Annotated in this window: 55 protein-coding genes (2 of these 55 cut by a window edge); 41 read left to right on the top strand and 14 right to left on the bottom strand. The window is 68.0% G+C overall.

Annotated elements, in window-relative coordinates; genetic code table 11:
* Positions 1 to 150 carry the 3' portion of a penicillin-binding transpeptidase domain-containing protein gene (locus tag P3L18_RS10415; protein WP_276114034.1) on the top strand. Its footprint begins 1,683 nt before the window's first position, so only the last 150 of its 1,833 coding nucleotides appear in the window; the start codon falls outside the window, past its left edge; it ends in the stop codon at positions 148 to 150.
* A gap of 57 nt (positions 151 to 207) precedes the next feature.
* Here the strand turns inward: P3L18_RS10415 and P3L18_RS10410 are convergent, their stop codons facing one another.
* Genes P3L18_RS10410 through P3L18_RS10400 form a run of 3 tightly spaced genes read right to left on the bottom strand, consistent with a single transcriptional unit; the run spans position 208 to position 3,145 of the window.
* A complete protein-coding gene (locus P3L18_RS10410; RefSeq protein WP_108772660.1) occupies positions 208 to 1,008 on the bottom strand; it encodes a heme ABC transporter ATP-binding protein in 801 nt (266 codons plus the stop codon).
* Positions 1,005 to 2,078 carry an iron ABC transporter permease gene (locus P3L18_RS10405; protein WP_079929474.1) on the bottom strand — a complete coding sequence of 358 codons (1,074 nt, stop codon included), beginning with the start codon at positions 2,076 to 2,078 and terminating at the stop codon, positions 1,005 to 1,007. The genes P3L18_RS10410 and P3L18_RS10405 overlap by 4 nt, the downstream gene beginning before the upstream one ends.
* On the bottom strand, positions 2,075 to 3,145 hold the full coding sequence (locus P3L18_RS10400; RefSeq protein ID WP_276114033.1) for an ABC transporter substrate-binding protein: 1,071 nt from the start codon (positions 3,143 to 3,145) through the stop codon (positions 2,075 to 2,077). The genes P3L18_RS10405 and P3L18_RS10400 overlap by 4 nt, the downstream gene beginning before the upstream one ends.
* A gap of 143 nt (positions 3,146 to 3,288) precedes the next feature.
* Between P3L18_RS10400 and map the strand changes: the two genes are divergently transcribed.
* The gene (gene map / locus P3L18_RS10395; RefSeq protein WP_006371339.1) at positions 3,289 to 4,152 is read left to right on the top strand and encodes a type I methionyl aminopeptidase; all 864 of its coding nucleotides are present in this window, start codon (positions 3,289 to 3,291) and stop codon (positions 4,150 to 4,152) included.
* A 34-nt stretch (positions 4,153 to 4,186) separates the two neighbouring features.
* Here the strand turns inward: map and P3L18_RS10390 are convergent, their stop codons facing one another.
* Positions 4,187 to 4,906 (bottom strand): SDR family oxidoreductase, encoded by a 720-nt coding sequence (locus P3L18_RS10390; protein ID WP_276114032.1) that lies wholly within the window; start codon positions 4,904 to 4,906, stop codon positions 4,187 to 4,189.
* Positions 4,907 to 5,053: 147 nt separating this feature from the next.
* On the opposite strand from P3L18_RS10390, the gene P3L18_RS10385 reads away from it, so the two are divergent.
* From P3L18_RS10385 to P3L18_RS10375, 3 genes are read left to right on the top strand one after another with little or no spacing between them, the layout of a single operon-like run.
* Positions 5,054 to 5,404 (top strand): helix-turn-helix domain-containing protein, encoded by a 351-nt coding sequence (locus tag P3L18_RS10385; protein WP_210739354.1) that lies wholly within the window; start codon positions 5,054 to 5,056, stop codon positions 5,402 to 5,404.
* The gene (locus P3L18_RS10380; protein WP_276114031.1) at positions 5,401 to 6,987 is read left to right on the top strand and encodes a cobyric acid synthase; all 1,587 of its coding nucleotides are present in this window, start codon (positions 5,401 to 5,403) and stop codon (positions 6,985 to 6,987) included. Before P3L18_RS10385 ends, P3L18_RS10380 begins: the two co-directional genes overlap by 4 nt.
* A 37-nt stretch (positions 6,988 to 7,024) precedes the next feature.
* The gene (locus P3L18_RS10375) at positions 7,025 to 7,849 is read left to right on the top strand and encodes an alpha/beta hydrolase (RefSeq protein ID WP_276114030.1); all 825 of its coding nucleotides are present in this window, start codon (positions 7,025 to 7,027) and stop codon (positions 7,847 to 7,849) included.
* A 68-nt stretch (positions 7,850 to 7,917) separates the two neighbouring features.
* On the opposite strand, the gene P3L18_RS10370 is transcribed toward P3L18_RS10375, so the two are convergent.
* Positions 7,918 to 9,339, bottom strand: coding sequence for a mycothione reductase (locus tag P3L18_RS10370; protein WP_014359766.1), 1,422 nt, complete (start codon positions 9,337 to 9,339; stop codon positions 7,918 to 7,920).
* Between the two features lie 8 nt (positions 9,340 to 9,347).
* Positions 9,348 to 10,457: an alpha/beta hydrolase gene (locus tag P3L18_RS10365; RefSeq protein WP_276114029.1), complete on the bottom strand. Its 1,110-nt coding sequence runs from the start codon at positions 10,455 to 10,457 to the stop codon at positions 9,348 to 9,350.
* A gap of 152 nt (positions 10,458 to 10,609) precedes the next feature.
* On the opposite strand from P3L18_RS10365, the gene mqo reads away from it, so the two are divergent.
* The 6 genes from mqo to P3L18_RS10335 all read left to right on the top strand — a co-directional run bounded on the left by mqo (position 10,610) and on the right by P3L18_RS10335 (position 18,662).
* Complete coding sequence (mqo, locus tag P3L18_RS10360; protein WP_079929482.1) at positions 10,610 to 12,133, top strand: malate dehydrogenase (quinone); 1,524 nt, start codon at positions 10,610 to 10,612, stop codon at positions 12,131 to 12,133.
* Between the two features lie 36 nt (positions 12,134 to 12,169).
* A complete protein-coding gene (locus P3L18_RS10355) occupies positions 12,170 to 12,667 on the top strand; it encodes a GNAT family N-acetyltransferase (RefSeq protein WP_079929483.1) in 498 nt (165 codons plus the stop codon).
* Between the two features lie 26 nt (positions 12,668 to 12,693).
* A complete protein-coding gene (locus P3L18_RS10350) occupies positions 12,694 to 14,742 on the top strand; it encodes a VWA domain-containing protein (RefSeq protein WP_276114083.1) in 2,049 nt (682 codons plus the stop codon).
* A 101-nt stretch (positions 14,743 to 14,843) separates the two neighbouring features.
* Entirely contained in the window at positions 14,844 to 15,461 is a 618-nt protein-coding gene (gene cobO, locus P3L18_RS10345) for a cob(I)yrinic acid a,c-diamide adenosyltransferase (protein ID WP_014359771.1), read from the top strand.
* Positions 15,455 to 17,026, top strand: coding sequence for a cobyrinate a,c-diamide synthase (locus P3L18_RS10340; protein ID WP_276114028.1), 1,572 nt, complete (start codon positions 15,455 to 15,457; stop codon positions 17,024 to 17,026). The genes cobO and P3L18_RS10340 overlap by 7 nt, the downstream gene beginning before the upstream one ends.
* Positions 17,013 to 18,662 carry a GAF domain-containing sensor histidine kinase gene (locus P3L18_RS10335; protein ID WP_006371351.1) on the top strand — a complete coding sequence of 550 codons (1,650 nt, stop codon included), beginning with the start codon at positions 17,013 to 17,015 and terminating at the stop codon, positions 18,660 to 18,662. Before P3L18_RS10340 ends, P3L18_RS10335 begins: the two co-directional genes overlap by 14 nt.
* 17 nt (positions 18,663 to 18,679) lie before the next feature.
* On the opposite strand, the gene P3L18_RS10330 is transcribed toward P3L18_RS10335, so the two are convergent.
* Positions 18,680 to 19,441 carry a response regulator transcription factor gene (locus tag P3L18_RS10330; RefSeq protein WP_020171524.1) on the bottom strand — a complete coding sequence of 254 codons (762 nt, stop codon included), beginning with the start codon at positions 19,439 to 19,441 and terminating at the stop codon, positions 18,680 to 18,682.
* Between the two features lie 141 nt (positions 19,442 to 19,582).
* Here P3L18_RS10330 and P3L18_RS10325 point away from each other — a divergent pair, with 141 nt between their 5' ends.
* The 4 genes from P3L18_RS10325 (at position 19,583) to P3L18_RS10310 (ending at position 23,871) form a co-directional block, all read left to right on the top strand.
* Positions 19,583 to 20,578, top strand: coding sequence for an acyl-ACP desaturase (locus P3L18_RS10325; protein ID WP_276114027.1), 996 nt, complete (start codon positions 19,583 to 19,585; stop codon positions 20,576 to 20,578).
* Positions 20,575 to 20,892 (top strand): hypothetical protein, encoded by a 318-nt coding sequence (locus P3L18_RS10320; RefSeq protein ID WP_276114026.1) that lies wholly within the window; start codon positions 20,575 to 20,577, stop codon positions 20,890 to 20,892. The genes P3L18_RS10325 and P3L18_RS10320 overlap by 4 nt, the downstream gene beginning before the upstream one ends.
* A gap of 108 nt (positions 20,893 to 21,000) precedes the next feature.
* Positions 21,001 to 22,242 carry a uroporphyrinogen-III C-methyltransferase gene (cobA, locus tag P3L18_RS10315; RefSeq protein ID WP_276114025.1) on the top strand — a complete coding sequence of 414 codons (1,242 nt, stop codon included), beginning with the start codon at positions 21,001 to 21,003 and terminating at the stop codon, positions 22,240 to 22,242.
* 99 nt (positions 22,243 to 22,341) lie between these two features.
* Complete coding sequence (locus tag P3L18_RS10310; RefSeq protein ID WP_276114024.1) at positions 22,342 to 23,871, top strand: DHA2 family efflux MFS transporter permease subunit; 1,530 nt, start codon at positions 22,342 to 22,344, stop codon at positions 23,869 to 23,871.
* A 9-nt stretch (positions 23,872 to 23,880) separates the two neighbouring features.
* Here P3L18_RS10310 and P3L18_RS10305 read toward each other — a convergent pair whose 3' ends face one another.
* Both P3L18_RS10305 and yaaA read right to left on the bottom strand, forming a co-directional pair.
* Entirely contained in the window at positions 23,881 to 24,594 is a 714-nt protein-coding gene (locus P3L18_RS10305; RefSeq protein ID WP_006371357.1) for a hypothetical protein, read from the bottom strand.
* Positions 24,595 to 24,623: 29 nt separating this feature from the next.
* Positions 24,624 to 25,382, bottom strand: coding sequence for a peroxide stress protein YaaA (yaaA, locus tag P3L18_RS10300; RefSeq protein ID WP_079929487.1), 759 nt, complete (start codon positions 25,380 to 25,382; stop codon positions 24,624 to 24,626).
* A gap of 83 nt (positions 25,383 to 25,465) precedes the next feature.
* Between yaaA and P3L18_RS10295 the strand changes: the two genes are divergently transcribed.
* Positions 25,466 to 27,196, top strand: coding sequence for a proline--tRNA ligase (locus P3L18_RS10295; RefSeq protein ID WP_276114082.1), 1,731 nt, complete (start codon positions 25,466 to 25,468; stop codon positions 27,194 to 27,196).
* Between the two features lie 53 nt (positions 27,197 to 27,249).
* Here P3L18_RS10295 and P3L18_RS10290 read toward each other — a convergent pair whose 3' ends face one another.
* Positions 27,250 to 27,681, bottom strand: coding sequence for a ferritin-like domain-containing protein (locus P3L18_RS10290; RefSeq protein ID WP_079929488.1), 432 nt, complete (start codon positions 27,679 to 27,681; stop codon positions 27,250 to 27,252).
* Positions 27,678 to 28,229, bottom strand: a complete 552-nt coding sequence (locus tag P3L18_RS10285; protein WP_172398786.1) for a hypothetical protein — start codon at positions 28,227 to 28,229, stop codon at positions 27,678 to 27,680. Before P3L18_RS10285 ends, P3L18_RS10290 begins: the two co-directional genes overlap by 4 nt.
* A 158-nt stretch (positions 28,230 to 28,387) precedes the next feature.
* Here P3L18_RS10285 and rimP point away from each other — a divergent pair, with 158 nt between their 5' ends.
* The 7 genes from rimP (at position 28,388) to P3L18_RS10250 (ending at position 36,476) form a co-directional block, all read left to right on the top strand.
* Complete coding sequence (gene rimP / locus P3L18_RS10280) at positions 28,388 to 28,933, top strand: ribosome maturation factor RimP (protein WP_006371362.1); 546 nt, start codon at positions 28,388 to 28,390, stop codon at positions 28,931 to 28,933.
* 105 nt (positions 28,934 to 29,038) lie between these two features.
* On the top strand, positions 29,039 to 30,073 hold the full coding sequence (nusA, locus tag P3L18_RS10275) for a transcription termination factor NusA (protein ID WP_079929489.1): 1,035 nt from the start codon (positions 29,039 to 29,041) through the stop codon (positions 30,071 to 30,073).
* Between the two features lie 27 nt (positions 30,074 to 30,100).
* Complete coding sequence (locus P3L18_RS10270) at positions 30,101 to 30,502, top strand: YlxR family protein (protein ID WP_014359783.1); 402 nt, start codon at positions 30,101 to 30,103, stop codon at positions 30,500 to 30,502.
* A 79-nt stretch (positions 30,503 to 30,581) separates the two neighbouring features.
* The gene (gene infB / locus P3L18_RS10265) at positions 30,582 to 33,443 is read left to right on the top strand and encodes a translation initiation factor IF-2 (protein ID WP_276114023.1); all 2,862 of its coding nucleotides are present in this window, start codon (positions 30,582 to 30,584) and stop codon (positions 33,441 to 33,443) included.
* A 95-nt stretch (positions 33,444 to 33,538) separates the two neighbouring features.
* Positions 33,539 to 34,042 carry a 30S ribosome-binding factor RbfA gene (gene rbfA, locus P3L18_RS10260; protein WP_020171518.1) on the top strand — a complete coding sequence of 168 codons (504 nt, stop codon included), beginning with the start codon at positions 33,539 to 33,541 and terminating at the stop codon, positions 34,040 to 34,042.
* The gene (locus P3L18_RS10255; protein WP_276114022.1) at positions 34,039 to 35,007 is read left to right on the top strand and encodes a bifunctional oligoribonuclease/PAP phosphatase NrnA; all 969 of its coding nucleotides are present in this window, start codon (positions 34,039 to 34,041) and stop codon (positions 35,005 to 35,007) included. The genes rbfA and P3L18_RS10255 overlap by 4 nt, the downstream gene beginning before the upstream one ends.
* Positions 35,004 to 36,476 (top strand): MATE family efflux transporter, encoded by a 1,473-nt coding sequence (locus tag P3L18_RS10250; RefSeq protein ID WP_079929493.1) that lies wholly within the window; start codon positions 35,004 to 35,006, stop codon positions 36,474 to 36,476. Before P3L18_RS10255 ends, P3L18_RS10250 begins: the two co-directional genes overlap by 4 nt.
* On the opposite strand, the gene P3L18_RS10245 is transcribed toward P3L18_RS10250, so the two are convergent.
* Positions 36,455 to 37,279, bottom strand: a complete 825-nt coding sequence (locus P3L18_RS10245; protein ID WP_276114021.1) for a hypothetical protein — start codon at positions 37,277 to 37,279, stop codon at positions 36,455 to 36,457. The genes P3L18_RS10250 and P3L18_RS10245 overlap by 22 nt on opposite strands.
* A gap of 154 nt (positions 37,280 to 37,433) precedes the next feature.
* On the opposite strand from P3L18_RS10245, the gene P3L18_RS10240 reads away from it, so the two are divergent.
* The 3 genes from P3L18_RS10240 to truB are packed head-to-tail and all read left to right on the top strand — an operon-like array spanning position 37,434 to position 40,011.
* Positions 37,434 to 38,432 (top strand): metallophosphoesterase, encoded by a 999-nt coding sequence (locus P3L18_RS10240; protein WP_014359789.1) that lies wholly within the window; start codon positions 37,434 to 37,436, stop codon positions 38,430 to 38,432.
* Positions 38,429 to 39,094: a 4'-phosphopantetheinyl transferase gene (locus P3L18_RS10235; RefSeq protein WP_276114020.1), complete on the top strand. Its 666-nt coding sequence runs from the start codon at positions 38,429 to 38,431 to the stop codon at positions 39,092 to 39,094. Before P3L18_RS10240 ends, P3L18_RS10235 begins: the two co-directional genes overlap by 4 nt.
* Positions 39,094 to 40,011: a tRNA pseudouridine(55) synthase TruB gene (gene truB / locus P3L18_RS10230; protein WP_276114019.1), complete on the top strand. Its 918-nt coding sequence runs from the start codon at positions 39,094 to 39,096 to the stop codon at positions 40,009 to 40,011. Before P3L18_RS10235 ends, truB begins: the two co-directional genes overlap by 1 nt.
* A 36-nt stretch (positions 40,012 to 40,047) precedes the next feature.
* Here the strand turns inward: truB and P3L18_RS10225 are convergent, their stop codons facing one another.
* Positions 40,048 to 40,770: a metal-dependent transcriptional regulator gene (locus P3L18_RS10225; RefSeq protein WP_006371373.1), complete on the bottom strand. Its 723-nt coding sequence runs from the start codon at positions 40,768 to 40,770 to the stop codon at positions 40,048 to 40,050.
* Positions 40,771 to 40,953: 183 nt separating this feature from the next.
* On the opposite strand from P3L18_RS10225, the gene P3L18_RS10220 reads away from it, so the two are divergent.
* From P3L18_RS10220 to P3L18_RS10200, 5 genes are all read left to right on the top strand, one after another.
* Complete coding sequence (locus P3L18_RS10220; RefSeq protein WP_014359791.1) at positions 40,954 to 41,922, top strand: bifunctional riboflavin kinase/FAD synthetase; 969 nt, start codon at positions 40,954 to 40,956, stop codon at positions 41,920 to 41,922.
* 156 nt (positions 41,923 to 42,078) lie between these two features.
* Positions 42,079 to 42,348 (top strand): 30S ribosomal protein S15, encoded by a 270-nt coding sequence (gene rpsO / locus P3L18_RS10215; protein WP_006371375.1) that lies wholly within the window; start codon positions 42,079 to 42,081, stop codon positions 42,346 to 42,348.
* Positions 42,349 to 42,810: 462 nt separating this feature from the next.
* Positions 42,811 to 45,090: a polyribonucleotide nucleotidyltransferase gene (locus P3L18_RS10210; RefSeq protein WP_276114018.1), complete on the top strand. Its 2,280-nt coding sequence runs from the start codon at positions 42,811 to 42,813 to the stop codon at positions 45,088 to 45,090.
* Between the two features lie 119 nt (positions 45,091 to 45,209).
* Positions 45,210 to 45,977: an NRDE family protein gene (locus P3L18_RS10205; RefSeq protein ID WP_276114017.1), complete on the top strand. Its 768-nt coding sequence runs from the start codon at positions 45,210 to 45,212 to the stop codon at positions 45,975 to 45,977.
* A gap of 28 nt (positions 45,978 to 46,005) precedes the next feature.
* Positions 46,006 to 46,674, top strand: coding sequence for a GAP family protein (locus P3L18_RS10200; protein ID WP_276114016.1), 669 nt, complete (start codon positions 46,006 to 46,008; stop codon positions 46,672 to 46,674).
* Between the two features lie 140 nt (positions 46,675 to 46,814).
* Here P3L18_RS10200 and ald read toward each other — a convergent pair whose 3' ends face one another.
* Positions 46,815 to 47,930 carry an alanine dehydrogenase gene (gene ald, locus P3L18_RS10195; RefSeq protein WP_276114015.1) on the bottom strand — a complete coding sequence of 372 codons (1,116 nt, stop codon included), beginning with the start codon at positions 47,928 to 47,930 and terminating at the stop codon, positions 46,815 to 46,817.
* A 191-nt stretch (positions 47,931 to 48,121) separates the two neighbouring features.
* On the opposite strand from ald, the gene P3L18_RS10190 reads away from it, so the two are divergent.
* From P3L18_RS10190 to P3L18_RS10145, 10 genes are all read left to right on the top strand, one after another.
* Positions 48,122 to 48,601 carry an Lrp/AsnC family transcriptional regulator gene (locus P3L18_RS10190; protein WP_014359793.1) on the top strand — a complete coding sequence of 160 codons (480 nt, stop codon included), beginning with the start codon at positions 48,122 to 48,124 and terminating at the stop codon, positions 48,599 to 48,601.
* A gap of 136 nt (positions 48,602 to 48,737) precedes the next feature.
* Positions 48,738 to 49,490, top strand: a complete 753-nt coding sequence (dapB, locus tag P3L18_RS10185; protein ID WP_006371381.1) for a 4-hydroxy-tetrahydrodipicolinate reductase — start codon at positions 48,738 to 48,740, stop codon at positions 49,488 to 49,490.
* An 11-nt stretch (positions 49,491 to 49,501) separates the two neighbouring features.
* Positions 49,502 to 50,044, top strand: coding sequence for a hypothetical protein (locus P3L18_RS10180; protein ID WP_276114014.1), 543 nt, complete (start codon positions 49,502 to 49,504; stop codon positions 50,042 to 50,044).
* On the top strand, positions 50,044 to 50,499 hold the full coding sequence (locus P3L18_RS10175) for an NAD(P)H-dependent oxidoreductase (RefSeq protein ID WP_006371383.1): 456 nt from the start codon (positions 50,044 to 50,046) through the stop codon (positions 50,497 to 50,499). Before P3L18_RS10180 ends, P3L18_RS10175 begins: the two co-directional genes overlap by 1 nt.
* A gap of 48 nt (positions 50,500 to 50,547) precedes the next feature.
* Positions 50,548 to 51,753, top strand: coding sequence for a PQQ-dependent sugar dehydrogenase (locus tag P3L18_RS10170; RefSeq protein WP_276114013.1), 1,206 nt, complete (start codon positions 50,548 to 50,550; stop codon positions 51,751 to 51,753).
* A gap of 52 nt (positions 51,754 to 51,805) precedes the next feature.
* A complete protein-coding gene (locus tag P3L18_RS10165) occupies positions 51,806 to 52,639 on the top strand; it encodes a thymidylate synthase (protein WP_014359796.1) in 834 nt (277 codons plus the stop codon).
* 60 nt (positions 52,640 to 52,699) lie between these two features.
* Entirely contained in the window at positions 52,700 to 53,194 is a 495-nt protein-coding gene (locus tag P3L18_RS10160) for a dihydrofolate reductase (RefSeq protein WP_276114012.1), read from the top strand.
* 1 nt (position 53,195) lies between these two features.
* Entirely contained in the window at positions 53,196 to 54,431 is a 1,236-nt protein-coding gene (locus P3L18_RS10155) for a crosslink repair DNA glycosylase YcaQ family protein (RefSeq protein WP_276114011.1), read from the top strand.
* Between the two features lie 258 nt (positions 54,432 to 54,689).
* On the top strand, positions 54,690 to 57,548 hold the full coding sequence (locus P3L18_RS10150) for a phosphoenolpyruvate synthase (protein ID WP_276114010.1): 2,859 nt from the start codon (positions 54,690 to 54,692) through the stop codon (positions 57,546 to 57,548).
* Positions 57,541 to 57,671, top strand: the start of a protein-coding gene (locus tag P3L18_RS10145) for an AMP-binding protein (RefSeq protein WP_276114009.1). It continues 3,364 nt past the right edge of the window; only the first 131 of its 3,495 coding nucleotides appear in the window; it begins with the start codon at positions 57,541 to 57,543; the stop codon falls past the right edge of the window. Before P3L18_RS10150 ends, P3L18_RS10145 begins: the two co-directional genes overlap by 8 nt.

Below are 57,671 nucleotides of genomic sequence, written 5' to 3'. Positions count from 1 at the left end.
GAGTTCGACGGCGGCTCGCACGCCTGGTTCGCCGGTTATCGCGGAGATCTGGCCTTTGCGACGCTCGTTGTGCGAGGCGGGGATTCGAACAACGCGGTCGGTGTCACCCGCGACTTCTTCTCTTTCCTGCCGCCCGGCTTCGGGGTGTGATCCTCGGTCGTTGGTGGCCGGCGATCCGGCGTGCCCGACGATCGGGCCTGTCGGCTGCTACCGCCGCAACGGCATCACGATGAGCCTGCCGTCCCGCTCGAAGATGTCGACCGGGTGATCGTAGGTCTCCGAGAGCAATTCGCTCGTCATCACCTCTCGGGTCGGGCCGAATGCGAGGAGTCGGCCGTCCTTCATCAACGCGACACGGTCGGCGTAGGCCGCGGCCAGGGTGAGATCGTGTACCACCAGCAGGATCGCGGCCCCGGAATCGCGGTGCTCGCACAGGATCTGCAGGACCTGCTCCTGGTGGCGGATGTCGAGGGCGGCGGTCGGCTCGTCGAGCATCATCACCGGCGTGTTCTGCGCCAACGCCCGCGCCAGTGACACCCGGGCCTGTTGGCCGCCGGAGAGCTGCGGAAAGGGTTGGTGGACAAGTGAATCGAGGTCACAGCGGGTGATCGCGTCGGCGATGAGCTCCGGTGAGCGGGCAGCGTGCGGGGTTCGTAACCACGGGTACCGTCCCATCTCCACGACCTCGCCGACGGTGAACGGGGTGTCGACACGATTGTGTTGGGTGACCATCGACCGGCGTCGCGCCAGATCACGATGGGAAGTGTGTGCGACATCGTGTCCGTCGATGATCGCCGTGCCGTGCTGTGGGGTCCGCACCCCGGACAACGCCGACAGCAGAGTCGATTTGCCGCAACCGTTGGGACCGACGAGAGCCACCAACTCACCGGCAGTCACCTCCAGGGACACGTGGTCGACGACGTCGCGACCGCCGAGCGTCACCACGATGTTCTCGGCCCGGATGCCCGAATGGCGTTGCGATCCCTCACGTGGCTGCGGCACCGTCACCACCCCGCTCCGGCGTGGCGACTGCGACGCAGCAAGATGAAGAACGCCGGTCCGCCGACCAGCGAGGTGAACACCCCGAGGGGGAGATCGGCACCGCCGAGAACGGTTCGTGAGGCGAGGTCGGCCGCGGCCAGGACGAGCGCACCACCGATGACGCTGGCCGGCAACAGGGTCGCGTGCCGCGGGCCGACGATGAGACGCATCACGTGCGGCACGACGAGCCCGACGAACATCACGATGCCGGTGAAGGCGACGGCCGCCGCGGTGAGGATCGCGACCAGCACGACCACCTGCCGGCGGACGGTCTCGACGTTGACGCCCAGTGAGGCCGCCTGGATCTCACCGAGGGCCAGCAGGTCGAGCTTGTGCACCAGCAGCATGGCCGCGGCGACACCGGCGACCACCAGCGGCAGCGTCACCCACACGGCGTTCCAGTTCGCGCCCGCGAGCGAGCCCAACTGCCAGAACACAATCTGTTCGCGGGCCGCCGTGGTCGCGATGAACGTCAGATACGAGATGATCCCGAGGGCGAAGGCGTTGATCGCGATGCCGGTGAGCACCAGCATGATCGCCGACGAGGAGCCATCCCGCAGCGAGAGCACGTAGACCGCGGCGGTGGTGATCAGCGCCGCGACGAACGCCGCACCGGCCAGCGCCCACCCGTTGATGCCGACCCCGCCGATGACGATCATCAGGCACGCACCCACGGCGGCACCCGAGGAGACGCCGATGACACCGGGCTCGGCGAGCGGGTTCGCGAGCACCCCCTGCAGCAGGCAGCCGCCGGCGCCGAGGGCGGCGCCGACGATCAGCCCCAATACGATTCGCGGGAACCGCACCACCCACAGCGCGTGCTCACCCTGCGGATGGGTGGGCATCGTGCCGATGTCGAGGCCGAAATGGTGTGCGAGACTGCCGAGTACCTGGGCGGGCGGCACCGGGATCTGGCCGATGGCCGCCGAAGTGATCGCTACGGCGATCGTCGCGACCACCAGGACGACGAGCACGAGCGGGGCCGAGACCCGCCCGGACGTACCGGGGGGCGAGCGTCGGGTGGTCGGGGCCCTCATGTGTAGATCGCGTGACCGAGCGCGCCGATGACCTTGCCGACGTCCGGTCCGAACGACAGCACCTCGGTTTCGTCCATCTGCACCACTCGTCGGGCACGTCCGGCGTTCGTGTCGGAGACACCGGGCAGCGCGAGCACCCCGTCGAGACCGCCGACGGAATCGGCGCCCTGCGTCATCACCAGGATCACGTCGGGATTCGCGCGCAGCAGCGCCTCGGCGGTCACGGCGGTGAACTCGGCGGTGAGGCCTGCGGCGGTACCCGCATCGGTGCCGCCGAGAGCGGAGACGAGATCGTCGGCACCGGAGTTCGGTCCGGCCAACAGCACCAGGTGCGGTCCGCGGATGTAGAGGAAGGCGATCTTCGGGTCGCCGGTGGGGTGCGGGAGCGTGGCCTTGGCCGCGGTGATCTCCGATTCCGTGCGCTTGACGAGCTGTTCGCCGGCCGGCTTCACGCCGAGGGCGGCCGCCACCGACCGGATGAGGTCGGCGGTGGTGGCGATGGTGCGGGTCGAGCTGAACGTCACCACCGGGATCTGCGACGCACGGATCGCGTCGACCGCCTGCGGTGGTGTGGTGGCGGAGTCGACGAGGACGACGGTCGGGTTCAGCGCCAGCACCGATTCGGAGTTGAGCTGGTGACCATTGCCGGTGACCACCGGGAGCTTGGCCGCCGACGGGAAGGTCGTCGACTGATCACGCCCCACCACGCGGCCGCCCAGGCCGAGGGCGAACACGATGTTGCCGAGTGTGCCATTGCGGTCGACGGCGATGATGCGACTGGTGTCGGTGACCGTCACCTTGCCGCCGCCGTCGGAATCGACGGTCACCGGCAGGGTGGTCGTGGGAGAGGTGGTCACCGGCGTCACATCCGAGCCCGGCAGCGTCGCGGTCTGCGGGCCACTGCGCAGATGCGAGTCGGCGGTTTGGGAGGACGAGGACTGGTCCATCGGCGCGGTACTGCACGCCCCGACAAGCAGTCCGACGAGCGCGAACACCGCGAGCACCAGGATCGCTGTCGTGTTCGTCCGGTCCTGGTGCCGGTGGGGAATGAGATGCTGCTGCCGCACCGATGTCTCCGTTCTCCGGTGGTCGCGCCGCTCGTCACTCGAGCCCGCGCCATTGCCCAGGCTCACCTTAGTCAAGGGCGCGCGGGTGCCGGCGGACCCCGTGGTCAGGGGGTGCTCGGGGTCGGCGTCCTATGGTGGAAGCCATGACTGTGCGTGCCCCACTGCGTCCCGGCAAGCTCTCGCCGATCCGGACCGTTCCCGACTCCATCGAACGTCCGGAGTACGTGTGGAAGCCGAAGGTCAACGAGGGGCACGAACCCTGGGTGCAGACCCCAGAGGTCATCGAGAAGGTGCGCGTGGCGAGCAAGATCGCGGCCAACGCGCTCGCCGAGGCCGGTAAGGCCGTCGCGCCGGGCGTCACCACCGACGAACTCGACCGCATCGCCCACGAGTACATGATCGATCACGGCGCCTATCCATCGACCTTGGGCTACAAGGACTTTCCCAAGTCGTGCTGCACCTCGTTGAACGAGGTGATCTGCCACGGCATCCCCGACTCCACCGTCATCGCCGACGGCGACATCGTCAACATCGACGTCACCGCCTACATCGACGGCGCGCACGGCGACACCAACGCCACCTTCCTCGCCGGAGACGTCTCACAGGAGGCACGCGACCTCGTCGAACGCACCCGCATCGCCACCGAACGCGCCATCAAGGCGGTCAAACCCGGACGCGAACTCAACGTCATCGGTCGCGTCATCGAGGCGTACGCGAATCGCTTCGGCTACACCGTCGTTCGCGATTTCACCGGTCACGGCATCGGCGAGACCTTCCACAACGGGCTCGTCGTGCTGCACTACGACCAGCCGAACGTCGACACCATCCTCGAACCCGGCATGGTGTTCACGATCGAGCCGATGATCAACCTCGGCGGGCTGCCGTGGGAGATGTGGGACGACGGCTGGACGGTGGTCACCGTCGACAAGAAGTGGACCGCCCAGTTCGAGCACACCCTCGTCGTCACCGAGGATGGCGCGGAGATCCTCACCATCCCCGACAACTGATCCACCCGCTCTCCGCCCGAGGCACGGGGACGCGTCACACGCTGCGGGCACCGCCCTCGACGTGGATGGTCTCACCCGAGACGAAACCCGCGGTGAGCAGCCACTGTGCAGCGTCGACGATGTCGTCGACGGCTCCCACCCGCCCCGCCGGGATACCCTCGGCGACACCGGAGAAGAACGCGTCACGATCGGACTCGGGCATACCGTCCCAGGTGCCCGAGTCGACGATGCCCGGCGAGATCGCGTTGACCCGCACCGGTGCGAGTTCGACAGCGAGGTGACTGACGGCGAATGCGACGGCACCGTTGGTGATCCCCATCACCGCGTATCCCGGTGCCGGCTTCCACGCCGCGACACCGGAGAACAGCGTGATCGAGCCGGTCGCGGGCATTCTCGGCCCGAAGTGCTTGGCCACCAGCATCGGGCCGATCACCTTGGCCTCGAAGGCGGTCACCGTCGCGTCGTGGTCGAGATCGCGGACCGCCACGTTGTGATGAGCGGCGGCGGTCGACACGATGTGATCGACGGCGCCCAGCTCCGCCGCGGCCGCAGCGATGGACGCCTCGTCGGTGACATCGATCGCCACTGCCCGGCCGCTGCCGAGGTCGGCGGCCGCCGACTGCGCCGCGGTGAGATCGCGGGCCCCGATGACCACCGAGGCCCCTGCGGCGTCGGCTCGCCGGGCGATCGCGAGTCCGAGGTGCTTGGCACCGCCGATGACGAGAACAGTGGTACCGGACAGGGATTGGTTCATCACATACTCCTTGGACGTGGGTAGGCTGGACGGGATTCACGGTATGGATTTGATACCGGTATCTTCAACGAAACCGCCGACGACCAGCGCGATCCCCGGCGGTGTCCCGAGGAGAAGGGGGCGTGGGTGTCCAAGGCCTACAACGTGATGGCCCCGACCTGCCCGAGCCGGGTGGTGTTGCACCGCATCGGCGCGCGCTGGACGGTCTTCGTGGTCACCGCACTCGCCGACGGTCCGATGCGATTCAGTGCGCTCAAGGCGCATATCGCGGGAATCACCCCCAAGGTGCTCACCGAAACCCTGCGAGCGCTGGAGTTCGACGGACTCGTCGCACGCACCGATCACGGTGGTCAGCCGCCGCGCGTGGAGTACTCGCTGACCGAGCTCGGCCGCTCGCTGCTGGTCCCGTTGGCCGCGGTGCGTGCGTGGGCCGAGGAACACGTCCCCGAGGTCGAGGCGGCCAATGCCCGGGCGGCGGCGCCGGAAGGACCGCGATGACCGGGGTGCCGGGGACGAGTGGACTGGCAGGGGCCGTGCTGATCGGCGGCACCAGCTCGGATGCGGGTAAGAGCCTGCTCGTGGCGGGTCTGTGCCGGGCGCTGGCACGCCAGGGTGTGCGGGTCGCGCCGTTCAAGGCCCAGAACATGTCGAACAACTCGGTGGTCACCCTCGACGGGGGCGAGATCGGCCGGGCCCAAGCACTGCAGGCCTACGCCTGCGGGTTGGAACCATCGACGCGGTTCAACCCGGTTCTGCTCAAACCCGGGGGCGATCGCCGGTCGCATGTCATCGTGCGTGGCCGGCCCGCCGGTGATGTCGGCGCCGCCGACTACTTCACCCGACGTACCCGGCTGCTCGAGGTGGTGACCGACGAATTGCGGTCCCTCCGCGAAGAATTCGACGTGGTCATCTGCGAGGGGGCGGGCTCGGTCGCCGAGATCAACCTCCGCGACACCGACATCGCGAACATGGGCCTCGCACAGGCCGCCGACCTCCCGGTGTTGCTGGTCACCGACATCGACCGCGGCGGATCGCTGGCGCACCTGTTCGGCACCACCGCGATCCTCGGCGCCGACGACCAGTCGCGGATCGCCGGGTATGTGATCAACAAGTTCCGTGGCGATCCGGCGATCCTCGCGCCCGGGATCGAGCAGGTGCGACAGATCACCGGCCGCCCGACGCTCGGTGTGCTGCCCTTCGATCCGGACCTGTGGATCGACGCCGAGGACTCGCTGGCGAGCCCGGTCGGCCGACGGGTCGGTCCGCCCGAGACCAACCCGGTCATCGGGGTGGACGGCGTCGTCGGGTCGCGCCTGCGGGTCGCGGCGATCCGCTTGCCGCGCATCTCCAATTCCACCGACGTCGAGGCGCTGGCCTGCGAACCGGGCGTCGAGGTGACCTGGGTCGACGACGCAGCGTCGGTCGCCGCCGCCGATCTGGCCGTCCTCCCGGGCACCCGGGCGACGCTCGCGGACCTGGCCTGGCTGCGCGCGCGGGGCATCGATGCCGCGCTGATCGCCCGGGCCGCCGCCGACCGCCCGACGCTGGCCATCTGCGGTGGATTCCAGATGCTCGCGCATCGCATCGTCGACGGGATCGAATCCGTCGCGGGTCCATCGGCGGTCGACGGTCTGCAGATCTTCGACATCGACGTCACCTTCGGTACCGAGAAGGTGGTGCGGCGGGTGTCCGGATCGGCGGCCGGGCACGGAATCGAGGGCTATGAGATTCATCACGGGCGGGTGGTGCGCTCGGCAGAGACAGGGTGGCTCGTCGACGACGTCGACGGTCCGGAGGGAGCGCGACGCGGCGCGACGTACGGCACACACTGGCACGGACTTCTGGCCTCCGACGGGTTCCGCCGGGATTTCCTCCGCGAGGTGGCGGCGAGGTCGGGGGTACCCGATTTCACACCCGCCGCCGATATCAGCGTCGATGCGATACGCAGCGCCCAGGTCGACCGGATCGCCGATCTGGTGTCGGCTCATCTGGACCTCGACGAGCTCGTCGAGATCGTGCGGTGCGGCGCCGACCCGGGACTGCCGACGATCAGACACTCCCTCCAACAGAGGACGCGTTGAGCCACGCGCGACGTGGGCGATCACCTAGGCTGAGCCGGTGGAGACTGAACAGCGCACGGTGGACGTCGGCGAGTTGACCTTCGACGTCACCGTGGGAGGACCCGACCGGGGGCCGTGGGTGCTGCTGCTGCACGGATTCCCGGTGAACGGACAGTGTTACGACGCTGTCGTGCCCCGCCTGCACGAGGCGGGTTTGCGGACGATCGTGCCGAATCAGCGCGGCTACAGCCCCGGGGCGCGTCCGAGCGAGGTCGCCGCCTACCGCATCGATCACCTCGTCGCCGACGCCATCGGAATCCTCGACGCGATGAACGTGCACTACGCACTGCTCGTCGGCCACGACTGGGGCGGGCTGGTCGCCTGGCATCTGGCATCGCGCTATCCCGACCGCTTCACCGGTTTCGTCGCGGTCTCCACCGGTCATCCCTCGGCCACCCGGGACTCCCTGGCAAGCAGTGACCAGCGTGAGAGATCCTCCTACATCAAGGATTTCATCGCCGACGGTGCCGAGGGGAAACTCCTGGCCCGTGGCGGCGTGCTGCTGCGTCGCGCCGGGGTGACCGCCGAGGAACTCGAACCGCTCAAGGAACCGGGAGCGCTGACCGCCGGACTCAATTGGTACCGCGCGAACTTCACCGGCGACATCGCCAAGACCATGTCGTGCGGTCCGGTCGAGATCCCGACGACCATGGTCTGGAGCGACGGCGATGCGGCTCTGGGTCGTGAGCAGGCCGAGCGCAGCGGACGATATGCCTACTCCGACTTCAGGTTCTGTGTCCTGCCCGGCATCGACCACTGGATTCCGCAGAAGGCGCCTGCCGAACTCGCCAGCGAGATCAGCCTGCGCTCGGCGGTGTTCTGAGGTCCGGGAGCCCGTCGGTACCCGGACCTCGGCCGGTCACGAGCGCCGGTTGGTTCACGAGCGCCGCGTCACCAGTCGAGGTCGAGTCCGAGTAGTGCGTTCTCCAGGACCTCGGGCATCGCCGGATGAATCCAGTACTGACCGCGCGCCATCTCGGCTGCACCCAGCCCGAAGGACATCGCCTGGATCACCGGCTGGATCACCGTGGGTGCCTGCGGGCCGATGATGTGGGCGCCCAACAGCTTTCCGGTACCTCGTTCGGCGATCAGTTTGCAGAACCCGGTGGTGTCCTCCATCGCCCAGCCGTACGCGACGTCGCCGTAGGCCTGGACCTTGACGGTCACGTCCCAGCCGGCCTCGCGGGCCTGTGCCTCGGTGAGTCCGACCGCGGCGATCTGCGGGTGGGTGAACACCGCGGCGGGCACGTAACGGTGATCGAAGGACACCAGATCGCTTGCCTGCCAACCCTTCAGGAGATTGGCCTGCACGACGCGTTCTTCGTGGTTGGCGACGTGCTTGAGCTGATAGGGCGAGCTCACATCGCCCAACGCCCAGACCTTCGCCGCGTCGGTGCGGCCGTGCTCGTCGACGACGACCCGGCCGTCGTCGGACAACTCGAGTCCGATCGTCGCAAGTCCCAACCGATCCCCGTTGGGCTCGCGGCCCACGGCCACCAGCAACACGTCGGCCTCCAGGGACGGGCCGTCGGCGGTATGCACCCGCACGCCGCCGCCGGGTAGGTTCTCCGCGCCGGTGACGGCGGTGTCGAGGTGCACATCCCAACGGTCCCCGGCGATTTCGGTGAATCGCTCGGAGACCGAATCATCGAGTTTGCGCAGCAGCCGTGGTCCACGCGCAACGATCGTCACGTCGGTGCCCAACGCCCCGAAGACATGGGCGAACTCCGCGGCGATGTAGCCGCTGCCCAGGATGATCATGCGACGAGGCAGTTCCTCGAGGCGCATGACGTCGTTGTTGGTGTGGTAGCGCACCCCGGAGGCGGCGATGACGGCGGGGATCGTCGCCCGCGACCCGGCGGCGATGACCACCTCGTCGGCGAGTACCACCGCGTCGTCGGTCACCAGACGGTAGCGGCCGGCGTCGTCGCGGCCGTCGAACTCGACGTGCGCGTCGTAGACCGTGATGTTGTCGCAGTCCTCCACGCGATAACGCTTGCCGCCCTGGGAGATCGGATCGATCCGCCCGAACACCCGCGAGACGATCGCGGGCCAGTCGACCCCGGCGACGCGCGAGTCGACGCCGTACTTGCCGCCGTGCGCGGCGATCTCGGCGACCTCCGAGGAGTAGACGAACATCTTGGTCGGGATGCATCCGACGTTCAGGCAGGTGCCCCCGTAGACGCCCTCCTCGAAAATGGCGATGCTCCGGTCGGCGAATCGCTCGTCGGGCAACGAGTTCCCGCTACCCGACCCGATGATCGCGAGATCGACATGCGCGGTGGTGGTGGTGTCGATGGTGGTGTCGGGCACGGGGCCGGTCACCGTCCTTTCGTGGTCGTGGCAACGTCGAGTGTCCTCGTGAGCCAGGTATCGACCTCCCGGTAGGCCTGCTCGCGCGAGTGGGCGACCGACAGGAAGACGTCGTGGCGGGCGTCGGTGATGGGGACGGTCGTCACGCGGTTGCCCAGTGATCCGCTCCATGCGGCGATCTGGGTGACGTCGAGGACGGCGTCGGCGGCGTCGATCGCCGTCGAGTAGCTGCGGCTGAAATGTGTTTTGTCCGAACGTAGGACGAGCGCCGGTACGCCGATGTCGATGCCGTGGTGCAGGCGGCGCTGCGCGGTGCGCACCGCGTTGAGGAAACCGAAGGTGACCGGGAAGCCGCCCATGGGCTTGCGCTCGAGGTCGTAACTCCACTCACCGTTGGCGCTGTCGTGCAGGCTCTCGCCGTACGCGGCCGAGAGTTCCTGCGGGATAACGGTTTTCGGCCGGACGGCGGCGACGGTCTTGATCAGCATGCTCACCGGATACGTGCGCAGCAGTGCCTCGCCCTGCAGATCCAGCCACGGACTGTTCAACATCAGTCCGGCGATGCGCTGGTGGCGCTCGGAGTCATTGCGCCGCAATCGATCCAGCCACATCGCTGCGATCAGTCCGCCGGTGGAATGCGCGCCGACGATGATCGGTGTGTCGGCGCCGAGCTCGCCGACGATGAGGTCGATCGCCGCATCGAGTTCCTCGTCGTAGACCTGCAGATCGGTGGCGTAGTGCGGCGTGTGGTGCGACTCGAGTGACCGGCCGCACTTGCGCAGATCGATCGCGTAGAACGCATAACCGAGGTCGGCGAAGTGGTCGGCGAGCGGCTCGTGGAAGAAGTAGTCGGTGAACCCGTGGATGTAGATCACCGCGCCGTGCTCGGCGTGGCGGTCGGCAGCCGGGCGTCGCACGAGCGTCGCGGTGATCGGATCCTCGTCGTCGGGATCGGGCCCCAGCGCGATGGTCGCCACCTCGTACCGGTCGAGGAACCGGTCGGGCTGCCACTCGGGCGTGTCGGTGTTGATGGATTTCGGGGTGGTGGACTGCTGGGTAGAGGACTTCTTTGGAGTGAACTGATCGGCGCTGTCGGCACGGGCGCGGGAAGACGTCACGAATCCACTCTAGGCCGCTGGTGGGAGGTCCTCGTCGATGTCGCCCAGCCCACAGTTGCGCGGAGTGCTTGTGGCCGGGCGCCACCGATGGGGGAGAATGGCTGTCACGAGAGAGGGCGAGGGTCGTCCCGGCTGCGTGAATTGGGGTCCAGGTGTCTCAAACGGTGATCAAGACGGATGTGGCGTTGGTGGGCGCGGGCATCATGAGCGCGACGCTTGGCGCACTGTTGCGCCAGCTCGAACCCAGTTGGTCGATCAGTCTGTTCGAGCGGCTCGACGCCGCTGCCGCGGAGAGCAGCGACCCGTGGAACAACGCGGGCACCGGCCACTCGGCGCTGTGCGAGTTGAACTACACCCCCAAGACCGCCGACGGCGACGTCAACATCGACAAGGCGCTCAACATCAACGAGCAGTTCCAGGTTTCCCGCCAGTTCTGGTCGCACGCCGTCGACAACGGCATCCTCACCTCGCCCGACGAGTTCATCAATCCGATCCCGCATGTGAGCTTCACCCATGGCCAGGCCGGTGTGGACTACCTGCGCAAGCGTCACGAGCGGCTCTCGAGCCAGGTGCTGTTCGAGGGCATGGAGTTCATCGACGACCCCAGCGAATTCACCAAGCGGCTGCCGCTGATGTCCATCGGGCGCGATTTCTCCGATCCGGTCGCACTCAACTGGTTCACCGACGGCACCGACGTCGACTTCGGCGCGCTGACCCAGCAACTGCTGAACTTCGTGAGCCAGGGCGGCGACATCCACTTCGGGCACGCGGTGACCAACCTCGACAAGCAGTCCGACGGCAGCTGGATCGTCAAGCTCAAGAACCGCCGCACCGGCGAGAAGTGGTCGGTGCATGCGAAGTTCGTGTTCGTCGGGGCCGGTGGCGGGGCGCTGCACCTGCTGCAGAAGTCGGGGATCGCCGAGGCCAAGGGATTCGGCGGCTTCCCGGTGTCGGGTGAGTTCTTCCGGTGCACCAATCCGGATCTCATCGACCAGCACCAGGCCAAGGTGTACGGCCAGGCGGCGGTCGGTGCGCCCCCGATGTCGGTGCCGCACCTCGACACCCGCGTCATCAACCACAAGAAGGGGCTGTTGTTCGGCCCGTACGCGGGATGGTCGCCGAAATTCCTCAAGAGCGGCAAGATCACCGATCTGCCCGCGTCGGTCAAGCCGGGCAACCTGATCCCGATGATGTCCATCGCGCCCAAGGAGTTCGGGCTGCTCAAGTACCTGATCAGCGAACTCGCCGCGAGCCCGGCCGATCGGGTCAAGACGCTGCAGGAGTTCGTGCCGCGCGCGCTCGGATCGGACTGGGAGCTGATCACCGCCGGTCAGCGTGTCCAGGTGATCCGCAAGACGGGTGCGGGCGGCTCGCTGGAATTCGGCACGGCCGTCGTCGCCGCCGGTGACGGCACGATCGCGGGTCTGCTCGGTGCGTCGCCCGGTGCGTCGACCGCGGTGCCCGCGATGCTCAACGTCCTCGAGCAGTGCTTCCCGACCGAGTACCGGTCGTGGACACCGAAGCTCACCGAGATGATCCCGTCGTTCGGCCAGAAGCTCTCCGACAACCGCGACCTGTTCCGGCAGGTGTGGGGCTGGACCAGCGCGAGCCTGCAGCTGACCGGCAACGCACCGCTGATCACCGGCGACGACCCGGTGGCCACGACTGCGGGGTGACCGACCCCACGGCGGTCTGAGATAGTTGGCGACATCATGACGTCATCGAGCCCGCGTACCTACCGCCTGCAGTCCCGACCGGCCGCCGACCTCGACCCCACCACGCTCTACCGCATCCTGAGGTTGCGGGTCGACGTGTTCGTGGTCGAGCAGGCATGTCCGTATCCGGAACTCGACGGCCGTGACCTCGAGCCGTCGACGCGCCACTTCTGGTGTGTCCCCGATGACGAGGCAAGCGCCGACACGGTGGCCGCGACACTGCGGCTGATGCAGGACGGGTCCGACGCCGACGGTCGACCGGAATTCCGGATCGGCCGGGTGTGCACCGAGAGATCCCATCGGGGAGAGGGACTGGCCGCACGCCTGTTGTCGGCGGCCCTCGAGGAGGTCGGCGATCATGTGTGCCGCATCGAGGCGCAGACCTATCTGGCGCAGATGTACGCGGCGTTCGGCTTCCGCGCCGACAGTGACGAGTACCTCGAGGACGGCATCCCGCACGTGTCGATGATCCGGGTCGCCGGGAGCGGCCGGTGAGTGCCGAGACGGTGAGTGCAAAGACGGTGAGCCCCGAGACCCTGGTCACCGCGGATCCGACGTCTCGTCCGGTGATCCGCTACCCCTTCACCGCGGTGGTGGGGCAGGAGCGGCTCAAACTTGCACTCATCCTCAGTGCTGTTTCGCCGGGTATCGGGGGTGTACTGATCCGCGGTGAGAAGGGCACCGCGAAATCCACCATCGTGCGCGGACTCGGACCCCTGATCGGCGAGGGACGGGCCGATCAGGCGGGTCGGGTCGTCGAGTTGCCGATCGGGGCCACCGAGGACAGGGTGATCGGGTCGTTGGATCTGACGCGGGTGCTGCGCGACGGCCAGGCCGAGTTCACGCCGGGGCTGCTCGCACGTGCCGACGGCGGTGTGCTCTACATCGACGAGGTCAACCTGCTTGCCGATCATCTCGTCGACGTGCTGCTCGACGCGGCCGCGAGTGGTCGGGTCACCATCGAGCGCGACGGCGTCTCACACACCCAGTCCGCCGACTTCGTCCTCGTGGGCACGATGAACCCCGAGGAGGGCGAACTACGTCCGCAGTTGCTGGACCGGTTCGGACTTGCGGTCGACGTGAGCGCGGGTCGTGATGTGGACGAGCGGGTCGAGATCGTTCGTCGGCGGATGGCGTTCGACGCCGACCCCGCTGCATTCGCGGCGGCCTATTCCGATGCCGAAGGCGAACTGGCACAACGGATCGCACACGCTCGCCGACTCGTCGACGGCGTGGAGCTGCCGACCGCGCAACTTCGACGGATCGCCGGTATCTGCGCGCACCTACAGGTCGACGGACTGCGCGGCGACATCGTGGTCGCGCGCACGGCAACGGCCCACGCCGCGTTGCGCGGCGCATCCGAGGTCGACGCCGACGATGTCCGAGTGGCGGTCGAACTCGCACTGCCGCACCGGCGTCGGCGTAACCCGTTCGACGAGTCGGGCCTTGATGATCAGGAGCTCGCCGACGCACTCGCGGCCGGTGACGAAGCGGCGGGCCCCGACGACACCCCGGAACCACCGGATGGCGGTGGGCCGGACGGGAATGCGCCGGCAACCGATCAACCGGATGGGGGTGGTCCGGACGGCTCGGCAGCAGACCCCGCCAAATCATCCATGCCGACTGACGATTCGGCTCCCAGCGATTCGGCTGCCGATGGTCCCGCACCCGCCGAGCCCGATTCCGACGCCTCGGGTCCGACCACCCCGGGACCGCGGCCGGGCGGTGTCTTCGGAGCGCCGACCGACCCGACGACCGCGCCGCGCATGCGCAGACTCACCGTCGCCGGGATCGGCGACGGCGAGCCGGGCCGGCGCTCGGCGGCCCGCAGCCGACGCGGATACACCATCGCCGCGGCGGAATTCGATGCCGGGACGCCGGTCCACCTGTTCGGCACCGTCCTGAATGCCGCCGGCCGGGGGACCGAGGAGGACGGACGAGTGCGGGTGCGTCGAGAGGACCTGCGCGGTGCCCATCGGATCGGGCAGGAGAGCAACCTCGTCGTCTTCGTCGTCGACCTGAGTGGATCGATGACCGCTCGCCGCAGGCTCGCAGTGGTCAGCGAGTTGTGTGTGGATCTGCTGCGCGACTCCTACACCCGACGGGATCGGGTGGCGGTGATCGTCGCCCGCGGTGCCCGCGCCGAACTGGTCGTCCCGCCGACCAAGTCGGTCGACATCGCCGTGCGCCGGCTGTCGTCGGTCCGGACCGGAGGACGCACCCCGCTGGCCGAGGGTCTGCTGGCCGCCGAGGAGCTGATCGCCCGAGGCCGCCGCATCGAACCCCAGCGACGTCCACTGCTCGTGGTCCTGACCGACGGGCGCGCCACCGCCGGGCCCAACGCCGCGCCACGCGCGCGTGCTGCGGCCGCGTCGATCGGACGGCAGGGAATCGACGGGGTCGTCGTCGACTGCGAGCAGGGAATGGTGCGTCTCGGCCTGGCCGCTGATCTCGCCGCCCACCTGCGCGCCGATCTGATCCCGATGGACGAGCTGGGTGTGGCGGCCCTCGGCCGATCGGTGCGCCCGAACACGGCACCGGCGGCGCGGATCGGTCCGCCCGCCGCCTGAGCGCACACCGCCGGCACGCCGTCCGGACGGCCGCACCGCCGCGCCGGACGTGACACCCTGGACACACAACCGGATTCGATCGGCGAACAAGGAGTAGGCACGTGCCGCAAGGCGTCCCCACCGCGATACCCGACGACGGGCTCACCACCCGACAGCGACGGAACATGCCGGTCCTGGCCGTGCACACCGGCGACGGCAAGGGCAAGTCGACGGCGGCATTCGGGATGGCGATGCGCGCATGGAACGCCGGCATGAAGGTGGCGGTGTTCCAATTCGTCAAGAGCGCAAAATGGCGGGTCGGCGAGGAGTCGGCGCTGACCGCGCTCGGCGAACTCCATGAGTCCACCGGGCAGGGCGGGCCCGTCGAATGGCACAAGATGGGACAAGGGTGGTCGTGGCTGCGCGCCAACACCGACGCCGCCGAGGATCACGCCGAGGCCGCCCGCGCGGGGTGGGCGGAGATCGCACGCCGGCTCGCCGCCGCCGAACACGACTTCTACGTCCTCGACGAGTTCACCTACCCGTTGCACTGGGGGTGGATCGACACCGACGACGTCGTGACCGCGTTGCGGGAGCGGCCCGGACGCCAGCACGTGGTGATCACCGGTCGTCGCGCCCCGCAGGCACTCATCGACTCCGCCGACCTCGTCACCGAGATGCACAAGATCGCCCACCCCATGGACGCCGGACGCAAGGGGCAGAAGGGCATCGAATGGTGACCGGCCCAGCCTCGATCCCCGCCGTGGTGATCGCCGCGCCCGCCTCGGGTAGCGGCAAGACCACGGTGACCACCGGCCTGATCGGGGCACTGCGGGCCGCCGGGCACCGCGTCGCGCCGTTCAAGGTCGGCCCCGACTACATCGACCCCGGCTACCATGCCGTGGCCGCAGGCCGCACCGGACGCAACCTCGACCCGAACCTCGTCGGTGCCGACCTCATCGCGCCGCTGTTCTCCTGGGGCACCCGCGGTGCCGACATCGCCGTCGTGGAGGGGGTGATGGGCCTGTTCGACGGCCGCATCACCGGCATCGGTGCCGACGGTTCCCATGACCCCGACGGTGGTGACCGCGTCGGGGGTGATCACCTCGGGGGTGATCCCGACAGTGGTGACCCGAACGGGATCGGCTCCACCGCACATGTCGCCGTATTGATCGGCGCCCCGATCATCCTGGTGGTCGACGCCGCCGGGCACAGTCAGTCGCTGGCCGCAGTACTGCACGGCTTCCTCGGCTTCTCGCCGACAGCCCGGATCGCCGGGGTCATCCTCAACCGGGTCGGCTCTCCCCGGCACGAGGCGGTGCTCCGCCAGGCGTGTCGTCGTGTCGGACTTCCGGTCTTCGGTGTGCTGCATCGTGATCCGAGCCTCACGGTGCCGTCCCGGCATCTCGGCCTCATTCCGGCCGCCGAACGCAGCGCCGACGCGGTGGCCGCGGTGGCGGCGATGACCGCGACCGTGTCGGCGGGTCTGGACGTTCCCGCGATCGTCGCCGCCGCACGTACCCGCACCGCACAGTCGGCGCCGGCGTGGTCACCCGACGACACGCTTGCCGAGGTCCGCGGCCCCACCGATCCGCCCGCGGCCAAGCCGGTCATCGCGGTCGCCGCCGGTGCGGCATTCACCTTCGGCTACGCCGAACACGCGGAGATGCTCCGGGCCGCAGGCGCCGAGACCATCGACATCGACCCGCTGATCGACCGGCTCCCCGAAGGAACCGCCGGCGTCGTCCTCGGCGGCGGGTTCCCCGAGGAACACGCCGCAGAGCTGTCGTCGAACACACCTCTGCGCGAGGACATCAATGCGTTGGCCCGATCCGGTGCGCCGATCCACGCCGAATGCGCCGGACTGCTCTATCTGTGTCGCGAACTCGATGGACATCCGATGGCCGGGGTGATCGACGGTGTCGGGCGGTTCGGTCCGCGCCTGACCCTCGGCTACCGTGACGCTGTCGCCGTCGCCGACTCGGTGTTGTACCCGGCGGGCAGTCGGGTGACCGGCCACGAGTTCCATCGATCGACTGTCGAACTCGTTGCGGCACAACCTGCCTGGGCGTGGCGTGACGGCACGGCGCGGCCGGCCACCGACGGCATCGGGGCGGGTTCGGTCCACGCGTCGTATCTACACGTGCATCCGGTGGCGGTGCCGCGCGCGATTCTCCGGTTCGTTCGGGCCGCCGAACGTCGCGCAACACAGCGGGTCTCGCCGAACACACCTGCGGGAATCCGGCCCCGAGAGCCGCACATCGCGACCCGACGACGAGAGGAGAGCAGCCATGCCGGCCCATGAGGTGACCAAGGCCCTCGACGCACTCGCGTCGCACGGCGTCGACAACCCCGACATCCTGCGGGATCTGCTCGAGGCGGTGCTCCTCGTCGGGCAGGGGCTCGAACTCGACCATGCGCTGCAACGGATCGTCGAGGTCGCCGTGGGCGTGGTCGACGCCCAATACGGTGCCCTCGGTGTCCGGGGCCCCGACGGCGGCCTCAGCGAGTTCGTCTGGACCGGGATCACGCCGCAACAACGGGCGCTGATGGGGGCGTTGCCGGTCGGCCGCGGCGTGCTCGGGGTGCTGATGGACGATCCGCACGTGCTGCGAGTCCCCGACCTCGCCAAACACCCTGCGTCGGTGGGATTCCCGCCGCACCATCCGCCGATGACCACCTTCCTCGGCGCCCCGGTGATCATCCGCGGGTCCATCTACGGTCGGATCTATCTGACCGAGAAACGAGGCGGCGCTGGGTTCTCCGAACTCGACGAGACACTCGTCGCGGTCCTCGCGGTGGCAGCCGGGATCGCCGTCGACAACGCGCAACTGTTCGAGCGCGCCCGCACCCGACACCGGTGGATGCAGATCCTGGTGCGACGCGGATCCGAGCCGCTCGCCGGAATCGCGTTGTCGGACACCCTGTCCCGGATGTGCTCGGATGTGCGTGAACTCGTCGGTGCCGTCGACGTGTACCTGATCACCGACGAGGAAGGCGAACTGGCGGTGGAGGGCGCCACCCGCACCGGACTCGATCCGAGCGTGCTGAAGGTGCCGTCCTCGTCGGAGATGACGGTGCTACCCGCCGACGAGGTGGGCCCGGACCTGGCCGCCCGGGGTGCTCGATGGGTGACGCTGCAGCCGTTGCACCGGGCCTCGGGGACCTTCGGGTGGGTGGTCATCACCTCCGAACGCAAGCCGTTCTGGGAGGAAGAGGAGATCTCGGGTCTCGCCGGTGTCGCCGAGATCGTCTCCCTGGCCGTCGTGTACGCCGAACAGCAGCAGATGGCACGCGACCTCGAGGTTCTCGAAGACCGCCACCGGATCGCACGCGACCTCCACGATCACGTCATCCAGCGGCTCTTCGCCATCGGCATGTCCGTGCAGACCCTGCAGGCAGCCCGGGAGAACGGGGCCTGCTCCGTCGACGACTCGGTCAGCAACCGCCTCGAGCAGGTGATGACCGACCTCGACCGGACCATCGCGCAGATCCGCACGTCGATCTTCGACCTGCAGACCGTCTCCGGTCACCACGACACCTCGACGCTGCGCCGGCGCGTACTCGACATCGTCTCCGAGTTGTCGGCCCATGCGCCGATCGCCCCGAGTGTGCAATTCGTCGGACCGGTCGACACCGTCGTGCCCGACACGCTTGGTCCGCACATCGACGCGGTGCTGCGTGAGGGATTGTCGAATGCGTTGCGGCACTCCGGCGCCGAACACATCTCGGTGTCGGTCAGCGCCGACGACGTCCTGCGCGTGGAGATCAGCGACGACGGTGTGGGCATCGACAAGTCGGTCACCTATCGCGGACTGGCCAATCTCACCCGTCGCGCCGAGGAATGTGACGGGACCTTCGACATCGACACCCGGGGCGGAACATCCCACGGCCACGGTGGCACGACACTGACCTGGTCGGTGCCGCTGACCCCGGCCTGAGGCGGCTGCGGGCCGTCTCAGGCCTTGCCGTCGCGGATCTTGGTGGCCATCACCGCGACCTGGGTGCGGCGCTGCATGTCGAGCTTGGCCAGGATGCGCGAGACGTAGTTCTTGATCGTCTTCTCCGCGAGGAACATCTTCTGCGCGATCTGCCGGTTGGTCAGGCCGTCGCCGATCAGATTGAAGACCTCGCGTTCCTGATGGGTCAACTCCGCGAGCGGGTCGGCCTGCGACTTGCCGTCCCGGAGCTTGGCCAGCAGGGCGGCGGTGCTGCGGTCGTCGAGCAGCGACCCGCCGCGACCGACGGTGCGAACCGCGGCCACCAGGTTGCGGCCGAGGATCTGTTTGAGAACGAAACCCGATGCGCCGGCGAGCACCGCCGCGAGCAACGCGTCGTCGTCGGCGTAGCTCGTCAGCATCAGACAGCGCACCGACGGATCGACTGCGCGCACATCACGACAGAGCTCCACCCCGTTGCCGTCGGGCAGCCGGACGTCGAGGACGGCGACGTCGGGTCGGGCGGCGAGGATGCCGACCCGCGCCTCGGCGACCGTCGCCGCCTCACCGACCACCTCGATGTCCTCGGCGGTGCCGAGGAGATCGCGCAGTCCGCGCCGGACGAGCTCGTGGTCGTCGACGAGGAACACCCGCACGGGGTGTTCGGGACCGGCCTCGGATGGCTCCGCGGCGGTCGGGGTCTGGGGTGTCGGCGTCGGTGTCGGTGGCGCGGCCGGCGGTGCGGCGGGGGTGGCCTGGGATGGGCGCGGGTCTGTGGCCATGACTCGAAATTACCGCACCCGACGCCGCAGAACGCGACGTCGGTCCCCACTCATCCGGGACCTTCGGCTCACGTGGGACTGGTGAGGTTTCGCAAGAGTGGAACCCACGGGTACGCAAATCGCCAACTTAGGAGCTGCGAAGTGACAACCCTGATCGGATCCGCGAGCGACACCGGGATGACCGGGTCGGACCTGCTGCGCGAACTGCTGCCGGTCTGTGAGGCAGAGGTCGAGCGTCATATGAAGATGACCAAGGACTGGCATCCGCACGACTACGTGCCGTGGGACGACGGTCGCAACTTCGCCGCCCTCGGCGGCCTCGACTGGGACCCCGAACAGTCCAAGCTGTCCGAGGTGGCCAAGGCCGCGATGATCACCAACCTGCTCACCGAGGACAACCTGCCGTCCTATCACCGGGTGATCGCCGAGAACTTCACCCTCGACGATGCGTGGGGTTTCTGGGTGGGGCGTTGGACCGCCGAGGAGATGCGGCATTCAACGGTGATGCGTGACTATCTCGTCGTCACGCGCGGCGTGGATCCCGTGGAACTCGAAGAGACCCGCATGCAGCACATGACGCACGGATTCAATCCGCTGCCCGAGGACGACGGTCAGCGCGACCACAGCTTCGACATGCTCTTCGCGGTCAGCTACGTCAGCTTCCAGGAACTCGCGACCCGGGTGAGCCATCGCAACACCGGCAAGGCCTGCGGTGACCCGATCGCCGATCGCATGCTGGCGCGCGTGGCCGCCGACGAGAACCTGCACATGCTCTTCTACCGCAACATCGTCGCCGGCGCGCTCGACCTCGTCCCCGATCAGGCGATGTGTGCGATCTACGGCATCGTGTCGAACTTCCAGATGCCCGGCGCCACCATGCCGAACTTCCGACGCAACGCCGTCCTGATCGCCAAGGGCGGTATCTACGATCTCCCGCAACACCTTTCGGAGGTGGTGATGCCGGTGCTGCGCAAGTGGCGCATCTTCGAGCGCGACGACTTCGGCCCGCTCGGCCAGATGTATCGGGACAAGCTCGCCGAGTATCTCCAGGAGATGAGCGTCAAGGTCGAGAAGTTCGAACGCGCCCGCGAGCGCGCGCTCGAACGCGAAGAGCGCAAGGCCAGGGCCGGCGCATGACGGTGATCGACAACCCGCGGAACCTGTTGGCCGACACCGGCGATGGATGCGGACAGTGTTGCGGCTCGTGCGACTCGGCGCCGTCCGACGTACCCGACGGCTTCGAGGCGGCCATCGCGATGGCCGAGGCGGCCGCGAGCCACAATCCGACATGGTGGAACGAGATCCGGGCCCATGCCGCCGATCCGGCGGCAGGGGAGTACTGCAGTTCGGTGTTGCTCGGAGCGCTGCTCGAGGCGTCGGCGCACCGACTCGGTGTGCCGGCGGCCGATGTGTGGGCACACATTCGCCGAACCGGCGAACTTCCCCTGTGACCGATCCCACCGGGTGATCGGCGAGTTCGACGGCGCCGGGCGAGCACCACTCGCACACGGAGCGATCTGAGCGCTGCCGATCGCCACGCAGTCGGTACGGTTCTTCTCATGTCTGCCGCCGCACACCCCGGATCGGGCCATCCGCACTATCTGTCGGGCCTGGACCTGATGGGCCGCAAGGTCGTCGTGGTCGGCGGGGGATCGGTCGCCCAGCGACGCCTACCGAATCTGGTGGCGGCGGGGGCGCAGGTGCACGTGGTGGCTCTCGAGCCGACACCCGCCGTCGAATCCTTCGGTGGCATCACCCTGCACCATCGCGCCTATGCCGACGGTGACCTCGACGGCGCCTGGTATGCGATGGCCTGCACCGATGACCCCGAGGTGAACGCCGCGGTGGTCGCCGAGGCGGAGCGTCGGCACACGTTCTGCGTGCGCGCCGACGACGCCCGGTTCGGCACCGCGGTGACCCCGGCTTCCGGGCGGCACCGGGACATCCAGTTCGGGGTTCTCGCCGGCGGCGACCACAAGTTGTCGGCGGCACTGCGAGCGGCGATCAGTACGGCGCTGGCCGACGGTGATCTCCGGGTCGAGGAGCCACCGCACCCGCCCGGTGTGGCACTGGTTGGTGGCGGGCCCGGCGACCCCGACCTCATCACGGTCCGCGGACTGCGGTTGTTGATGGCCGCCGACGTCGTGGTCGCCGATCGACTCGCACCGCCGGAACTGCTTGCGGCGCTGGGGCCGCAGGTCGAGATCATCGACGCCGCGAAGGTCCCGTACGGGCGGGCGATGAAGCAGGAAGCCATCAACGACGTCCTCGTCGCCAAGGCCAAGGAGGGCAAGTTCGTCGTCCGGTTCAAAGGCGGCGACCCCTACGTCTACGGTCGCGGCTTCGAGGAATTGCAGGCGTGTGTGGCCGCAGGTGTCCCGGTGACGGTGGTCCCGGGCATCGCGAGTCCCATCTCGGTGCCGTCGGCCGCGGGTATCCCGGTGACCCATCGTGGTGTGACGCACGAGGTGGTCATCGTATCGGGGCATGTGGCGCCCGATCATCCCGACTCGCTGACCGATTGGTCGGCGCTGGCACGACTGCGCGGCACGGTCGTGCTGATGATGGCGGTGGAGCGGGTGGAGAAATTCGCGCAGGCGCTGCTGTCCGGTGGACGCCCCGCCGACACCCCGGTCGCGATGATCGAGAACGGTTCACTGCCCACCCAACGCGTGCTCCGCACCGATCTCGCGCACGCCGCGCAGACCGCGCAGAGTGAGGGCCTACGTCCGCCGGCGATCGTCGTCATCGGCGACGTCGCGGGCTTCACCGACGCCGATGACGTGCTCGCGTTCGCCTGACACACCGCCGACCGGGCGCGTCCCCAAGCCACCCGGCGGACACCGATACGTCAACGGGGATTGGCATAGTCGAGCCCGTCAGCGGTAGCGTCGACCGGTATGTCGACATTCTCGGCGTCGAGCGATGCCACCACGGCGCCGTCGGATCAGTACCGGCCGGTGTTCGGTCTGGCGATCCTGGTGCTGTCGGGGATGCAGTTGTTGATGGTGCTCGACGGCACCGTCGCCGCGCTTGCCCTGCCGCGCATCCGCGACAGCCTCTCCCTGAGCGAGTCGTCGGCGAACTGGGTCATCACCAGCTACGTGCTGGCCTTCGGCGGGCTGATGCTGCTCGGTGGCCGTCTCGGCGACGCCTTCGGCCGCAAACGGATGTTCATCCTGGGCGTGGCCGCGTTCACCGCGACCTCCCTGCTGTGCGGGTTGGCCTGGAACGAGGAGAGCCTGGTCATCGGCCGCGCGCTGCAGGGGGCCTCGGCGGCCATCGCCGCACCGACCGCCATGGCGTTGGTCGCCACGACCTTCGCACCCGGGAAGCCGCGGAGCCAGGCCTTTGCCATCTACGCCGCGATGACCGGCGTGGGGTCGGTCGCCGGACTCATCCTGGGCGGTGTACTGACCCAGATCTCCTGGCGCCTGGTGTTCCTGATCAATGTGCCGATCGGACTCGCGGTGGTGGTGGGCGCGCTGTTCGCCCTGCGTGAGTCGCAGGGGGAGCGGATGCCCCTCGACGTTCCCGGTGCGGTGTTGGCCACGCTGGGCTGCACCTTGCTGGTGCTCGCGGTCAGCGACGGCCCGAACGGGTGGGACAGGCCCATCGTGGTCGGGTCGTTCATCCTGGGTGGGCTGGCGTTGGTCGCCTTCATCGTCTGGGAGCGCCGCGCGGCGAATCCGATTCTGCCGCTGCGACTGTTCGACAACCGCAGTCGGGTCGCGGCGCTCGGTGCGATCCTGCTGGCCAGCATGATCATGATGTGCATGGCGGTGTTCATCTCGCTGTACCTGCAGGGAATCCTCAAGTACACGCCCATCCAGAGCGGTCTGGCGGTGGTGCCGTTCGCGGTGGGCCTCGGGGTGGCCGCGGCGATCGCCTCCAAACTCGCCCTGATGGTCCAGCCGCGCTGGCTGGTGCTCGTCGGTGGCGCCATCATCCTCGCCGGTTGCCTGTACGCGTCGTCGATCGCCACCGAGATGCCCGGCTACTTCCCGAGCATCGCGATTCCGGTCGTGGTGATCGGCTTCGGTGTCGGCCTCGCCGTCATCCCGCTGACCCTGTCGGTGATCGCCGGGGTCGAGCCGACCGAGATCGGCCCGCTCACCGCACTCGCGCAGGTCGCCCAGAATCTCGGCGGTGCCGTCGGGCTCGTGGTGGTCGGTGCGATGGTCACCTCGCGCGCGCTCTCGCAGGGCGGTACCACCGCACCGGTGGAAACGATGAACGCCACCCAACTCGCCGCTCAGGCCGACGGCTACGGGCTGGGATTCGCGTGCTGCGCGGGGATAGCGGTCATTGCGGCCGTCGTCGTGGTGTTCATGCGGTTCACCCCCGAGGAGGTCGCCGAGGGGCAGGCGGCGCAGGAAGCCGCCAACGCCACCCTCGACGTCAATGACGTGAGTTCGAGGCAATCGTAGCGGTGTTCGTCAGTGCGCCGGGCGCACCGAGATCTTCTGCGGTCCGGTGACGATCAATTCGACCCCGTGACCGACCAGGCGCAATCGCGACAGTTCGGGGTGCATCACCCACCCGTCGGCGGCATAGGTCAGGCCGGCCCGCAACTCGGTCGGCGACGCACCCTGGCGTGCGGTCCTCGTGCGCACACCATCGACGTCGTGCAGCGCGCCTCCGGTGAAGATCTGTGGCGTCGTCTCGAACCATCGGCCCGAGACGTGAACGTGCTCCCCGTCGATCCTGAGGAAGACATTGCCGCCCAGCGCGGTCGCGACGTGCTCGTCGGACCATCGACGCACCATCCGCAGGCTCGAGCGCGGGCCGTCGTAGATGCCCGGATGCACCGCGTCCATCGTCAACGCGTCGCGGATCTCGTCGGCATCGCGGACCAGGACGAGGGTGGTCATGGGCGGATGATCGGCACCCAGCCACGCGCGATCGCAACTGATCGCCGTGGGCAGATGTGCGCCGAGAGCGGTCCCACCCACGGTGGTCAACACGTCGAGGACGGTCTCTGCGCATTCCGGACCCGGGGTCGGGTCGAAGGTGACGGTATCGGGGGACACGGCGACGTCGATACCCGGCCACCGCTGCACGAAGGCGTCGAGGTTCTCGTGCGCGAACGGTTCGTCGCGCATGTCGCGGGTGCGCGGATCGATATTGCACACGAACATCGGCTCGGACATGACCGCCACTATAGTTAACACGGCAAACGTTAACGCAAATGTGGGCCCTGGTCCGTGATCACCACGATCTCGTCGGCTCGCGCGATCTCCACACGCTGCCCCGCGTCGGCGAGAACCGCGGCGAGCGCATTGACGTCACGCACCGTGCGACGCGTGCGCACCAACTCGCGGGCGATCAGGCCTTTGTAGTGTTTGTTGAAGTGGCTCACCACTTTTCGGCTGCCATCGGCGGCCTCGGTCATCACCGTCGCGGTGATCGCCCCGGACACCGGGCCGAGTTGCTGATAAATCCCCGATCGTAGGTCGACGACGAGGTCGTCGACGGTGTCGAGGGCGCGGGAGAGCTCCGGCTTCCACACCGACGCCAACGTCGGGAGTCCGGGGAGCTTCGAGCCCCCGGAGAGTCGGTAGGCCGGGATCGGATCGGTCGAGCGCACGACGCCGAACAGTGCCGAACCGATCGCGAGCCGGTCGGCGGCCTTGGCCTTGCCCGCGCGCGTCAGCCCACGGTGATCGAGTGCGTCGTAGAGGACGCCGGTGTAGCGCTCGATGGCCGGGCGCGTCGGCGAGTGCCACAGATCGGCGTTGCGGTCGACCTCGGAGAGCTGGGTCTTACCCAGGCCGAGGGCGTCGCGGCTCGCGTCGAGGTCGGCGGACAGCTCGACGAGAATGTCCGCGAGGCGCTTGCGGATGGAGGTGAGCTCGGTGAACCACAGGGCGTCGAGGTTCAGCGGTGGACCGTCGCCACCATCGGATTTCGTCTCGGAGGGCGGCAGGAGGACAAGCACCGCAACACTGTATCGACCGTGCCGGACGGGCCGGGGAAACCGGGTCGCGGGCCCGACTAGACTTTTCCCCCGTGATCACTCGCATGTCGAATCTGTTCCTGCGGACGCTGCGCGACGACCCGGCCGACGCCGAGGTCCCCAGCCACAAGCTGCTGGTCCGCGCCGGCTACGTGCGGCGCGCAGCACCCGGCGTCTACAGCTGGCTGCCGCTGGGACTCCGGGTGCTCAAGGCCGTCGAGCAGGTGGTGCGCGACGAGATGAACAACATCGGTGCGCAGGAGATCCTGCTGCCCGCGCTGCTGCCGCGTGACCCCTACGAGGAGACCGGCCGCTGGACCGAGTACGGCGACGCGCTGTTCCGCCTCAAGGACCGCAAGGGCGCCGACATGCTGCTCGGGCCGACCCACGAGGAACTCTTCACCCAGCTGGTCAAGGGGGAGTACTCCTCCTACAAGGATCTGCCGGTCATCCTCTATCAGATCCAGACCAAATACCGCGACGAGGAGCGGCCGCGTGCGGGGATTCTCCGCGGCCGCGAGTTCGTGATGAAGGACTCCTACTCGTTCGACCTCGACGACGACGGGCTCAAGACCAGCTATCACGCCCACCGTGAGGCCTATCAGAAGATCTTCGCGCGTCTCGGGGTGCGCTATGTGATCGTCGCCGCCACCTCCGGCGCGATGGGCGGCAGCGCGTCCGAGGAGTTCCTCGCCGAGAGCGAGGTCGGTGAGGACACCTTCGTCCGATGCCTGGAATCGGGCTACGCCGCCAATGTCGAGGCAGTCATCACGCCTGCGGCGCAACCCATCCCGTTCGACGGGCTGCCACCGGCAAAGGTGTACCGCACGCCCGACACCCCGACCATCGACACCCTGGTGGCGTGGGCCAACGCCAACCTCGAGGGCGCCTTCACCGCCGCGGACACCCTCAAGAACGTGATGGTCAAGGTCCGCGAACCCGGGGCTGACTGGGAGCTTCTCGGTGTGGGGGTTCCCGGGGATCGGGAGGTCGACTTCAAGCGCCTCGAGGCCTCGCTGGAGCCCGCCGAGGTCGAGTTGCTCACCGATGCCGACTTCGCCGCCAACTCGTTCCTCACCAAGGGATACATCGGGCCGAAGGGATTGGCGGCCAACGGGGTTCGCTTCCTCGTCGATCCGCGCATCGGCGACGGATCGTCGTGGATCACCGGAGCCGACGAACCGAACCATCATGTGGTGGGCTTGGTGGCCGGTCGAGATTTCACGCCGGACGGAACCATCGAGGCCGCCGAGGTGCGTGACGGTGATCCGTCGCCGGACGGCAAGGGCGAGCTGGTGAGTGCCAAGGGTATCGAGATCGGCCACATCTTCCAGCTCGGCCAGAAGTACACCAATGCCTTCGAGGTCGACGTCCTCGGCGAGAACGGCAAGCCCGTGCGCCTGACGATGGGGTCCTACGGTGTCGGTGTGTCACGGCTCGTCGCGGTGCTCGCCGAGCAATGGCATGACGACAAGGGGTTGCGGTGGCCGCGGGCGGTCACACCGTTCGACGTGCACCTGGTCATCGCGAACAAGGATCAGGCGGCGATCGACGGTGCACAGGCACTGGCCGCCGAACTCGACGCCGCGGGCCTCGAAGTGTTGCTCGACGATCGCAAGGCCTCACCGGGGGTCAAGTTCAAGGACGCCGAATTGTTGGGGATGCCGACGGTCGTCGTCGTCGGACGCGGGTACACCAACGGGGTCGTCGAGGTACGTGACCGCTTCTCCGGGGAGTCCGTCGAGGTGGCCGTGGCCGACGCGGCCGACGCCATCACCGCCACCGTCCGCGGCTGAGAGCGCCGGCCCGGCCGCGCGCGTGCGGTGGGTGAGTCCGCGTCGGACGCGGGTCAGCGCTGCCCGGGGAAGGCCACGGTGGTGGGCTTGTCGCCCAAGGCGATTCGCCAATCGGCGGCGCGTAACGCCGACCCGGTGAGCTGGTCGACACCGAGGGTGCGGGCAGAACCGGAATCGGCCTTCTCGAGCACCGAGCGATAGACGACGGTGCAGTCGACCTCGGCGGCCAGCGCCGCCTTGGCGGCACTCACCGGATCGTTCACGGTCAGCGGCAGGGTATAGCCCGCAGCCGGTTCCGGTGGCGTACCACCGGCTTTGGTGATGGCGTCGTTGACGGCGTCGCGGGCGGCGCGGTGTGCGGTGAGATTGTCCTCGACCGTCGAGCGGCGGGTCGCCGAGACGAACGCGGTGAGGACGCCGTAGGTGAAGATCGCCGCGTTCTCGGCGTCTGCGGCGTCGGTCAGGGAGTCGGTGGTGGGACTCATGCCAGTTGGACCTCCACGAGAGTTGTCGTCGAGGCGCCGACGGCCCCGGCGAGGCCGGCCGAGTACCCCGACAGCGCGATCGCGGCGGCGCGTGCCGCCTTCGCCGAGGAGTTCAGTGATGAACGCAGCCCTTCCAGCGAGTTCGCCGCCTGGGTGGGTGTGCCGGGCGGCGCGGCACTGGACGTGGCGGTACCCGACGGTGCGATCTGGTCCGTGAGTGTCTGATCGAGTCGGGTGATCTCCTCGCGTAACGCCTGGGCGTGTTGGGCCCGCTGCTCGGCGATCACGCCGAGGGCCGCCGAATAGTCGGTCACCTGCGGGGCGAGGGCCCGCGCCGCGGCCGCGTCGGCCAGCGCCGAGCGTGCGAGAGGCAGCAGTGCCTGTGCGGTGGTCTCGGCGGGATCCGGTCCGCGATCGCACCCCGCGGCCACGGTGACCGTGACCATCCCGATGCCGGCGACGGCGCTGCCCCGCAGCAGAGTTCGACGGGATACGCCGGCGGACCGGCCGGCCGGTTCACCGGGGTGCGGGAGACTCACCCGACACATGATGCCAGTCGGGTGCGGTGGGACGGCGATCACGGCACGCCCGTCCGCGCGCACTTCGTCGGGCCCGGAGGCGTCCTCTACGATGGACGGGCGCCGACGCAGCCACACGGGCTGCGTGCCACGGGTGAACCGGACAACTGAAGACGAGGGAGACCACGGTGACCATCGACCGGACGAGGGTCCGCGAACTCGTCGGTGAGTTCGTCACCGATCGCGGACTCGACCTCGAGGACGTGATCGTCTCGACCTCCGCGGGCACCGACGAGATCCGGGTGATCGTGGACTCCGACGCCGGCACCGACCTCGACCTGCTCGGTGAGTTGACCCGTGACATCTCCGACGCGCTCGACACCCATGACGATCTCTCCGACGCCCCGTACACACTCGAGGTCACCTCGCCCGGCGTCGGCCGGCCGCTCACCCTGCCGCGGCACTGGCGGCGCGCGCGTGGCCGCAAGGTCGCGATCAGAGGCGTCGACGGCGCGTCGATCGTCGGCCGCATCGGCGCCGTCGACGACGAGACTGTCGAGATCGTCGTCAATCACCGCGGACGGATCGCCGTGGAGTCCGTCCGGCTCGACGCCGTCGACCGTGCCGTCGTCGAGGTCGACTTCTCCCGTCCGAGCGTCGCCGAACTGACCCGGTGCGGACTCGACGACGCGGAGATCGCGCGCCGTCGCGACCCCGGTACCGCAGAATTGTGAGAGATGCGCACGACGGTGAGATGCGCCGACCCGTGCAGGCCCGGGCATCGAGAACGACCATGCGACAAGTGAATACGCCGACAAGTGAATAGGAGTCCACGAGCAATGAACATCGACATCAACGCCCTGCGGATGATCGAGTCCGACAAGGGCATCCCGATCGACACGGTGATCACCGCGATCGAGACGGCACTGTTGACCGCCTACCGCCACACCGACGGGTTCGCCCCGCACGCGCGGATCGACGTGAACCGCAAGACCGGCGCGGTCCGGGTGATGGCGCAAGAACTCGACGAGCACGGTGAGGTCGTCCACGAATACGACGACACCCCGGAGGGGTTCGGGCGAATCGCGGCGACCACCGCCCGGCAGGTGATCCTGCAACGGCTGCGTGACGCGGAGAACGAGAAGAGCTTCGGCGATCTCGTCGCCCACGAGGGTGAGATCGTCGGTGGCGTCGTGCAGCAGGATGCCCGCGCGAACGCCCGCGGCATGGTCGTGGTGCAGATCGGCAACGAGGCCAATGCCACCGAGGGCATCATCCCGTCGGCCGAGCAGGTCCCCGGCGAGACCTACACCCACGGCGACCGCATCAAGTGCTACGTGGTCGGCGTCAGCCGTGGACAGCGCGGACCGCAGATCACCCTGTCGCGCACCCATCCCAATCTCGTGCGCAAGCTGTTCTCCCTGGAGGTCCCGGAGATCGAGGACGGATCGGTGGAGATCGTGGCGGTGGCCCGGGAGGCCGGACACCGATCGAAGATCGCCGTGCACACCGGTGTCAGCGGCCTCAATGCCAAGGGGGCGTGCATCGGGCCGATGGGTCAGCGGGTCCGCAACGTGATGAGTGAGCTCGCGGGGGAGAAGATCGACATCATCGACTTCGACACCGACCCGGCGGTGTTCGTCGGGAATGCGTTGTCACCGGCGAAGGTTGTGTCCGTCGAGGTCGTCGACCTCGACGCCAAGGCAGCCCGGGTCGTGGTGCCGGATTACCAGTTGTCGCTGGCCATCGGCAAAGAAGGACAGAATGCCCGACTCGCCGCACGGCTGACCGGATGGCGGATCGACATCCGGTCCGATGCAGACGACGCCCGTGCTGCAGGCCCGGGCACGCCCGGCAGCAGCCGATTGTCCTAGTCGCGGCCACTAGCGCTAGACTGAGCGATGGTTCAGCGAAAGCCGTCGACCTCGTCACCCGACGATGGCCGTCGGGGTCGTCCGATTCGGATGTGCATCGGATGTCGGTCTCGTACCGACATCACCGCACTGGTCCGCGTCGTCGCCCGAGAGGGTGCCGACGGACCCACGATCGTCGTCGATCTCGCGAAGACCATGCCGGGACGGGGTGCGTGGTTGCATCCGCGGGAGGACTGTGTGTCCGCCGCGGTGCGGCGGCGAGCGTTCGCCCCGGCGCTGAGGGCGTCGCGTCTCGTCGTGAACCCCGACGACCTCGTAGAAGTGTTCGATGCAGAAGTGATCGGTGCAGCTGCACCATCACCGACCACGGACGACAGCAGGCCCGATACCGGGCCGGAACAGGTAGCAGAAGACATGAGCACACCGTGAAGTCACCACGATGAGCACGTATCGGACGTAATCCGAGGCCGTAGCGGGCAGCCCGCTCGGCCTCCAAGTGAGGAGAGCAGTGGCAGGCAAGGCCCGCGTGCACGAACTGGCCAAGGAACTGGGCGTGACGAGCAAACAGGTGCTCGAGCGACTCAAGGAACAGGGCGAGTTCGTCAAATCCGCGTCGTCGACGGTCGAGGCCCCGGTGGCCCGTCGACTCCGCGAATCATTCCCGAACAAAGACGGCGGTTCGTCGGCGCCCAAGCCCGGCACCAACGGTTCCGCCCCCAAGCCCGGCGCAGGTCCGCGTCCGGGCCCCAAGCCCGGCGGTCCCAAGCCGGCACCGGCAGCGGAGCAGAAGCCCCCGAGCCGTACCGAGCAGACTCGCCCGGCCCCGCAGCCGGCCGCATCATCCCCGGCACCGGCCGCCCCGGCCCCGGCAGCTCCGACGCCCGCCGCCGCACAGGCACCGGCGACGCCCGCTGCCCCGAAGCCGGCAGCCCCGGCGCCTGCGGCCGCCGAGCGTTCCGCGCCCGCACAGCAGCCCGCACCGGCCCAGAAGCCGGGCGGACCGACACCGGGACCGCGTCCCGGTGGCCCGAAGCCGGGCCCGCGTGCACCGCGCGTCGGCAACAACCCGTACTCATCGGCACCCGCGCCGGCACCTCGACCCCCGGCCGGTCGTCCCGGCCCGGGCCAGGGCGGACCCCGCCCCGGTGGCGGTCGCCCCGGTGCCCAGGGTGGCCGACCCGGTCAGGGTGGTCCGCGTCCGGCTCCCGGCCAGGGCGGACCCCGTCCGAGCCCCGGCAACATGCCCCCGCGCCCGAATCCGGGTGCGATGCCCAGTCGCGCCGCCCGTCCCGACGCCCGTCCGGGTGGTCGTAGTGGCGGTCCCGGCGGAAACCGGGGTGGCGGCGGCGGTGGATACCGCGGCGGCGGCGGTGGCGGCGCTCCCGGTGGAGCTCCCGCCGGTGGTGGCGGTTTCCGCGGTCGTCCCGGTGGCGGCGGTCGTGGCCGCGGCGGTGCCGCGGGTGCGTTCGGTCGTCCCGGTGGTGCCCCGCGCAAGGGCCGCAAGTCGAAGCGGCAGAAGCGTCAGGAATACGACTCGATGCAGGCGCCGGCCGTCGGTGGCGTCCGGCTGCCGCGCGGCAACGGTGAGACCATCCGGCTCGCCCGCGGCGCATCGTTGTCGGACTTCGCCGACAAGATCGACGCCAACCCGGCCTCGCTGGTCCAGGCGCTGTTCAATCTCGGTGAGATGGTCACCGCGACCGAGTCGGTCAACGACGAGACGCTCGAGCTGCTCGGCTCGGAGATGAACTACACCGTCCAGGTGGTGAGCCCCGAGGACGAGGATCGCGAACTCCTCGAGAGCTTCGACCTCAGCTACGGCGAGGACGAGGGCGACGAGGAAGATCTCGAGCAGCGTCCGCCGGTGGTGACCGTCATGGGTCACGTCGATCACGGTAAGACCCGACTGCTCGACACGATCCGTAATGCCAGCGTCCGCGAGGGCGAGGCCGGTGGCATCACCCAGCACATCGGTGCCTACCAGGTCAACACGCACCTCAACGGTGACGACCGGTTGATCACCTTCATCGACACCCCCGGTCACGAGGCGTTCACCGCCATGCGTGCCCGCGGTGCGAAGGCCACCGACATCGCGATCCTGGTGGTCGCGGCCGACGACGGCGTCATGCCGCAGACGGTGGAGGCCATCAACCACGCGCAGGCGGCCGATGTGCCGATCGTGGTGGCGGTCAACAAGATCGACAAGGAAGGCGCCGACCCGCAGAAGATCCGGGGTCAGCTCACCGAGTACGGTCTGATCCCCGAGGAGTACGGCGGCGAGGCGATGTTCGTCGACATCTCTGCCAAGCAGGGCACCAACATCGACGAACTGCTCGAAGCGGTGCTGTTGACCGCGGACGCGTCGCTCGACCTGCGGGCCAACCCCGACATGGACGCACAGGGTGTGGCCATCGAGGCCCACCTCGACCGCGGACGTGGACCGGTGGCGACCGTGCTCATTCAGCGCGGCACGCTGCACGTCGGCGATTCGATCGTTGCCGGTGACGCCTACGGTCGTGTGCGTCGCATGGTCGACGAGCACGGTGACGACATCGAGGCGGCGCTGCCGTCGCGGCCGGTGCAGGTCATCGGCTTCACCTCGGTGCCCGGTGCCGGTGACAACCTGCTCGTCGTCGAGGAAGACCGCATCGCGCGTCAGATCGCCGACCGCCGCAATGCGCGCAAGCGCAACGCGCTGGCCGCACGCAGCCGCAAGCGGATCAGCCTCGAGGATCTCGATTCGGCGCTGAAGGAAACCAGCCAGCTGAACCTGATCCTCAAGGGTGACAACTCCGGTACCGTCGAGGCCCTCGAAGAGGCGCTGCTCGGGATCGACATGGGCGACGAGGTCTCGTTGCGGGTCATCGACCGCGGTGTCGGTGGCGTCACCGAGACCAACGTGAACCTGGCGGCCGCCTCGGACGCGATCATCATCGGATTCAACGTCCGAGCGGAGGGCAAGGCGACCGAGCTGGCCAACCGCGAGGGTGTCGACATCCGGTACTACTCGGTGATCTACCAGGCGATCGACGAGATCGAGAGCGCGCTCAAGGGCATGCTCAAGCCGATCTACGAAGAGGTGGAGCTCGGCCGCGCCGAGATCCGCGCGATCTTCAAGTCGTCGAAGGTCGGCAACATCGCCGGCTGTCTGGTGCAGTCGGGCATCGTGCGTCGCAACGCCAAGGCACGTCTGCTGCGTGACAACGTGGTCGTCGCGGAGAACCTCACCATCGCCTCGCTCAAGCGGGAGAAGGACGATGCCACCGAGGTTCGCGAAGGCTACGAATGTGGTCTCACACTGACGTACAGCGACATCAAGGTCGATGACGTCATCGAGTCCTACGAGTTGCAGGAGAAGCCGCGCGACTGACGCGTATCACTCTCGAGTGCTCCCCTTCCGCGAGTGTGCCGCGCAGGCACCGCGCGGGAGGGGAGCGCCTTTCGATCCCTTCGGGAAGGACAATCATGGCCGATCCGGCACGAGCACAACGGCTGGCCAAGCGGATCTCGTCGATCGTCGCCTCGGCGATCGCCCACGACATCAAGGACCCACGGCTGGCCCATGTGACGATCACCGACGCGCGCGTCACCGGCGACCTGCACGACGCGACGCTCTTCTACACGGTGATGGGCGAGACCCTGGACACCGAGCCGGACTACGAGGCCGCCGCGGCCGGTCTGGCGAAGGCCACCGGAGTCCTGCGGTCCAAGGTCGGTGCGGGCACCGGGGTGCGTTTCACCCCGACGCTCACCTTCGTCCTCGACACCGTCCCCGACGCCGCCCGGCACATGGAGGAGTTGGTGGCGCGAGCGCGCGCGAGTGATGAACTCGTTGCGCGGCGTGCCGCCGAGGCCAGACCGGCCGGTGAGGCCGACCCGTACCGTGCGCCCGGTCACGACGACCCCGACGATGGTGACCCCGACGATGGTGATCCCGACCGTGATGATGAGGACGGCGATCAGGCGTGACCGCAGCGTCGAGTGCGGCGATCGCGCAGACCATCCGACGGGTCGCCGACGACGAGGGCCCGGTGACCATCCTGTGTCACGTCCGACCCGACGCCGACACCATCGGCAGCGGGTTGGCGCTCGGGTTGGCGCTCGACCGGCTCGGGGTGGACGTGGAGGTCGCTCATCCCGGTCCGGAGTCACTCCCGGTGGCTTTCGCCGATCTGCCCGGGCACAAGTTGCTCGTCGACTCGGCAGCCCTGCGAGGCAGTCGGCTGGTGGTGTCGGTTGACGCCGCGAGCCGCGCGCGGCTCGGTGAGCTCGAGTCGCTCTTCGCCGACGCCGAGACCACGGTTGTCATCGATCACCACGCGTCGAACCCCGGTTTCGGCGACCTCGACTTCGTCGACCCGCACGCCGACTGCACCGCGGTGCTCGTCCTGCGTGTGCTCGACGACCTCGGCGTCGACCTCGACGAGGACATCGCGACCTGTCTCTATGCGGGTTTGATCACCGACACCGGCTCGTTCCGCTGGGCACGGCCGGAGTCGTTCCGGGTGGCTGCCCGGCTCGCCGAGGCCGGCGTGGACTCCCGGACCTGGAGTCGCCGGCTGCTCGACACGCATCCGTTCGGCTGGCTGGGCATGGTCTCGGAGATCCTCGCCACCGCGACGCTCGACCGAACTGCCTGTGGCGGTGAGGGATTGGTGTACGCCGTGGTGAACCATCGGGCGTTGGCCGGGATGAGCTGGGAAGAATCGGAGAGCGTCATCGACATCGTCCGGACCACTGCCGAAGCCGAGGTCTCCGCGGTGTTCAAGGAGATCGACGCCGGTGAGTGGACGGTGTCGTTGCGTTCCAAGAGCACCGTCGACCTGGTTCCCATCGCCCGTACCCATGGCGGCGGCGGACATCGCCACGCCTCGGGCTACAGCGACTCGGGTACGGCCGACGAGGTGATCGGTCGCCTCAGGCAATCCCTGTGACCGAACGCAACGCCCCCGAGCCCGCAAACCCCGAGGGGTCGGAACCGGATGCCGGCGGGCTCGATGCCGGTGTGCGTCGGGTCGGCATCCTGACCGTCTCGGCTCTCGCGGTACTGATCGCGCCCCCGCTGTATCTGCTGTTGGATCTCGCAGTGGTCGGTAGGCTGGGCGGCGACGAGCTGGCCGCGCTGGCCGTGGCGACCCTGGTGCTGTCGATCATCAGCACCCAACTGACGTTCTTGTCCTATGGCACCACCGCCCGCTCGGCGCGCAGGTACGGTGCCGGTGATCGGCCGGGCGCGATTGCCGAGGGCGTACAGGCGAGTTGGATAGCGCTGGCCGTGGGACTGGTGATCATCGCCGTCGCCTGGCCGGTCGCGCCGTACGTGATGTCGGCGCTGGTGGGCGACGCCTCGGCGTCGTCGGCGGTTGTGGCCACCGATGCGACGCAGTGGGTGCGGGTCGCGGTGTTCGGTGTGCCCCTCATCCTGTTGTCGATGGCCGGCAACGGCTGGATGCGCGGGGTTCAGGAGACACGTCGACCCATCATCTATGTGGTTGTCGGACTGGCGATCTCGGCAGTGCTCGTCGTCGGTCTCGTCCACGGACTGTGGTTCTTCCCGCGACTGGGCATCGTCGGCAGCGCGGTCGCCAACGTGATCGGACAATCGATCACCGGGCTGCTGTTCGCCGCGCGCGTGGTGCGTGAGCAACTGGTGAGCGTGCGGTCTTCGGCTGCCGAGGAGTCGGGCAGTGTGTTCGCGGCCTTCGCACCGAACCGCCCGATGATCGCAGCGCAGCTGGTGATGGCCCGCGACCTCATCGTGCGCAGTCTGTCGTTCCAGATCTGTTTCATCTCCGCGGCGGCGGTGGCCGCCCGATTCGGTGTCGCGCAGGTGGCCGCACACCAATTGGTGCTTCAGCTCTGGGAATTCATGTCGCTGTTCCTCGATTCGGTGGCCATTGCCGCCCAGGCCCTAGTCGGGGCAGCACTGGGCGCGGGATCGGTGACCATTGCGCGCTCGGTCGCCCGGCGGGTGACCTTGGTCTCGGTGATCGCCGCCGCGGTGATGGCCGCGGTGTTCGCGGTGGGCGCGACGACGCTACCCAAGGTGTTCACCTCCGACTCGGCGGTGCTCGACGCGATCGGGGTGCCCTGGTGGTTCTTCGTGGCGATGCTGCCGATCGCCGGCGTGGTGTTCGCCCTCGACGGTGTACTGCTCGGCAGCGGCGACGCCGCCTTCTTGCGCACGGCGACCCTCGTCGCCGCACTCGTCGGCTTCCTCCCGCTGATCTGGATGTCGCTGATCTTCGACTGGGGACTCGCCGGCGTGTGGAGTGGACTGGTGGTGTTCATGATCGCCCGGCTGATCGCGGTGTGCCTGCGTATCGCCTCGGGACGCTGGCATCGCGTGGGCGCGACGACGCCGGCCGGCAGCCGGGTCGATCAGGTGCCCGCCGGAGGCTGACTGGGCGGCTGACCTGACCACGCCTGCGGTGGCGGGGTGGGCCAGGCCGGCGGTGGCTGAGAGGGCCATACAGGCTGCTGCCCGGCAGGCCACGATGGCTGCCCGGATGTGGCCGGTGACGAGGGTGGCCACGGTGCTGGGCCGCCCTGGGTTCCCCACACGGCGATCGGGCCGGCGGAGGTCGGGGTAGGCCGATCACGTCGAAGGGCGATACCGATGGCGTCGCATGCCCACACAACGAGGACTCCCGCGATGACGAACGCTGCCTGGATCGACACGTTGGCAAACCACCACCACGTCGGATAGTCGCTGTGGTCGTCGAACCATGAGAATGCCACGGACGGCATGTGATTGTTGAGCACCCATGTCCCGATGCCAACGACCCCGACCATCGGGATTACACCGATCCACGCGAAGGGCGTCGCACGACGGGCGATACTCCACCCTCCGATCGTTGCCGTCAGGAACAAGGCGGCACTGATGGTCGCAATCGTGTCGTACGAAAACGAGACATGGAAGGTGGTGCCGCTCACATAGAACAGCACATCGAGACCGTGGCTGAGGGCGAGCAGGATGAAGGCGATCAGAGCCCCGAGAACGCAGCGTGCAGCGGTTCGTCCCCAGAGCCCTACCGTGACGACAAAGATCAAGTAGATCAACGTCCAACCGATGTAGCTCGACCAATGGGTGGACAGCGAGTGATCGGTGACGATGAGGATCACCAGCGACAGCCCCCATAGGAGGACGGTGATCGCCGCACTGATCAGCACTCGCGCCCACCACGGTCCGCGCGCGCCGGGCATGCGTGAACCGCGGCTTGACACACCTGCCGCCGGGACCACGGGAGGGTAGGGATAGTTCATAGTCGGCATCATGGCACGTCGCCGTGACATCGGCGGGCAAGCGCATCGTGCCGGGCGCCGCCGGACATGACAGCGCATGGCACGATGGATCCTCGTGGCTACTCTCTGGGCGATCAGCGATCTGCACGTCGCACATCGGGGCAACGAGCACATCCTCGACCAGATCCGGCCGAAGACGTCGGACGACTGGTTGATCGTGGCCGGTGATGTCTCCGAACGCACCGATGACATCGTCGAGACCCTGCGCCGGCTGCGCGCTCGTTTCCACACCGTCGTGTGGGTTCCGGGCAACCACGAGCTCTACACGACGGCCAAGGATCCGCTGCAGGTGTTCGGGGTGGCTCGCTACGACTATCTCGTGCAAGCGTGCCGGGACATGGGGATCGTGACGCCCGAGGACATCTATCCGTTGTTCGATCCCGGTGACGGCTCTGCGCCGGTACGGGTGGTCCCGATGTTCCTGCTCTACGACTACACCTTTCGGCCCGAGGGCACCTCGACCGCCTTGGCGGCATTGGCACTGGCACGGGAACGCAATGTGGTCGCCACGGACGAATTCTTGCTGTCCCCGGAGCCTTTCCCGACCCGCGACGCGTGGGGGCGTGCCCGCGTGGCGGCCACCCGGGCACGGCTGGAGGCGCTCGACCCGACCGAGCGGACGATCCTGATCAATCACTGGCCGTTGCGGCGGGAACCGACCGACACCCTGATGTATCCGGAGTTCGCGCTGTGGTGTGGCACCACCGAGACCGCTGACTGGCACACCCGGTTCAACGCTGCCTGTTGCGTGTACGGGCATCTGCACATCCCGCGGACCACCTTCTACGACCTCGTGCGGTTCGAGGAGGTGTCGGTCGGCTACCCGCGCGAATGGAAACGCCGCGGGCTGCCCGAACCGTTGCTGCGCCAGATCGCACCGGATCCCGGTCTGCGCGAGGAGGATCTGCCGCCGCACGGCGCGCGATTCGAGCTGCCGCCCGACTACGAGCGTCGCGCCGAGGAGTTCGCCCGGCGGCTCGAACAGCGTCGCGCCGAACAGGCCGCCCGTCGTGCCGAACGGTCGACGAACGACACCCGGAGGGACCAACCGTGATCGAGAAGTTGTTGCCCAGTGGGGTGGCCTCGGCGGAATCCTTCGGTGACCCACCGGATCTCACCCCGCTGCCGGGGGAGGAGTCACTGATCTCGCGGGCCGTGGAGAAGCGCCGACGCGAATTCACCACCGCACGCCACTGCGCTCGTCAGGCGTTGGGACAGCTCGGTATCGAGCCGGTCGCGATCATGCGGGGCGAACGCGGAATGCCGCTGTGGCCCGAGCAGGTGGTCGGTAGCCTCACCCACTGCGACGGGTACCGGGCGGCGACGGTCGCCTACGCGATGGCGGTGCGCTCACTCGGCATCGACGCCGAACCGCACGACGCCTTGCCCGACGGCGTCCTCGACCACACCAGCCTCCCGGCCGAACGTCAGGTACTCGCCGACCGTCCCGACCCATTGCACTGGGACCGACTGTTGTTCTGCGCCAAGGAGGCAACCTACAAGGCGTGGTTCCCGCTGACCCAGCGGTGGCTGGGTTTCGAGGACGCGCACATCACCGTCGAGCAGGACCGAGGTGCCGAGGTCCCCATGGGCACCTTCATCTCTCGCATCCTGATCGACGGCCGGACCGTCGACGGTGGCAGTCCGCTCTCTGAGTTCCACGGCCGGTGGATGATCGACCGCGGCCTCATCGTCACCGTGATCGCGGTGCTCTGATGGCCGACGCCTCCATCGAGAACGCCGGCCTCGTCATCGTCGACAAGGCGGCCGGCATCACCAGCCACGACGTGGTCTCGCGGTGCCGCAAGATCTTCAACACGCGCCGCGTCGGACACGCAGGCACTCTGGACCCGATGGCGACCGGCGTTCTCGTCATCGGCGTGGAACGGGCCACCAAACTCCTGGGACTGTTGTCGCTGACCACCAAGTCGTACACGGCGACGATCCGTCTCGGGGCGGCCACCGACACCGATGACCGCGAGGGTCGGATCATCAGTCGCGGGGCGGTGTCGGCGATCTGCGATGACGAGATCACCCGTGCGGTCGCCGATCTCACCGGCGACATCTCGCAGGTCCCGGCCAAGGTCAGTGCGATCAAGGTCGACGGGCGACGCGCGCATGCGTTGGCCCGCACAGGTGCCGAGTTCGATCTCGCCGCGCGTCCGGTGAGGGTCTCACGATTCGAGATCAGGGCGATCCGGCGTCCCGAGGACGACGGCGGCGAGTCCGGCTTCCTCGATCTCGACGTCGAGGTCGACTGTTCGGCCGGCACCTACATCCGTTCCCTGGCACGTGATCTCGGCGATGCCCTCGGATCCGGCGGTCATCTGACCGCTCTACGTCGCACCGCGGTGGGGCCGTTCACCCTCGACCATGCCCGAACCCTCGACGTCCTCGCCGAGACCCCCGAGTTGTCACTGACCATCGACCAGGCGGCACTGTTGTCGTTCCCACGTCGCGACATCGACGACGACGAAGCCGAGTCGATCAGTCAGGGACGGTGGCTCGTTCCGTTGGGTCTCAAAGGAATTCACGTCGGCGTCGATCCACGCGGGCAGGCCATCGCACTGATCGAGGAGAAGGGCAGGCGCGCCAGCTCGGTGATGGTGGTACGACCGGCGACGCTGCGCTGATACCGGCACCGTGGGCGAGTTCAGCTGCGCCGCAACTCAGCTCGCGGTCACCAGGAAAATCGCGCGTGCGGCGATGTCGCCGAGATCGATCGGCGTGCCGTCGTTGACGCTGATCGCAATGGTGCCGGCGAACGGCCGCTTCTCGACGACGGTCACCGTGCAGTCGAGTGCGACACCCATCTGATCGAAGTAGCGCAACATCTCCGGATCGGTGTCGGAGATCCGCGCGACGGTTCCGGAGTCGCCGACGTCGAGGTCGGCGAGTGAATCGGCGTCCGGGGTGGGTACCGCACCGTCGACCGAGGGGATGGGGTCGCCGTGCGGATCCCGGCTCGGGTAACCGAGTTTGGCGTCCAGGCGTGCCATCAGACGGTCGGACACGGCGTGTTCGAGGACTTCGGCCTCGTCGTGCACCTCGTCCCAGCCGTAACCGAGTTCACGCACCAGGAACGTCTCGAGCAGCCGGTGTCGGCGCACCATCAGGATCGCCGCGGTGCGGCCCTCATCGGTGAGAGTGACCGCGCCGTAACGCTCGTGGGAGACAAGACCCTGATCGGCGAGCTTGCGGATCGATTCCGAGGCGGTGGAGGCTGACACCCCCATCTTGTCGGCGAGCAGTTTGGTGGTGACCTTCACATCGGCCCACTCCTGCGAGGTCCAGATGACCTTCAGATAGTCCTGGGTCACGGTCGACAGCGTGGTCACCGCAGGCGGCGATTCGCTGTCCCCGGCGGCGGGGGACAGTCCTCTGTTGGGCATGGTGCTCAGCTTATGTGTCGATCCCCCCCGACGCGAAGAAGCGCGGTCGCCGGCACGGGTGGCGGGTGCGAAGTCCGGTGGCGACACCCGAGGTTCACGGTGTTCGTGGACGGCGGTCACCGGAGGTTCACACAGCCCGGGCGGTGCTGGTACGGCGCGGCCGGTGGCCGTAGTGTTGTCGGCGTGTTGCGTTGGAGAGGTCTGGAGGACGTCCCCGCGGATTGGGGTCGGTGTGTGGTCACGATCGGTGTCTTCGACGGCGTTCACCGCGGCCACGCGGAGTTGATCGGCGCCGCGACGAAGGCCGCCCGCGAACGTGGCGTACCCGCGGTGCTGATGACGTTCGACCCGCATCCCGCCGAGGTCGTGCGTGCGGGCACCCATCCGCCGCAACTGACCACCCTGACGCGGCGGGCCGAACTCGCCGAGCAACTGGGTATCGACGTGTTCTGTGTGATGCCGTTCACCCCCGAACTCGCCGCGCGGACCCCGAAGGACTTCGCCCACGACGTGCTCGTGGAACGTCTGCACGCCGCCGACGTCGTCGTCGGAGCCAACTTCACGTTCGGCAAGAAGGCCGCCGGTGACGTCGCCAAACTCACCGAGCTCGGCGCCAAGTTCGGGTTCGAGGTGCAGGCGGTGTCACTGTTCGGCGAACATGCCGTCACCTACTCCTCGACCTACATCCGGTCGTGTGTGGCCGCCGGGGACGTCGAGCGGGCGACGGAGGCGCTCGGCCGCCCGCACCGGGTGGAGGGAGTGGTCGTCCGCGGCGACGGGCGGGGGCGTGAATTGGGTTATCCCACAGCCAATGTCGCACCGCCGATGCATGCGGCGATCCCGGCCGACGGGGTGTATGCCGCGTGGTTCACCGTGCTCGGGGCCGGTCCGGTGGTCGGCCAGGTGATCCCCGGCGAGCGGTACGAGGCCGCGGTGTCGGTGGGCACCAACCCCACCTTCTCCGGGCGGACCCGCACCGTCGAGGCCTTCGTCCTCGACACCAGCGCCGATCTCTACGGCCAGCACGTCGCCGTCGACTTCGTCAGCCACATCCGCCCGATGGAGCAGTTCGACAGCATCGACGGACTGCTCGAGGCGATGGCCGACGACGTGGAGAAGACGCGCGCCATTCTCGCCGCGTCCGATCAGTGAGCGACGTGCGCGGCGATTTGGGTGCCGGGGTTGCCCGCTGGTAAATTGGCGGATCGGCGTTGCTGCAGTCCGCGGTGGCGCGCCGCCCCGCATCGGCCCCGGTGGGTTCGGTCGGGAGATGACATTGTCGCGGTACTGAGAAACAGGAGTATCTCCATGGCACTAACTGCTGCCGAGAAGAAGGAAATCCTCGGCCAGTACGGTCTGCACGAGACCGATACCGGCTCGCCCGAAGCGCAGGTCGCGCTGCTGACCAAGCGCATCACCGACCTCACCGAGCACCTCAAGGAGCACAAGCACGACCACCACAGCCGCCGTGGGCTGCTGTTGCTGGTCGGCCGCCGTCGTCGTCTCCTGAAGTACGTCGCCAAGGTCGACATCGAGCGCTACCGCTCGCTCATCGAGCGCCTCGGCCTGCGTCGCTGACCCACCGTCGCGTCGAGGTCATCAGACATTACGAGAACCGGTCGCCCTCGTTGGGGGTGGCCGGTTCTTGTCGTGTCAATGGTCGTCGTGTCAATGGACTTTGTCGTGTCAATGATAAGGTGGCCTCGGAACGCCGCCGTGACGTGCGAGTCCACGGAAGTGATGCAGAGTCAGATCGGTCCTCGGTAGTGGCCGCCGGAACACGAGGTTCCGGCCGCTTCGATCGAAGGCCGTCTGAGCAACAACGGGTGCGCATACGAGCGCGCCGATCACCTCCCGCCGACGATCTCACCCACGCGTGTTCCGGGCTTGCCGCCCACGCGGACACCGACACGAGCAGCCGAGCATGATCGCCGTGTCGTCGCGCCGCGGGCAGCCCCTATCCGCATAGAGAAGGCCGCCGGAAATCGCGGCCACCCACGGCCGCCGGATGCGGCCGCAACGAAGGGATCAACACCCCACATGTCCGATGTGACCACCACCGAGGATTTCGCCGACTACGACGAAACCATCACCGAGGCCACCGCCGTCATCGACAACGGCAGCTTCGGTACCCGCACCATCCGCTTCGAGACCGGACGCCTCGCCCTGCAGGCCGCCGGCTCGGTGACCGCCTACCTCGACGACGAGACCATGCTCCTGTCGACCACCGCGGCGTCCAAGCACCCCAAAGAGCACTTCGACTTCTTCCCGCTCACCGTCGACGTCGAGGAGCGGATGTACGCCGCCGGGCGTATCCCCGGCTCGTTCTTCCGCCGCGAGGGCCGTCCGTCCACCGATGCGATCCTGACCTGCCGGCTGATCGACCGTCCGCTGCGCCCGTCCTTCGTCGACGGTCTGCGTAACGAGATCCAGGTCGTGGTGACCGTGCTCTCGCTCGATCCCAAGGACCTCTACGACGTCGTCGCGATCAACGCCGCGTCGGCCTCCACCCAGCTCGCCGGGCTGCCCTTCTCCGGTCCCGTCGGTGGCGTGCGCGTCGCCCTCGTCCCGACCGAGGAGAACAAGGCAGGCCAGTGGGTCGCGTTCCCGACCGCCGAGCAGCTCGAAGGCGCGGTGTTCGACATGGTCGTCGCCGGTCGCATCGTTTCCGGTGAGGGCGATTCCGCCGACGTCGCGATCATGATGGTCGAGGCCGAGGCCACCGAGAACGTCATCGAGATCATCGCCGGTGGCGCGCAGGCGCCGACCGAGGCGATCGTCGCCGAGGGGCTCGAGGCCGCCAAGCCGTTCATCGCCCGCCTCTGTGAGGCGCAGAAGTCCCTCGCGGCGGCCGCCGCCAAGGAGACCGGCCAATTCCCGCTGTTCCCGCCGTACGAGTCCGACGTCTTCGACGCCGTGTCGGCCACCGCGAGCGAGAAGCTCGCCGCGGTCCTCTCGATCGCCGGCAAGCAGGAGCGCGACGACAAGACCGACGAGCTCAAGGAACAGATTCTCACCCAGCTCGCCGAGCAGTTCGAGGGCCGGGAGAAGGAAATCGGCGCGGCGTTCCGTTCGGTGACCAAAAAGCTTGTGCGCCAGCGCATCCTGACAGATCACTTCCGTATCGACGGCCGCGGCATCACCGACATCCGCTCGCTCTCGGCCGAGGTCGCGGTGATCCCGCGGGCCCACGGCAGCGCCCTGTTCGAGCGCGGCGAGACCCAGATCCTGGGCGTCACCACCCTCGACATGGTCAAGATGGCCCAGCAGATCGACTCGCTGACCCCCGAGACCTCCAAGCGCTACATGCACCACTACAACTTCCCGCCGTATTCGACCGGTGAGACCGGTCGCGTCGGGTCGCCGAAGCGTCGCGAGATCGGTCACGGTGCGCTCGCCGAGCGTGCCCTGGTGCCGGTGATCCCGAGCGTCGAGGAGTTCCCGTACGCGATCCGTCAGGTCTCCGAGGCATTGAGCTCCAACGGCTCGACCTCGATGGGCTCGGTGTGTGCCTCCACCATGTCGTTGCTCAATGCCGGTGTGCCGCTGCGTGCCCCGGTCGCCGGCATCGCCATGGGCCTGGTGTCCGACACCATCGACGGCGAAACCCGGTATGTCGCACTGACCGACATCCTCGGCGCCGAGGATGCCTTCGGTGACATGGACTTCAAGGTCGCGGGCACCAAGGACTTCGTGACCGCGCTGCAGCTCGACACCAAGCTCGACGGCATCCCCAGCCAGGTTCTCGCCGGTGCGTTGACCCAGGCCAAGGACGCCCGGCTGACCATCCTCGATGTGATGGCCGAGGCGATCGACGAGCCCGACGAGATGAGCCCGTACGCGCCGCGGATCACCACCATCAAGATCCCGATGGAAAAGATCGGTGAACTGATCGGCCCCAAGGGCAAGACGATCAACACCATCACCGAGGAGACCGGCGCCAACATCTCCATCGAGGACGACGGCACCGTGTTCATCGGTGCGTCCGACGGCGAGTCGGCACAGGCTGCGATCGACCGCGTCAACGCGATCGCCAATCCGCAGCTGCCCAAGGTGGGCGAGCGGTTCCTCGGCACCGTGGTCAAGACCACCGCGTTCGGTGCCTTCGTGTCGCTGCTGCCCGGCCGCGACGGCCTCGTGCACATCTCCAAGCTCGGTAAGGGCAAGCGCATCAACAAAGTCGAGGACGTGGTGAACGTCGGCTCCAAGTTGCAGGTGGAGATCGCCGACATCGACGAGCGCGGCAAGATCAGCCTCATCCCCGTCGACGACGACGCCAAGGCCGCACCGGCCGAGGAGAAGGCCTCCGCCGACGCCTGATCGTCGACTCGGTTCCCCGGCCCGTTCCCGCTTCGGCGGGGGCGGGCCGGTGTCGTCGGTGCTGGTATGTCGTGGATGCCACTCACAGGCTCTACGAGTGTGTCAGTAGCCTGGCGGGCGTGTGCTTGATCCTGTTCGCCCTCGAGGTCGACCCGAATTATCGCCTCGTCCTCGCCGCCAACCGTGACGAGTTCCATCGTCGGCGCAGCGCCGCGGTACACCGGTGGGACGATCTGCCGGTGATCGGTGGACGTGACCTCGAGGCGGGTGGTACCTGGCTCGGCCTCGCTCCCGACAAGTACCGGTTGGCCGCGGTGACCAACGTGCGTGACGGGATCGCACAACCGCAGCCGGACAAGCGATCTCGCGGTGGACTACCCGTCGACTTCGTGACCGGCACGGGCAGTGCCGCCGACGCTGCGGCAGCCCTCGTGGAGACCGCCGACCGGTATGCCCCGGTGAACCTACTCGTCGACGACGGAGCCGAGATGTGGTGGGCCACCAACCATCTCGAACCCCGTGCCGTGCGGGTGGAGCCGGGAATCCACGGATTGTCCAACGGCGCACTCGACGAACCGTGGCCGAAGGTGACGGCGGGGACGGCCATGCTGCGCGACGCGCTGACGTCATCGGTCCCGTCGTCGTCCGATCCCGAAGCACTGCTCGAGGCCCTGCACGACACCACCGTCGCCGACGACGCCGCGCTCCCGCACACGGGTGTTCCGCTCGACAACGAGCGCGCCCTGTCGGCCATGTTCGTCGACATGGGGGAGTACGGCACCCGGGCCGGCACGGTGGTTCGGATCGACTCCGCCGGCCACGGCGACATCACCGAACGTCGCTACACCCCCGACCAAGGTCCCTCCACCGTGGCCATCAGCGTCTGATCGTCCACCGTCGGGCTAGATTGCTCGGGTGACACACGCCGTCCTGGATGTCCTGCCGATCGCCGTCGCCCTACTCATGGCCTCCCTGCCACTGGTGATGGTGAGCATGGCGCTGGTCATCAAACGCACGGGCGTGATCGGATGGTGCTTTCTGCTCGGTTGGCTGACCGGTCTCGCCGCGGTACTCGTGGTTCTCATCGCGATCGTCGACGTCGGCTCGCTCTCCGGCGGTTCGGGCCCCGCGATGGGCGTCGTGGGAGTGGTGGCGGGCCTCGCATTGCTGGGCTGGGGAATCCGCAAGTGGCAGAAGGTATGGACGGCCGATGGCGCCGACAGCGAGGTCCCGGGGTGGTACTCGATGATCGAGGAGATCGGTGCCGCGAAGGCCACCGCATCGGGATTCGGTCTGGCGGCTCTCAATCCGAAGAACCTGCTCATCACGGTGTCGGCGGCCGCCGCGATCGCCGAGGCCACCGCCGACGTCGGGGCCCAGGCAGTCGCGATCGTCGTGTTCGTCGTCGTCGGCAGTCTCGCAGTGGCCGCGCCGACAATCGCCACGAGCATTGCCGGCGAGCGCGCCGAACCGACGCTGGCGCGACTCGACGCGCTGATCACCCGGCACAATGCGCTGATCGTCGGCACGGTGCTGATCGTGCTCGGCTTCGTGGTGATCACCAATGGGCTTGAAGCGCTGTGAGGTCTGTGTCGGCCTCGACGATGTCACCGCACCGAGATGGCGGCGCGAGTAGCGTTCGGTCGCACCTGGTCTCACGCCGACGCCTGCGCCCCATCGAGGGAGCGCAGGCGTCGGTGTGCCGAGACCGTGTGGTGATCTCCTCAGTGCGCGGCGAACGGATTCGCGGTGACCGGGATGTTCAGGGCGGCACCGACTTCTGGGGTGTAGAGGTGTCCGTCGTGGGTCGACAATCCGGCGGCCAGCGAGGCGTCGTCGCGGCAGGCCGCCTCCCATCCCTTGTCAGCCAGGCGCAGCACGTAGGGCAGGGTGGCGCCGGTGAGTGCCTGGGTCGAGGTGCGGGCAACCGTGCCGGGCATGTTGGCCACGCAGTAGAAGACGCTGTCGTGCACGGTGAAGGTCGGATCGTCGTGGGTGGTGGGGCGTGAATCCTCGAAGCAGCCGCCCTGATCGATCGCGATGTCGACCAGCACCGAGCCGGGCTTCATCTGTGCGACAAGGCTGTTGGGTACCAGGACCGGGGCCTTGGCGCCCGGGACGAGAACCGCGCCGATGACCAGATCGGCCTGCTTGATCGCCTCGGCCAGGGCCAGCGACGTGGAGTAACGGGTGTGCACCCGACCACCGAAGTGTGCGTCGATCGCGCGCAGCTTGGTGATGTCGAGATCGAAGACGGTGACCTGGGCGCCCATGCCCATGGCGATGGTCGCAGCGTTGACGCCGCTGACCCCACCGCCGATGACGACGACGTCGGCCGGTTCGGTTCCGGGAACGCCGCCCATGAGGACTCCGCGGCCACCTTCGGACCGCATCAGGTGATAGGCGCCGACCTGCGGGGCGAGGCGGCCCGCGACCTCACTCATCGGGGCCAGCAACGGGAGCGAGCCGTCGGCGGCACGGACGGTCTCGTAGGCGATCGAGGTGGTCTTCGACGCGAGCAGCGCGTCGGTGCACGGACGGCTGGCGGCGAGGTGCAGATAGGTGAACAGGGTTTGCCCGGCGCGCATCCGCGAGTATTCGGCGGCGATGGGCTCCTTGACCTTGAGGATCATCTCGGCCTGGTCCCAGACCTGATCGGCGGTCGAGAGGATCTGCGCGCCGGCCTCCTTGAAGTCGTTGTCGGCGATCGCCGATCCGAGTCCGGCGCCGGCCTCGACGACCACCTCGTGGCCGCGGTGGGTCAGCTCGGCGACTCCGGCCGGGGTGGCGGCGACGCGGTACTCGTTGTTTTTGATCTCGGTGGGGATGCCGATACGCATGACGGGTTCTCCTTGACGGTGGGGGTCTGTGGCGCCGACGGTGATGAACGTCGACCAGGAATCCTCGTGGCTGAATGTTCCTCGATGAACTAGCCTCAAGAGTGAAGTAACTTCGGAATCAACACAAGTGACATGAACATTATTCTTGAACTCGTCGGTATGCCGAAGATCCATCGACCAGGAGGTATTTGATGCCCGACTCGCCGAAGGATGTTCGGCCACAGCTCGACGAGGTCGATCGTCAATTGCTGCGGCACCTGCAGACCGACGCCCGGGTCACCAACAGCGACCTCGCCGCACGCGTGGGGATCGCCGCATCGACCTGCCACGGTCGCGTCCGACGACTGCGGGATCTCGGCGTCATCCGCGGGTTCTTCGCCGATGTCGATCCCGCTGCGGTGGGTCGCCCGCTGCGTGCGATGGTCGCGGTCAGCCTGCAATCGGATGCCCGCGGTCAGATCCGGAAGTTCGTCGGTGAGATCACCGGCCACGACGAGGTGATCGACGTGTTCTTCCTCGCCGGCTCCGACGACTACCTGCTGCACGTCGCGACGGCCGACACCGAGGAACTGCGTCGCTTCGTCGAGATGCTCAACGCCCGCCGAGAGGTCGCGGGCACGACCACCTCACTGGTCTTCGACCACCGACGCGGCGACGCGCCGATCTACTGACCCGTCTGCGCACCCTCATTTCGACGTCCTCGTTCACCGGCCGTGGCGCCTGCGAGCGGGCCCGTCGACGCGTCCCCATAGACTTGATGCGGGACCAATCGGGTCGTACGCGGCAACCCGTCGAGGAAAGGCTGACATGGCGCAGGGCATCAGGGTTGGGGTCTTCGGCTCCAACGGCAAGGTCGGCAGGGCGATCGTGTCGGGCATCGAGGCGGCCGACGACCTCACCTATACCGCCGGCGTCGACAAGGGCGACGCCCCGGAGTTCTTCACCGACACCGACACCCAGGTCGTCGTCGACTTCACCCATCCCGACGTGGTGATGGACAACCTGAAGTTCCTCATCGGCAACGGGATTCACGCCGTGGTCGGGACCACCGGCTTCACCGACGAGCGCCTCGCACAGGTACGCGAATGGCTCGCCGAGGCACCCGGCGTGGGGGTGCTCATCGCGCCGAACTTCGCGATCGGTGCGGTCCTGTGCATGCGCTTCGCCCAACAGGCGGCCCGCTTCTACGACTCCGTCGAGGTGATCGAACTGCATCACGCGGCCAAGGCCGACGCGCCCTCGGGCACCGCCTATCGCACCGCGTCGTTGATCGCCGAGGCCCGTGCGGCCGCCGGCGTCGGCCCCAGTCCCGACGCCACGACCGCCGAACTCGACGGCGCGCGCGGTGCCGAGGTCGACGGTGTGCGCGTGCACTCGGTGCGCCTCGCCGGCCTCGTCGCCCATCAGGAGGTCCTGCTCGGCACCGAGGGCGAGACCCTGACCATTCGTCACGACTCGCTGGATCGCACGTCGTTCGTCCCGGGTGTGCTGCTCGGCGTCCGCAGCATCGGCGAGCGGCCGGGTCTGACCGTCGGTCTCGACGACCTCATGGACCTGTAGGGGCGCCGCTCATGGCTCCCGACCCCGATCCGTCCCGTCCCGATCCGACCGGATCGGATGCGGACCAGTCGTCCGCCCGGTCGAAGAAGATCCGCGAGCGCGACGCCCGTCCGATCGTGTGGATGATCGCCTTCCTGGTCATCGCGATGTGCGTGTACTTCGTGCTGCTCGGGCAGCGTGGCGTCGACCTGATCACCAGCGGGACCGCGGCCGGCATCGGCATCGGGATCGGCGTGCTGATCCTGCCGTTCCTGGGGATCTGGATGATCGTGGCCACCTTACGGGCCGGTATCGAGCATCAGCGATTGGCGCGCGCGATCGCCGAGGAGGGGCGGGAGCTCGACGTCTCCGACATGCCGCGCCGACCGTCCGGCCGCATCGAACGCGATGCGGCCGACGCGCTGTTCGCGCAGGTTCGTCAGGAGTGGGAGGCCGACCCGAATGACTGGCGCAACACCTACCGCATCGCCCGCGCCTATGACTACGCCGGGGACCGGAGTCGCGCCCGGGAAATGATGAAACGTGCTGTCGCGCAATACCGTGGGCGGACGTGATGGCAACACTGTTGATCGTGCACCACACCCCGTCGCCGCACTGTCAGGCGATGTTCGAGGCGGTCGTGTCCGGCGCCACCGACCCCGAGATCACCGGTGTCGAGGTGGTGCGCCGCGCCGCGCTGTCGGTGTCGGCCAGCGACTTTCTCGACGCGGACGGTTACGTATTGGGGAGCCCGGCGAACCTCGGCTCGATCTCGGGTGCTCTCAAGCACGCCTTCGACGGTTCGTACTACCAGATCCTCGATTCGACGCGGGGCCGACCGTTCGGGCTGTACCTGCACGGCAACGAGGGCACCGAGGGGGCGCAAGCCGCGGTCGACCGGATCACCGCCGGACTGGGCTGGACGAAGGCCGCCGAGTACGTCATCGCGTCGAACAAGCCCGACAAGGCGGTGCTCGAGGCGTGCTGGGAACTCGGGGCCACAGTGGCCGCCGGGATCATGGAGAGCTGAGAGCCCCTCGTTGCGCCGCTATTCATAGGTATGCCTAAGCTCATGTCCATGTCGAGAACTTTGCGCAGTTCGTGGCTGGGTCGAGTGTTCACGTCGATGGTGTGCCTCGGGGCGGTCGTCGTGGGTTCCGGTGTGGTGGCGGGTGAGGCACGGGCCGAGCCCGCGCCGGACCTGGCTGTCGAGACGGTCACCGGTGGTCTGCGGATTCCGTGGGAGGTCGTCGCGGCGCCGGACGGAACCATCCTCACCAACGAACGGTCGGGAAGGTTCGTGGCCGTCGCGCCCGACGGCCGCGCACACACGGTGCGGGCAGACCTGTCGACCCTGTTCGTCACCGGCGAGGCCGGGCTGATGGGAATGGCGCTGGATCCGGGCTTCGCCACCAACCGACGCCTCTACACCTGCCAGTCGGAGGTGACCGCACCGACCGGGCGGATCACCGCTCCGCCGTCACTCATCCGGTCGCCACTGCCCTGGCCCAACACCGGTCAGGTGAACAGCGTCGTCGCCTGGCGCGTGGCGCCCGACTGGTCGGCGCTGACGCGGGAACGCACCGTGCTGTCCGGCATCCCGCTCACGATGGCCGGGCGCGAAGCCGGGTGCGGTGTCACCGCAGCCCCCGACGGCACACTCTGGATCGGCACCGGCGACACCGGACTGCCGACCGTCTCCCAGGATCGATCCTCGTTGGGCGGCAAGGTCTTGCACATCAACGCCGACGGCAGCCCGGCAGCCGGCAATCCCGACGCCGCCAGCCCGATCTTCACCCTCGGCCATCGCAACGTTCAGAACATCGCCCTGGGTCCGGCGGGGCGCGTGTACTCCATCGAGCAGGGCACGCATGTCGACGACGAGCTCAATCTCCTCACCGCCGGCGGCAACTACGGTTTCCGCCCCGACAAGCGAATTCCCCTCAACGACGAGGACGCGGTGATGACCGATCCCCGCGTACCGGGTGCCATCGGTCCGGTGTGGAAGTCGGGTGCGCCGACGGTCGCGCCGCCCGCCATCACCTTTCTCCCCGATTCCGGTTGGGGACAGTGGAACGGTGCCCTGGTGATCTCCGCGCTCAAGGGCAAGCGACTGATCCTCGTGCAGCTCTCCGACGATGGACGGCGGGTCGTGCGCACCGCCGACGCACTCGACGGTGAGTACGGCAGGCTGCGCGGGACGACGATCGCCGCCGACGGGTCGTTGCTGCTGCTCACCAACAACGGCACGGACGACAAGATCCTGCGGGTTCGGCCGAGCTGATCGGCGCGCCGGGACAGGTTCACCCATGCCGGGTTCACCTACACTGGCTCCCGTGAGCACGGCGATCCACGGCAGCGCGCCGACCGGCACGATCCCCACCCCGTACGAGGACCTGTTGCGGTTGGTGCTCGACACCGGCACCCCGAAGGCCGACCGCACCGGAACCGGTACGCGCAGCCTGTTCGGCCATCAGTTGCGCTACGACCTCGCCGCGGGATTCCCGCTGATCACCACCAAGAAGGTGCATCTCAAGTCGATCGTCTACGAGTTGCTCTGGTTCTTGCGCGGAGACTCCAACGTGCGATGGCTGCAGGACCGCGGGGTCAGCATCTGGGATGAATGGGCCGACGCCAACGGTGATCTCGGCCCTGTCTACGGAGTCCAGTGGCGCAGCTGGCCGACACCGTCGGGGGAACACATCGATCAGATCTCGGCCGCGTTGGACATGCTGCGGACCAACCCGGACTCGCGCCGTAACATCGTCTCGGCCTGGAACGTCGGGGAGATCCCGCAGATGGCGCTACCGCCTTGCCACGCGTTCTTCCAGTTCTACGTCGCCGACGGCAAGCTCTCGTGCCAGCTGTATCAGCGCAGCGCCGACCTGTTCCTCGGCGTGCCGTTCAACATCGCGTCCTACGCCCTGCTGACCCACATGATGGCCCAGCAGGCCGACCTCGACGTCGGCGAATTCGTCTGGACCGGCGGCGACTGCCACATCTATGACAACCACGTCGAGCAGGTGACCCGCCAGCTGTCGCGGGAGCCCTACCCATACCCGACACTCGCGTTGCGCAAAGCGGATTCGATCTTCGACTACGACTTCGACGATGTCGCCGTCGTCGGCTACCGGTCGCACCCGGGCATCAAGGCGCCGGTGGCGGTCTGACCTGTCGTGGCCTGAGGTGCCGCGAACGGCAATGTCGGAGGTGGCCATTATCCTGGGTTCATGGGCGGCATCACACTCATCTGGGCGCAGGATCGGGTCGGCGCGATCGGCCGCGACAACACCATCCCGTGGCGTGTGCCCGAGGACATGTCACGGTTTCGCGAGGTCACCGGCTCGCACGCGGTCGTGATGGGACGCAAGACCTGGGAGTCACTGCCCGAGCGTTTCCGGCCACTGCCCGGTCGGCGCAACATCGTGATCACCCGCTCGCAGACCTATCGCCCCGAAGGCGCCGAGGTGGTCCACACGGTGACCGAAGCGCTGCAGTTCGCCGGCTCCGACGCGGTGGTGATGGGCGGCGGAGAGATCTACACGGCCGCAATGGACCACGCGACTCACCTGCGGGTCACCGAGATCGACATGCTGGTCACCGGTGCCGATGCGTTCGCCCCGGTGATCGACGAGAGGTGGCACACGACGACCGAGACCGACTGGGCGCAGTCGAGCACCGGGACGTTCTATCGGTTCGTCGACTACGTGCGGCACACGTCCTGACGTGGCCGCCGCCCTCACCACGGCTCAGGCCCGCCGCATCGCGCTGACGGCACAGGGATTTTCCGACCGGCCGCCGACTGGTGCCGTCACCATGCGGCTTGTCGAACGAGTCGTGGCGCGCACCAAGCTGTTTCAGATGGACTCGGTCAACATCGCAGTGCGGGCGCATTATCTGCCGCTTTTCAGTCGGCTCGGCCCCTACGATCAGGCACTGCTCGATCGGGCCGCCTGGCGGCCCGGGCGTGGGCGCCGTTTGTTGACCGAATACTGGGCGCACGAGGCCGCGCTCATCCCCGTCGACGATTGGCCGCTGTTCGGGTTCCGGATGGCCGAGTACCGCGACGGACGCTACCGTCACACGCGAGACACCATGCGTCGCAACCGTGAACTCGCCGACGACGTGCGCGCAGTGATCGCCGAGACCGGGCCGGTGACCCCGCGGCGCATCGAAGAAGTCCTCGGAATCGAGCGCGCACCACAGGCCGCGGGCGGCTGGTGGAACCGCGGTGAGGTCAAACACCTCTGCGAGGCGATGTTCGCCTCCGGTGAGTTCGCCGCGACCCGCGACGACGTCTTCGGACGTCACTACGACCTTGCCGAGCGGGTCGTCGGCGCCGATCGAGTGGACCGTCGTGTCGAGCGGGACGACGCGCACCGCGAACTCGTGAGGCGTGCAGCATCGGCCTTGGGGGTGGCCACCGTCGCCGACCTCGCCGACTACTACCGGCTCAAGACCGCAGACGTGCGGCCCGCTATCGCCGACCTGATCGACTCCGGTGTCCTGCAACCGGTTTCGGTGGACGGGTGGCGCGATGGTGCGTACCTCCACACCGCTGCAACGGTTCCCGCCCGGGTTCGCACAGCCAATCGTGAACGGGGAGCCATTCTGTCCCCGTTCGATCCGCTGGTGTTCTTCCGGCCTCGCACCGAACGAATCTTTGGTTTTCACTATCGAATCGAGATCTACGTTCCCGAACACAAACGCGTGCACGGGTATTACGTCCACCCGTACCTGCTCGGCGACGAGATCGTGGCGCGCGTCGATCTCAAGGCCGATCGGCAGCGCGGGGTGCTGATGGTTCCGGGAGTATTTTCCGAGGCTGGGCAACGTCTTTCGGAGATCGCGTCGGCATTGCGACGCGACCTGCAGGTGTTGGCCGACTGGCTCGGGATGGAGTCGGTCGAGATCGGTTCCCGCGGGGACCTTGCCGACACGCTACGTCATCTCTTCGACTGACAAGCCAGAACTGCGCAAAGTAACGCCTCGACAGGGTTCCCGATAACCACCACAAGTCGCGCTCATCGGCGAGGACGGCGAAAAAGCGTCGCTCGTGGCACTCATTCGCGAGCGTTGATGAGTTGGTGCGGATCGTCGCAGGGTTGCGATGCCGTCCGTTCAGGCACAGGGTGACGACAGGCCCAACCCGACAGAGGAGCTGGTGTGGAGCCATTGGATCGGACGGCAGCGGATCAGACAGCAGGGGATCGGCCGCCAATGCATCGACCGGCATTGCATCGACCGGGCGATACGCAGATGGTCGCCGGAGACCCCGGCGGGAAAGCGCGTGGGCTGGCATTGCTGGCCGAGGTCGGCGTGGCTGTACCGGAATGGGTGGTGCTCGGCGCTGATCTGTTCGAAAAGTATGTGCAGGAAACAGGTCTCACCGACCTGAGGTATCTGGTGAACTCGGCCGAGGATGAACGCACCGCCCAGCGGTACGCGGCAGAATTGCGCGAGCGCGTCCTGTCGTCGTCGACGCCCGACGACATCGACGACACGATCGACGCGGCATGGTCGCGACTCGGCCGCGGACCGGTGGCGGTGCGGTCGTCGGTGGCGGCCGAGGACGGCGCGGACCTCTCCTACGCCGGCCAGTTCGAAACATATCTCAATATCACTGGAACACAGGATATCTCGCTCCGGGTGCGTCAATGTTGGGCGTCGGCGTACGCGCCGCGGGTGCTCAGTTACAGGTGGGCACACGGGGTCCGCGAGGCGGATGCGATCGCCGTGGTGCTGCAGAGACAGCTCGATCCGTTGACCAGTGGAGTCGTGTTCACCGCCAACCCCACGACCGGTGCCCGCGACGAGATGGTCGTCAGCGCGGTGTACGGACTCGGGGAGGGACTCGTCTCCGGCGCCGTCGACGCCGACACCGTCATCGTCGGTTCCGACGGCTCGGTGCGCGCCACGACCATCGGGGACAAGGACTCCCGGGTCGTCACCGTGCCCGGCGGTGGCATCGCGACCATCGGCGTCGACGACGCCGACCGACGACGCGCGGCCCTGACCGCCGGCCAGATACAGGAACTCGTCGCGACCGCCGAGCGGATCGAGGAGGCCATCGGCGCGCCCCAGGACATCGAATGGGCCCTCGACGGTGGGGGCCTGTGGTTCCTGCAGGCCCGCCCGATCACCACCGTGGCCACCGCCGCGCCTTCGTCGAGACCGGCGTCGGACTGGCTGATCCGCGGTGCGGGCGAGTGCGTGGCCGACGACGATCTGCGAATCTGGGACAACTCCAACATCATCGAGAGCTTCAACGGGATCACCTCGCCCCTGACCTACACCACCGCCGCCGACATCTACGGTCGCGTCTACCGCGGCTACGCCGAATCGATGCGCCTGCCGCGGGCGGCCCTCGCCCAGATCGACACCTGGACGCCGGTGATGCTGGGCAGTTTTCACGGACGTGTGTATTACAACCTGCTCCACTGGTACCGCATGGTCGGCATCGCGCCGGGGCACGCCCTCAACCGCAAGGTCCTCGAGGCCGCGCTCGGCGTCGCCCAACCACTCGACAAGGACCTGGCGCGAACGCTCAAGCCGTACTCCCTGGCCAACCCGATCCGGCGGCTCGTCGTGCGAGCGGTCACCACGGCGGTGTACCTCCGTAGGATGCGCGACATCGACGACCTCGTCGAGGACTTCCTCACGGAGTTCTATCGCGTCTACGACCGCTTCGAGAACCTCGATGTGGACACCATGACCGGTGAACAGGCCTATCGCACCTACCGCGAGGTGGAGGGCGATCTGGTTCGCCGATGGGGCCCGCTGATGGTTCTCGACGCGATCCTGCTCACCCTGACCGGTGCGATGTATCTGTTGACCAAGATCTTCCTGCCCAGGGCACCCGAATGGTTCCTCTACGCCGTCGTCGGACCAGGTGCCGATGTCGAGTCCGCCGAACCGGCCCGGGCGATGACCGCACTCGCCGAAGTGGTGTCCGCGGACCCCGGCGTCCGCGAACTCGTCACCACCACCCACCCCGCATCGATTCGCCGCGCCCTGCACGAGGGCGGCCACGATGTGATCGCCGCAGCGGTGGAGAACTACCTGCAGCGCTACGGGTACCGGAGCCTCGACGAACTGAAGCTCGAGGTCCCCGATCTGCGTGAGGATCCGTCGTCGTTGTTCGTCATGCTGCGCAGCGCACTCGCGCGCGGCACGGAATCGGCCGCACCTCCCGACCCGGCCATGCATTTGGATCCGGCCACGCGTTCCGCTACCGCGCCGCCGGAGTCGGCCCAGCAGTACCTCGATGCCCATCTACACGGACTACGTCGGCGCACATATGACGCGCTGCGCGGCAAGCTGTCCCGGTGCGCCGCGCATCGTGAGCGTCTGCGATTCGCTCGCACAAGGGCTTTCGGCATGGTCAAACGGTTGATGCGCGTGATGGGGCGCGATCTCGCCGAGCGCGGCGTGCTCAGCGACTTCACCGAGGTCTTCGAGCTGACCGTCACCGAACTCCGCGAATGTTACGAATCGGGCCCACCCGACGATGTAGCGGCCATGGTGTGCGCACGCAGAGCGGCCCGCCACGCCGACTCGACCCTGATCGCGCCGGAACGCTTCGAGACCCTCGGACAGCATCTCGACGACGCGGCACTTGCCGCGCAGGGCTGGACGCCCGTGGCCGAGATCGCTGCTGCGCCTGCGGGATCGGTGCTCGTGGGCACACCGTCGTGTGCGGGTACCGCCGAGGCGACCGCCCACGTGGTGACCGAGCCGATCGGCGTCGACGGAGGCATTCTCGTCGCCTATCGCACCGACCCCGGGTGGGTGGCCGCATTGCCGTCCGCCTCGGCGCTGGTCATCGAACGCGGTAGTCCGCTGACCCACGTGGCCATCGTCGCCCGCGAACTCGGCATTCCGACCGTGGTGCAACTTCGTGACGCGACGGCGTTGCTGCGCAGCGGGATGCACGTACGCGTCGACGGCACCGCGGGAACCGTGACGGTCGTGACGGATGCGCCGCAATCGACCGATACCGCACCCGACGACCCGCCATCGTCGGCCACCGCCACCCCGGACGGGGCGCGACTCGAGAGGACCCCCGACCATGCGTGATCGAACCGGCCGCGACGCACCCGAGATCATCCGTGGATGGCTGCGCGACCCCGCACCGGACAAGGGCATCCACCTCGCCGATGAGGACGGCGGGTGGATCTTCTACTCCTACACCGACATCGC

This window comes from Gordonia sp. N1V, from assembly GCF_029269935.1.
Lineage (GTDB): Bacteria > Actinomycetota > Actinomycetes > Mycobacteriales > Mycobacteriaceae > Gordonia > Gordonia polyisoprenivorans.
The sequence above is the reverse complement of the archived record's forward strand: the minus strand, read 5'-3'. Positions and strand labels throughout refer to the sequence as shown.

Coding starts and splice junctions, on each gene's coding strand:
- P3L18_RS10405 (WP_079929474.1), bottom strand. CDS start 2,078: ATGAGGGCCCCGACCACCCGACGCTCGCCCCCCGGTACGTCCGGGCGG.
- map (WP_006371339.1), top strand. CDS start 3,289: ATGACTGTGCGTGCCCCACTGCGTCCCGGCAAGCTCTCGCCGATCCGG.
- P3L18_RS10390 (WP_276114032.1), bottom strand. CDS start 4,906: ATGAACCAATCCCTGTCCGGTACCACTGTTCTCGTCATCGGCGGTGCC.
- P3L18_RS10385 (WP_210739354.1), top strand. CDS start 5,054: ATGGCCCCGACCTGCCCGAGCCGGGTGGTGTTGCACCGCATCGGCGCG.
- P3L18_RS10380 (WP_276114031.1), top strand. CDS start 5,401: ATGACCGGGGTGCCGGGGACGAGTGGACTGGCAGGGGCCGTGCTGATC.
- P3L18_RS10355 (WP_079929483.1), top strand. CDS start 12,170: ATGACGTCATCGAGCCCGCGTACCTACCGCCTGCAGTCCCGACCGGCC.
- P3L18_RS10340 (WP_276114028.1), top strand. CDS start 15,455: ATGGTGACCGGCCCAGCCTCGATCCCCGCCGTGGTGATCGCCGCGCCC.
- P3L18_RS10335 (WP_006371351.1), top strand. CDS start 17,013: ATGCCGGCCCATGAGGTGACCAAGGCCCTCGACGCACTCGCGTCGCAC.
- P3L18_RS10330 (WP_020171524.1), bottom strand. CDS start 19,441: ATGGCCACAGACCCGCGCCCATCCCAGGCCACCCCCGCCGCACCGCCG.
- P3L18_RS10320 (WP_276114026.1), top strand. CDS start 20,575: ATGACGGTGATCGACAACCCGCGGAACCTGTTGGCCGACACCGGCGAT.
- cobA (WP_276114025.1), top strand. CDS start 21,001: ATGTCTGCCGCCGCACACCCCGGATCGGGCCATCCGCACTATCTGTCG.
- P3L18_RS10310 (WP_276114024.1), top strand. CDS start 22,342: ATGTCGACATTCTCGGCGTCGAGCGATGCCACCACGGCGCCGTCGGAT.
- P3L18_RS10305 (WP_006371357.1), bottom strand. CDS start 24,594: ATGTCCGAGCCGATGTTCGTGTGCAATATCGATCCGCGCACCCGCGAC.
- P3L18_RS10295 (WP_276114082.1), top strand. CDS start 25,466: ATGTCGAATCTGTTCCTGCGGACGCTGCGCGACGACCCGGCCGACGCC.
- P3L18_RS10290 (WP_079929488.1), bottom strand. CDS start 27,681: ATGAGTCCCACCACCGACTCCCTGACCGACGCCGCAGACGCCGAGAAC.
- P3L18_RS10285 (WP_172398786.1), bottom strand. CDS start 28,229: ATGTGTCGGGTGAGTCTCCCGCACCCCGGTGAACCGGCCGGCCGGTCC.
- nusA (WP_079929489.1), top strand. CDS start 29,039: ATGAACATCGACATCAACGCCCTGCGGATGATCGAGTCCGACAAGGGC.
- P3L18_RS10270 (WP_014359783.1), top strand. CDS start 30,101: ATGGTTCAGCGAAAGCCGTCGACCTCGTCACCCGACGATGGCCGTCGG.
- rbfA (WP_020171518.1), top strand. CDS start 33,539: ATGGCCGATCCGGCACGAGCACAACGGCTGGCCAAGCGGATCTCGTCG.
- P3L18_RS10245 (WP_276114021.1), bottom strand. CDS start 37,279: ATGCCCGGCGCGCGCGGACCGTGGTGGGCGCGAGTGCTGATCAGTGCG.
- truB (WP_276114019.1), top strand. CDS start 39,094: ATGGCCGACGCCTCCATCGAGAACGCCGGCCTCGTCATCGTCGACAAG.
- P3L18_RS10225 (WP_006371373.1), bottom strand. CDS start 40,770: ATGCCCAACAGAGGACTGTCCCCCGCCGCCGGGGACAGCGAATCGCCG.
- rpsO (WP_006371375.1), top strand. CDS start 42,079: ATGGCACTAACTGCTGCCGAGAAGAAGGAAATCCTCGGCCAGTACGGT.
- P3L18_RS10210 (WP_276114018.1), top strand. CDS start 42,811: ATGTCCGATGTGACCACCACCGAGGATTTCGCCGACTACGACGAAACC.
- ald (WP_276114015.1), bottom strand. CDS start 47,930: ATGCGTATCGGCATCCCCACCGAGATCAAAAACAACGAGTACCGCGTC.
- P3L18_RS10190 (WP_014359793.1), top strand. CDS start 48,122: ATGCCCGACTCGCCGAAGGATGTTCGGCCACAGCTCGACGAGGTCGAT.
- dapB (WP_006371381.1), top strand. CDS start 48,738: ATGGCGCAGGGCATCAGGGTTGGGGTCTTCGGCTCCAACGGCAAGGTC.
- P3L18_RS10180 (WP_276114014.1), top strand. CDS start 49,502: ATGGCTCCCGACCCCGATCCGTCCCGTCCCGATCCGACCGGATCGGAT.
- P3L18_RS10175 (WP_006371383.1), top strand. CDS start 50,044: ATGGCAACACTGTTGATCGTGCACCACACCCCGTCGCCGCACTGTCAG.
- P3L18_RS10170 (WP_276114013.1), top strand. CDS start 50,548: ATGTCGAGAACTTTGCGCAGTTCGTGGCTGGGTCGAGTGTTCACGTCG.
- P3L18_RS10160 (WP_276114012.1), top strand. CDS start 52,700: ATGGGCGGCATCACACTCATCTGGGCGCAGGATCGGGTCGGCGCGATC.
- P3L18_RS10150 (WP_276114010.1), top strand. CDS start 54,690: ATGCATCGACCGGCATTGCATCGACCGGGCGATACGCAGATGGTCGCC.